Source organism: Methyloversatilis sp. (assembly GCF_030698125.1).
GTDB lineage: Bacteria > Pseudomonadota > Gammaproteobacteria > Burkholderiales > Rhodocyclaceae > Methyloversatilis.
The window spans coordinates 1-48,397 of the sequence record NZ_JAUYNV010000023.1 but is presented as its reverse complement, the minus strand read 5'-3'; the positions used below and the strand labels follow the sequence as shown (position 1 = coordinate 48,397).

General features: G+C 65.1%; 46 protein-coding genes and 1 CRISPR repeat array. Of the genes, 30 read left to right on the top strand and 16 right to left on the bottom strand.

The genetic code is table 11. The annotated features are described in order from the left end of the window. Positions 1-4: 4 nt before the first annotated feature. A CRISPR array of direct repeats spans positions 5-2,290; the repeat unit is 29 nt; unit sequence GGGCCTATCCCCGCGGACGCGGGGGAACC. Between the two features lie 59 nt (positions 2,291-2,349). The 9 genes from cas2e to Q8Q80_RS09350 all read right to left on the bottom strand — a co-directional run bounded on the left by cas2e (position 2,350) and on the right by Q8Q80_RS09350 (position 11,976). Further along, positions 2,350-2,595: a type I-E CRISPR-associated endoribonuclease Cas2e gene (gene cas2e, locus Q8Q80_RS09390; RefSeq protein WP_305632666.1), complete on the bottom strand. Its 246-nt coding sequence runs from the start codon at positions 2,593-2,595 to the stop codon at positions 2,350-2,352. Positions 2,596-2,632: 37 nt separating this feature from the next. Beyond that, positions 2,633-3,526, bottom strand: coding sequence for a type I-E CRISPR-associated endonuclease Cas1e (gene cas1e / locus Q8Q80_RS09385; protein ID WP_305632665.1), 894 nt, complete (start codon positions 3,524-3,526; stop codon positions 2,633-2,635). Next, positions 3,520-4,236 (bottom strand): type I-E CRISPR-associated protein Cas6/Cse3/CasE, encoded by a 717-nt coding sequence (gene cas6e, locus Q8Q80_RS09380; RefSeq protein WP_305632664.1) that lies wholly within the window; start codon positions 4,234-4,236, stop codon positions 3,520-3,522. The genes cas1e and cas6e overlap by 7 nt, the downstream gene beginning before the upstream one ends. After that, the gene (gene cas5e, locus Q8Q80_RS09375) at positions 4,233-4,943 is read right to left on the bottom strand and encodes a type I-E CRISPR-associated protein Cas5/CasD (RefSeq protein ID WP_305632663.1); all 711 of its coding nucleotides are present in this window, start codon (positions 4,941-4,943) and stop codon (positions 4,233-4,235) included. Before cas5e ends, cas6e begins: the two co-directional genes overlap by 4 nt. A gap of 1 nt (position 4,944) precedes the next feature. Continuing rightward, entirely contained in the window at positions 4,945-6,135 is a 1,191-nt protein-coding gene (gene cas7e, locus Q8Q80_RS09370; RefSeq protein ID WP_305632662.1) for a type I-E CRISPR-associated protein Cas7/Cse4/CasC, read from the bottom strand. A 38-nt stretch (positions 6,136-6,173) separates the two neighbouring features. After that, on the bottom strand, positions 6,174-6,704 hold the full coding sequence (locus tag Q8Q80_RS09365) for a type I-E CRISPR-associated protein Cse2/CasB (protein ID WP_305632661.1): 531 nt from the start codon (positions 6,702-6,704) through the stop codon (positions 6,174-6,176). After that, positions 6,701-8,275 (bottom strand): type I-E CRISPR-associated protein Cse1/CasA, encoded by a 1,575-nt coding sequence (casA, locus tag Q8Q80_RS09360; protein WP_305632660.1) that lies wholly within the window; start codon positions 8,273-8,275, stop codon positions 6,701-6,703. Before casA ends, Q8Q80_RS09365 begins: the two co-directional genes overlap by 4 nt. 3 nt (positions 8,276-8,278) lie before the next feature. Then, positions 8,279-10,906, bottom strand: coding sequence for a CRISPR-associated helicase Cas3' (gene cas3, locus Q8Q80_RS09355; protein ID WP_305632659.1), 2,628 nt, complete (start codon positions 10,904-10,906; stop codon positions 8,279-8,281). Positions 10,907-11,088: 182 nt separating this feature from the next. Continuing rightward, positions 11,089-11,976, bottom strand: coding sequence for a helix-turn-helix transcriptional regulator (locus Q8Q80_RS09350; RefSeq protein ID WP_371132736.1), 888 nt, complete (start codon positions 11,974-11,976; stop codon positions 11,089-11,091). Positions 11,977-12,636: 660 nt separating this feature from the next. On the opposite strand from Q8Q80_RS09350, the gene Q8Q80_RS09345 reads away from it, so the two are divergent. The 5 genes from Q8Q80_RS09345 (at position 12,637) to Q8Q80_RS09325 (ending at position 15,552) form a co-directional block, all read left to right on the top strand. Beyond that, positions 12,637-12,792 carry a hypothetical protein gene (locus tag Q8Q80_RS09345; protein ID WP_305632657.1) on the top strand — a complete coding sequence of 52 codons (156 nt, stop codon included), beginning with the start codon at positions 12,637-12,639 and terminating at the stop codon, positions 12,790-12,792. Positions 12,793-12,941: 149 nt separating this feature from the next. Continuing rightward, complete coding sequence (locus Q8Q80_RS09340; RefSeq protein ID WP_305614814.1) at positions 12,942-13,190, top strand: plasmid stabilization protein; 249 nt, start codon at positions 12,942-12,944, stop codon at positions 13,188-13,190. Positions 13,191-13,662: 472 nt separating this feature from the next. Continuing rightward, positions 13,663-13,923 carry an antitoxin gene (locus tag Q8Q80_RS09335; RefSeq protein ID WP_305614815.1) on the top strand — a complete coding sequence of 87 codons (261 nt, stop codon included), beginning with the start codon at positions 13,663-13,665 and terminating at the stop codon, positions 13,921-13,923. A gap of 12 nt (positions 13,924-13,935) precedes the next feature. Next, a complete protein-coding gene (locus Q8Q80_RS09330; RefSeq protein ID WP_305632656.1) occupies positions 13,936-14,346 on the top strand; it encodes a type II toxin-antitoxin system VapC family toxin in 411 nt (136 codons plus the stop codon). A 66-nt stretch (positions 14,347-14,412) separates the two neighbouring features. Then, the gene (locus tag Q8Q80_RS09325) at positions 14,413-15,552 is read left to right on the top strand and encodes a class I SAM-dependent methyltransferase (RefSeq protein WP_305632655.1); all 1,140 of its coding nucleotides are present in this window, start codon (positions 14,413-14,415) and stop codon (positions 15,550-15,552) included. A 289-nt stretch (positions 15,553-15,841) separates the two neighbouring features. On the opposite strand, the gene Q8Q80_RS09320 is transcribed toward Q8Q80_RS09325, so the two are convergent. Continuing rightward, entirely contained in the window at positions 15,842-16,048 is a 207-nt protein-coding gene (locus Q8Q80_RS09320) for a DUF2970 domain-containing protein (RefSeq protein WP_305632654.1), read from the bottom strand. A gap of 74 nt (positions 16,049-16,122) precedes the next feature. On the opposite strand from Q8Q80_RS09320, the gene Q8Q80_RS09315 reads away from it, so the two are divergent. From Q8Q80_RS09315 to Q8Q80_RS09295, 5 genes are all read left to right on the top strand, one after another. Then, positions 16,123-17,208 (top strand): DUF2157 domain-containing protein, encoded by a 1,086-nt coding sequence (locus Q8Q80_RS09315; RefSeq protein WP_305632653.1) that lies wholly within the window; start codon positions 16,123-16,125, stop codon positions 17,206-17,208. Beyond that, positions 17,205-18,038, top strand: a complete 834-nt coding sequence (locus Q8Q80_RS09310; protein WP_305632652.1) for a DUF4824 family protein — start codon at positions 17,205-17,207, stop codon at positions 18,036-18,038. The genes Q8Q80_RS09315 and Q8Q80_RS09310 overlap by 4 nt, the downstream gene beginning before the upstream one ends. Beyond that, positions 18,035-18,265, top strand: a complete 231-nt coding sequence (locus tag Q8Q80_RS09305) for a DUF3565 domain-containing protein (protein WP_305632651.1) — start codon at positions 18,035-18,037, stop codon at positions 18,263-18,265. The genes Q8Q80_RS09310 and Q8Q80_RS09305 overlap by 4 nt, the downstream gene beginning before the upstream one ends. Positions 18,266-18,305: 40 nt before the next feature. Then, a complete protein-coding gene (locus Q8Q80_RS09300; RefSeq protein WP_305632650.1) occupies positions 18,306-18,941 on the top strand; it encodes a cold shock and DUF1294 domain-containing protein in 636 nt (211 codons plus the stop codon). A 312-nt stretch (positions 18,942-19,253) separates the two neighbouring features. Continuing rightward, positions 19,254-19,832 (top strand): NAD(P)H-dependent oxidoreductase, encoded by a 579-nt coding sequence (locus tag Q8Q80_RS09295; RefSeq protein ID WP_305632649.1) that lies wholly within the window; start codon positions 19,254-19,256, stop codon positions 19,830-19,832. Between the two features lie 115 nt (positions 19,833-19,947). Here Q8Q80_RS09295 and Q8Q80_RS09290 read toward each other — a convergent pair whose 3' ends face one another. Together Q8Q80_RS09290 and apaG are read right to left on the bottom strand one after the other, a co-directional pair. Continuing rightward, positions 19,948-20,538 (bottom strand): class I SAM-dependent methyltransferase, encoded by a 591-nt coding sequence (locus Q8Q80_RS09290; protein WP_305632648.1) that lies wholly within the window; start codon positions 20,536-20,538, stop codon positions 19,948-19,950. Positions 20,539-20,554: 16 nt separating this feature from the next. Beyond that, positions 20,555-20,938, bottom strand: coding sequence for a Co2+/Mg2+ efflux protein ApaG (gene apaG, locus Q8Q80_RS09285; RefSeq protein WP_305632647.1), 384 nt, complete (start codon positions 20,936-20,938; stop codon positions 20,555-20,557). A gap of 131 nt (positions 20,939-21,069) precedes the next feature. On the opposite strand from apaG, the gene rpe reads away from it, so the two are divergent. The 6 genes from rpe (at position 21,070) to trpC (ending at position 26,699) form a co-directional block, all read left to right on the top strand. Next, the gene (gene rpe / locus Q8Q80_RS09280) at positions 21,070-21,801 is read left to right on the top strand and encodes a ribulose-phosphate 3-epimerase (protein WP_305632646.1); all 732 of its coding nucleotides are present in this window, start codon (positions 21,070-21,072) and stop codon (positions 21,799-21,801) included. Then, a complete protein-coding gene (locus Q8Q80_RS09275; protein ID WP_305632645.1) occupies positions 21,798-22,478 on the top strand; it encodes a phosphoglycolate phosphatase in 681 nt (226 codons plus the stop codon). The genes rpe and Q8Q80_RS09275 overlap by 4 nt, the downstream gene beginning before the upstream one ends. 183 nt (positions 22,479-22,661) lie before the next feature. Further along, a complete protein-coding gene (trpE, locus tag Q8Q80_RS09270; protein WP_305632644.1) occupies positions 22,662-24,152 on the top strand; it encodes an anthranilate synthase component I in 1,491 nt (496 codons plus the stop codon). A gap of 1 nt (position 24,153) precedes the next feature. Then, on the top strand, positions 24,154-24,732 hold the full coding sequence (locus tag Q8Q80_RS09265; RefSeq protein ID WP_305632643.1) for an aminodeoxychorismate/anthranilate synthase component II: 579 nt from the start codon (positions 24,154-24,156) through the stop codon (positions 24,730-24,732). Further along, a complete protein-coding gene (trpD, locus tag Q8Q80_RS09260; RefSeq protein WP_305632642.1) occupies positions 24,729-25,760 on the top strand; it encodes an anthranilate phosphoribosyltransferase in 1,032 nt (343 codons plus the stop codon). The genes Q8Q80_RS09265 and trpD overlap by 4 nt, the downstream gene beginning before the upstream one ends. Positions 25,761-25,856: 96 nt before the next feature. Then, the gene (trpC, locus tag Q8Q80_RS09255; protein WP_305632641.1) at positions 25,857-26,699 is read left to right on the top strand and encodes an indole-3-glycerol phosphate synthase TrpC; all 843 of its coding nucleotides are present in this window, start codon (positions 25,857-25,859) and stop codon (positions 26,697-26,699) included. An 18-nt stretch (positions 26,700-26,717) separates the two neighbouring features. Here trpC and Q8Q80_RS09250 read toward each other — a convergent pair whose 3' ends face one another. Beyond that, on the bottom strand, positions 26,718-27,329 hold the full coding sequence (locus Q8Q80_RS09250) for a Spy/CpxP family protein refolding chaperone (RefSeq protein WP_305632640.1): 612 nt from the start codon (positions 27,327-27,329) through the stop codon (positions 26,718-26,720). A 326-nt stretch (positions 27,330-27,655) separates the two neighbouring features. Between Q8Q80_RS09250 and Q8Q80_RS09245 the strand changes: the two genes are divergently transcribed. Further along, positions 27,656-29,803 (top strand): HDOD domain-containing protein, encoded by a 2,148-nt coding sequence (locus Q8Q80_RS09245; protein ID WP_305632639.1) that lies wholly within the window; start codon positions 27,656-27,658, stop codon positions 29,801-29,803. A 3-nt stretch (positions 29,804-29,806) separates the two neighbouring features. Here the strand turns inward: Q8Q80_RS09245 and Q8Q80_RS09240 are convergent, their stop codons facing one another. Further along, a complete protein-coding gene (locus Q8Q80_RS09240; protein WP_305632638.1) occupies positions 29,807-30,454 on the bottom strand; it encodes an HNH endonuclease in 648 nt (215 codons plus the stop codon). 201 nt (positions 30,455-30,655) lie between these two features. On the opposite strand from Q8Q80_RS09240, the gene Q8Q80_RS09235 reads away from it, so the two are divergent. Further along, entirely contained in the window at positions 30,656-31,201 is a 546-nt protein-coding gene (locus tag Q8Q80_RS09235; RefSeq protein ID WP_305632637.1) for a hypothetical protein, read from the top strand. A gap of 16 nt (positions 31,202-31,217) precedes the next feature. Here the strand turns inward: Q8Q80_RS09235 and Q8Q80_RS09230 are convergent, their stop codons facing one another. Further along, the gene (locus tag Q8Q80_RS09230; protein ID WP_305632636.1) at positions 31,218-31,916 is read right to left on the bottom strand and encodes a hypothetical protein; all 699 of its coding nucleotides are present in this window, start codon (positions 31,914-31,916) and stop codon (positions 31,218-31,220) included. Between the two features lie 86 nt (positions 31,917-32,002). Between Q8Q80_RS09230 and Q8Q80_RS09225 the strand changes: the two genes are divergently transcribed. Continuing rightward, complete coding sequence (locus Q8Q80_RS09225; RefSeq protein ID WP_305632635.1) at positions 32,003-34,501, top strand: MASE1 domain-containing protein; 2,499 nt, start codon at positions 32,003-32,005, stop codon at positions 34,499-34,501. Here Q8Q80_RS09225 and Q8Q80_RS09220 read toward each other — a convergent pair. Continuing rightward, positions 34,473-35,015, bottom strand: coding sequence for an NUDIX hydrolase (locus Q8Q80_RS09220; protein ID WP_305632634.1), 543 nt, complete (start codon positions 35,013-35,015; stop codon positions 34,473-34,475). The two genes, Q8Q80_RS09225 and Q8Q80_RS09220, sit on opposite strands and share 29 nt — an antisense overlap. 165 nt (positions 35,016-35,180) lie before the next feature. Between Q8Q80_RS09220 and Q8Q80_RS09215 the strand changes: the two genes are divergently transcribed. The 11 genes from Q8Q80_RS09215 to Q8Q80_RS09165 form a co-directional block, all read left to right on the top strand. Then, entirely contained in the window at positions 35,181-37,109 is a 1,929-nt protein-coding gene (locus tag Q8Q80_RS09215) for a diguanylate cyclase (RefSeq protein ID WP_305632633.1), read from the top strand. A 125-nt stretch (positions 37,110-37,234) separates the two neighbouring features. Next, a complete protein-coding gene (locus Q8Q80_RS09210; protein ID WP_305632632.1) occupies positions 37,235-38,980 on the top strand; it encodes a bifunctional diguanylate cyclase/phosphodiesterase in 1,746 nt (581 codons plus the stop codon). A gap of 204 nt (positions 38,981-39,184) precedes the next feature. Then, entirely contained in the window at positions 39,185-39,502 is a 318-nt protein-coding gene (flhD, locus tag Q8Q80_RS09205) for a flagellar transcriptional regulator FlhD (protein WP_069039559.1), read from the top strand. Positions 39,503-39,520: 18 nt separating this feature from the next. Continuing rightward, entirely contained in the window at positions 39,521-40,060 is a 540-nt protein-coding gene (flhC, locus tag Q8Q80_RS09200) for a flagellar transcriptional regulator FlhC (protein ID WP_305632631.1), read from the top strand. A 226-nt stretch (positions 40,061-40,286) separates the two neighbouring features. Then, complete coding sequence (motA, locus tag Q8Q80_RS09195) at positions 40,287-41,144, top strand: flagellar motor stator protein MotA (RefSeq protein ID WP_305632630.1); 858 nt, start codon at positions 40,287-40,289, stop codon at positions 41,142-41,144. Between the two features lie 80 nt (positions 41,145-41,224). Continuing rightward, positions 41,225-42,166 (top strand): flagellar motor protein MotB, encoded by a 942-nt coding sequence (gene motB / locus Q8Q80_RS09190; protein ID WP_305632629.1) that lies wholly within the window; start codon positions 41,225-41,227, stop codon positions 42,164-42,166. A 96-nt stretch (positions 42,167-42,262) separates the two neighbouring features. Further along, positions 42,263-43,441, top strand: coding sequence for a methyl-accepting chemotaxis protein (locus Q8Q80_RS09185; protein ID WP_305632628.1), 1,179 nt, complete (start codon positions 42,263-42,265; stop codon positions 43,439-43,441). A gap of 12 nt (positions 43,442-43,453) precedes the next feature. Continuing rightward, on the top strand, positions 43,454-43,819 hold the full coding sequence (locus Q8Q80_RS09180) for a response regulator (RefSeq protein ID WP_305632627.1): 366 nt from the start codon (positions 43,454-43,456) through the stop codon (positions 43,817-43,819). A gap of 43 nt (positions 43,820-43,862) precedes the next feature. Continuing rightward, entirely contained in the window at positions 43,863-46,112 is a 2,250-nt protein-coding gene (locus tag Q8Q80_RS09175; RefSeq protein WP_305632626.1) for a chemotaxis protein CheW, read from the top strand. A 199-nt stretch (positions 46,113-46,311) separates the two neighbouring features. After that, positions 46,312-46,821, top strand: coding sequence for a chemotaxis protein CheW (locus Q8Q80_RS09170; protein ID WP_305632625.1), 510 nt, complete (start codon positions 46,312-46,314; stop codon positions 46,819-46,821). 10 nt (positions 46,822-46,831) lie between these two features. Further along, the coding region (locus Q8Q80_RS09165) for a cache domain-containing protein (RefSeq protein WP_305632624.1) at positions 46,832-48,397 on the top strand (1,566 nt) is incomplete at its 3' end.

The window sequence follows — 48,397 nt, the reverse complement described above, 5'->3', positions numbered from 1 at the left end:
TCGAGGGCCTATCCCCGCGGACGCGGGGGAACCACCATCACGCGGATGATCGATGCGGCGAGCGGGGGCCTATCCCCGCGGACGCGGGGGAACCCGTCGATGAGGCGCTGTGTCGTCGTCTGCATGGGGCCTATCCCCGCGGACGCGGGGGAACCTGGGCGGGGCGCAAGGGCGTCAGGTTCTACGGGGGCCTATCCCCGCGGACGCGGGGGAACCACCCCCAGCGCGGGGTTGATCAGCGCCCAGACGGGCCTATCCCCGCGGACGCGGGGGAACCAGTCGGTGAGTCCAGGTAGTGCTGCCATGTCAGGGCCTATCCCCGCGGACGCGGGGGAACCTTTGCGTCGTACGGAAAGCGAAAGACGTTCTCGGGCCTATCCCCGCGGACGCGGGGGAACCACGGCGTGGCCCTTTTCTTCGCTGGCAGCGCGGGGCCTATCCCCGCGGACGCGGGGGAACCCGCAGGCTGATGAAGCCGGCCGTGCCCGACGTGGGCCTATCCCCGCGGACGCGGGGGAACCTGCGCATCAGTGGGGAGCAACGTGTGGGTGTAGGGCCTATCCCCGCGGACGCGGGGGAACCGGACAGTTGTGGGTGTATTGAGAAGGCTTCGCGGGCCTATCCCCGCGGACGCGGGGGAACCCAGCGGCCATGTCAGACTCCGTAATACGTGATGGGCCTATCCCCGCGGACGCGGGGGAACCGAGTCCGAGCCAACAACCTGCCAGCTCGAACCGGGCCTATCCCCGCGGACGCGGGGGAACCAAGGCCAGTCAGCTTGAACCCGGCCGCCTGAAGGGCCTATCCCCGCGGACGCGGGGGAACCGGTACTCCGGCGGCTGTCCGTTCGAGCGCAGTGGGCCTATCCCCGCGGACGCGGGGGAACCAATCCGCGCCATGTGCTTCCACATTCCGGATCGGGCCTATCCCCGCGGACGCGGGGGAACCACGTTGCGCGGCCGTGGTCATGCCGCCCTCCCGGGCCTATCCCCGCGGACGCGGGGGAACCGCACAGCGGCACGAAAAGAAGCTGGACGAATCGGGCCTATCCCCGCGGACGCGGGGGAACCGCCACGCGGCGGACGCATTTCGCTATCTGGCGGGGCCTATCCCCGCGGACGCGGGGGAACCTTCGACAAACTCCGGGTTTGGGTAACCATCGAGGGCCTATCCCCGCGGACGCGGGGGAACCTGGTCATATTCGATCACTCCTAATGATTACGGGGGCCTATCCCCGCGGACGCGGGGGAACCCATGTTCGGCAACCGCTACCAATGCTTCAATGGGGCCTATCCCCGCGGACGCGGGGGAACCCGCAGCCCTGCGCGGGGAGGTGAAGCCGTGATGGGCCTATCCCCGCGGACGCGGGGGAACCACATGCAGATCAACGGCGTCAGGGCAATCCTCGGGCCTATCCCCGCGGACGCGGGGGAACCTATTGCGGCGCTTAAGGCGGATTTTGCCCGTAGGGCCTATCCCCGCGGACGCGGGGGAACCCAACGGCAGCTTCTGACCGGTCGCGCGAGCATGGGCCTATCCCCGCGGACGCGGGGGAACCACATCGAATCCCTTGAGCGGCTGAATCAACTAGGGCCTATCCCCGCGGACGCGGGGGAACCGTTTCGTGTACGTGGAAAACAGCCCAGCTCTCGGGCCTATCCCCGCGGACGCGGGGGAACCGTATCCCACGCGCCCTGATTCAGGGCTACCATGGGCCTATCCCCGCGGACGCGGGGGAACCCATCAAGCCGGAATTCACCGCCATCCTGCTGGGGGCCTATCCCCGCGGACGCGGGGGAACCGGGCTGACGCGCTTCGCATTGCCCGACGCTATGGGCCTATCCCCGCGGACGCGGGGGAACCCTGGGTGCACGACGCCGGCGCCTGTAACGGTCGGGCCTATCCCCGCGGACGCGGGGGAACCCTGAACCCGACGTGGACAGAATGGCTCATGGGGGGCCTATCCCCGCGGACGCGGGGGAACCAGGCCAGCCCAGAGCCTGCGCAGACGACACACGGGCCTATCCCCGCGGACGCGGGGGAACCTCCTTGAGATAGTCAGCGAATTTGTTATCCATGGGCCTATCCCCGCGGACGCGGGGGAACCAGCACCTCAAACGGCGCGCCCGGTAGTGCAGCGGGCCTATCCCCGCGGACGCGGGGGAACCCGGCTGTCGTTTCTTCGTGTATATGGTGATTAGGGCCTATCCCCGCGGACGCGGGGGAACCCTGACCATGACGCCCGATCTCGACAACGAAGCGGGCCTATCCCCGCGGACGCGGGGGAACCTCTTGGGGTCAAGTTCATGACTCCAAAAGGAAAACTACCAACATCATTGTTCCGGATTGTTAAAGATTTCGGGCGTGCCGTCGAGATCGCGCTACCCACATGCCGTCTATCTCGATCAACTCCCTTGGTGGCTCACCAAGGTGTGCAAGGCCGACACCACCCGTTTCGTTGTTGTCGCGCCAGACCATGACGAGACTGCCTCGCGGCTCGGCGTTGTGCCAGTCAGTGAGGACCTGCCACGTTCGGCCCCGTACGCCTTTGCTCATGCGCGGAGAGACGAACACGGTCGGCGCCACCTCCAGCATCACGGAGGAGAGGAAACCGCGGAAGCGGTCTGCAACGTCACGCGTCACTATTACTGCCAGAGGCATCGATTTCCTCCATGCGCAAGACGGACTTGATGCTGTCGATCATCGACGGAATTACAGACTGCTTGCGAAAAACTGTGGCCGCTTCACGCCGAACCATTCGGTCAATTGAATCCTGCGCGCCGTCCAGCGCCTTGCGTGCCGCTAAGAATGCGATGGGTAGCGTGATCGCATCGCGAAACAGGTCGGCAATGTCAAGTACGAAGGACTGACCCGAATCTTCGTGGATGAAGCCGAGCTGCGGTATCGCCGCAAGCGACTGCACGGCGATGGCTGCGGCTGCCTGCACGGCGGTTGCTGCGTGATTGATGGCCTGATTGGGGGCGTCGGCTGCGTTTGGGGCAGCACGGTCATAGTGGCGGCCGTTCCAGGGAACCTGGTAGCGCTCGGCGGTCAGGCGGTAGAGCGTCTTCACTCGCGAGCCTTCGATACCGCGCAATGTGTCCAGATCTCGGTGCGGCAGGATTTCGCCCAGCCGCAGGGCGTACATGCGGCGGGCAACTGCGATGCGTCGACGTGGGTTGCCCCAAAGTTCCGCCTGACGGCGTGCGACGTCGGACCGGTCAGGTAGCAGTGCTGGAGCGGTGTAGCTGCGCACGCCATCCATGCCGACCGCCGCCATCAGCGTGCCGTGGCGCGCGAGCAGCCGCAACGCGTCGTGGGTTACGCTGCTGCCTGGTCCAAGCAGGATCATCGACACGGCTTGATGTGGAATCTGGTCGACAGACGGAGTCAGACTGTCTTTGCCGGTCATAAAGTGCAGGCACCCGTCAATCACGCACAATTCCCCGCGATCCAACCAAAGAAGACCGTGGCGGTCAGCGTGCGGGATACGAGCCGTCTCGAGGCCAAGGCGACCCTTCAGCATGTGGCAGGCGGGCGCAGCAGCAGCATGCCGAAGCCGAAGGCGCGGTGCCGGCCTACCCCTCGCGCTAGCAACGCAGCGAAGCCAGCAGGGTCGCTTACGGTGAGCTCCCCGGAAAACAGCGCGTCAGGGCCGGCCACGCGCTGCGCGGAGCGTTTGCCTTCGACGGCAGTGCCTTTGCGCAGGCTCGCCGTCAGGCGGAAGCCTTCAAGCTGCATGGTCTCGATGCGCGCAGCCTCACCGCGCGATAGCTCGCGCATCAGCCATTCCTGATAAACGGCGTCGCGTGATTGTGCGAACTCGTCGGTGCCGGTCTTTTCGGCAGCCACCTGGAACACGTCGCGTTCGCGGCCCTCTCGCGTGCGCAGCACCGGACGTACGCGCAATTCGAATCCAAGGCGTCGACCTGCGGCCCATTCGGTCGGAAAGCTGCGTGTCGCGAAGCGTTCCAGTCCGAGTGCAGCGTGTACATCGGGCGCGGCCATCTGCGCAGCGAGTTGCAGGGCGTCGCCGTCACGCGCGGAATAGCCAAGCAAGCCTCTTGCATCGCCGAAATGCCGGAAAGGCTTGGGTGCGGCGTCGCCAAAGGCGGAGGACAGCAACGTGTGCAGCGCGTAGCCCAGGTCATCGCCGCCTGCGGTCAGGCCGAAGCGGGTTGCCCATGCTGCGAGCTTTCGCGGGTCGGGGTGGCATTGCAGCAGGGTTAGCTTCATGCGCCGGTCTCCCGCGACAGAACGCCCTCGCACACTGGCCGCCAACCTCCGTGAACACCGCTGGTCCAGTTTCGTTCGTCACACACATCTATTTGCCGACTTCCGCTCAACTCCCCTTCGCCGGCCGGCCACAGAACGCGCGGGCGTGTGTTGGCGGTAACAGGAGCGGCGCTCTGCAGTGCGCCAAGAAGGTCTGGCGCTTCACACCAACCGGCGAACAACGGTACGGCGGGGAGGCAGGACTTGCGGCCGAGGAAGAGCGGGCGCGCCGGGCGATGCAGCGCGGCGGCCACGTCCTCCAGTGTCGGGGATTCCTCGGCAGGGTCGAGGCGCAGCGCAATCAACGCTACCGCGTCAGCGTGGTAGTCGCGGTAGCGCAAGTGCTGGCCCTTGTAGGTGCCTTCGCCCCCAGCGCGGCCCTCTGGCGCGCCGATCGTGGTCCAGCCCTTGTCGTCCTTGTGCAACTCTGCAGTCTGGAAATCGGTGAGACGCGAGCCAGCTCGATCCAGCCGCGCTCCGAACAGCAGCCGAGCCTGAAGACGGTCATGCTCGGTGGAATCCTCGCGCCGCCAGCCCAGTGCGTTGGCGATCAGACCGGTCACCATCGACTGCGCCGGGAAGTCGCGGATTACGCCGAGGTTGTCTATCGTCTCGCCGCCGAACGCCATCAGCGGGCCTTCGAGGCGCAGCAAAAGGTGCATTGCCATGTCAGCACGCGCCGTCGCGGATGATCTGTGCGATCCAATCGCCCAGTTGCGTCAGCGTCACGCGTTCGGCCGCTGGTACCGCGATTTCGTCCAGCGAGAGGAAACGGCGCGCCGTGGGCATGCCATAGGCCGCATCGAAAGCGGCAATTTCCCCCGCCAGCTTGCTCGCCGCGCGGGCGCGAATCGGCGTCTCACCCTTGAGCGGCAACGGATCGTGGAAGGCGGCCGCGAGGCTGCGAGGCTGCCAGTCGCCGGCTTCGACCAATACGAACTTGGCCCAGTCGTACGGGGCTGTGGAGCCGCGTTTGGCGCCGGGGCTCACGGTGGCGATCAGGTGCAACAAGTGCTGCGTGACCTTGCCGGCCAGCTCGCGCGTGGCAGCCTCAGTGCCAGACGTAAAGACATCCTTGGCGCTGATGCCTTCAAGATTGTCCACGAGCTGCGGTATGTCGACGACCACGTAACCGTAGTAAAGCCCTGAGGCCAGTTCGGTGTCGAAGATGCCGGCCGAACCGGCGCCATCTTCTTCTTGGGCGAAGTCGTCGACGACAGTGAAGTAGTCGTTCTCGACCTGTGCTTCGTGCACCGTGAAGGCGTGAGCGACCGAGACTGAAGCGTCTCGGTTGGCGAGTACGTCCGAGGTGACCATGCGGCCGAACAATGCGGACTCGAGACCGCTGCCGAGCTTCATCGATTCGATGTTCTTCTTCTCGTCTTTTAGGAACTTCGCGACGGCGACCTTCAGTTCGGTGGGTTGGGTGACGTCGCAAGCGATGTCGCGACACCGCGAAGTCAGGTAAGCGATTTCTTCGTTGCCGTACAACACCGCCTGGCCTGTCTGTAAGGCCTTGGCGCCCTCCTTCTTCTTGTCAGCCTTGTCACCAAACAGGGCTTCAAGCAGCGCTTCAGCAGTCGCAAACGCACGCTCCTCGTCGATACCTTGCTTCACAAGACGCTGGCGAACCAGTTCGGCCACATAGCGAGTGCGTGTTGCCATCGGGACGCCAAGCTTGGTCAGAGAAAAGGCGTCGTCGGCAACGCGCCAATGGCGCTTGAGGCATTGCGAGGAAATGCGGGTGCGCACCGCACTACCGTACGGGAGACGCTTGGCGAGACCTGCGTCATCACGATTGAGCAGGGCGGCGGGGTAGGTGTGTAGGGTGTGTATCTGGATGAAGCGCGGGAGACTCATGGTGTTGTCCTTGGCGATATCGATCAGGAGGGTTCGGTTCAACGATGGGCCGCGGCGTAGTAGCTTCCAGCGATGCGCAGGCGCAGCGCTTCGGCATGTGCTTCGTCACGGTCCGTAGCGAGGATCAGCGCACCGAATTCGAGCCAGTTGGGGGCGATGCGACGACTGGCCATCAGTCTTGCAAGGCGTGGCACCTGCTGGCGGAACGCGTCCCCACGCGCTGTCAGCAGGCGGGTCACTCGGCTCTCTGAAACACTGGCGTGCGCGAACTGTGCGCCAAGGCGCGATGAGCCATCATGGCCGGCGAGCGCCATGCCTTGCGCGAGCAGAGCCCAGCGGTGCCATGTCCCTGTTTTCCAGTCGTCGGGTTCGATTCCGGCCAGTACAAGCGCGTGGGCCAGTGCGCCGATTTGATGTGGCCGAGGGGCGTCGGGGTCAAGGCGCGCCAATGCCGCCTGCTCGCCCTTGTTCAGTGACGCCGTGTCGCCGCGAAAGCGCTGCGACTTCGCGATGACTTGCGCAAGGCGCGCGAGTGGTGAAGTGGGCAATATCGAATCTTGATCGGTCATGACGCGGCCTCCTCTGCCGCTGGCTGTCTGCGAAGGTGAAGAGCGAGTGCAGGGAAGTGCTTGTCGCCGCGAAGGGCGCCATGAAAAAAGGACAGCGCGCGCGAACGCGCCCGGTAACGCCGTTCGCCGCATTGCGGGCCGATCACGAAGGCACTGCGCAGCACCGCCTCGGCGCGCTCGGCGAGCGCGACCAGCCAGGCGAGCCGTTCGGCATGCGGATCGTCAGCCTCGATCTCCAGGTTCAGATCGTCAAAGAAGCGCGCGTCCTCCGCGTGTTCGAAGGCTTGTACGAAGGTTTCGATTTGCTGCTTGGCGGTGCGGCGCTCGAAGTCGACCTTCTCAGTGCCAGCTTCGAGCAGGTAGAAAAGCGCGGTGCGCAGCACGGAACCCCGCATCGTCGCGACGTCCTTTACTCTCGAGGCGGCGATTGTCGCCGGTACGTTCGTGTCCCCGCTTCTCAGGAAGCCGAGAGCCTTCTTTGTGAGCGGGATACGGCGCTCGTGGTAGCCCTCGGTTTTTCCCTGCCCACGCACGACGCCTTGCGCGAGCAGCGCGATGCCGGATGTCCCATCTTCCGGCCGCAGCACTTGTGTGACCGTCTTGCGATACTTTGAACCCCAGGCGAGTTCGGTGGCGAGGCTGTAGTTGAAACCGTCTGCGCCGAGCGTGAGGGCTTTTTCTTCCTCGACCGGAGTCCACGCGTCGCCTGTGACCCCCTTGCGTGCAGATGCATCGATGCGTGCCACCTTCGTGCTGATTCCTTGCACCCAGATGCGGTTGTCCTGGTCGCTCACAAATCGAAGGCGGCGGCAGATTTCGATGTAGAAGGGATCGAGCGCCCCAAAGGCAAGGCTTTTCATACCATCCCAAGGTTGCAGCCAAAGAAGTGTGTAGCCCTCATCTCCTTGTAGGCCCTGCGTCTCGACTATGTCGCGGCGCGCTGCGAGCAGCGCCGCCACGTCGCGCCGCCACCGCGCACCTGCACCGTGAGCGGGTGCCACGCCCAATGCGGGGCGGCTCGAAAATCCTCCGTTCATACGCGAGATGCCGTAGTTTCCGGCCCCGAGGAAACCCTCTTGGGTCTGCAAACTGACCAGTGCAAACAGCCAATCGTCGGCTTCGACCTGCCGCATCCGTGCGCCTTTGAGGTCATGGTTCTTCGACGTGACCAGCATGTCCAGCGCATCGGGAGTTTCGATGCGTTTCCAGCCATCAAGCTTTCCACCTGGCACCGGCGCCTGTAGAAAAGCTGGCTTCTCGTGCGGAGTGAGGAGAGCGAAGGCACAGCCATTTGGGTGGCCAGGGGTCAGTGCGAGCAGCGCCTTGCGCCACTCCGCCACTTCGTGCCAATGCCCTGTCTGGTCAGCCTCATGCAGCGCAAGCGCGGCCAACTGCACCAGCAACGCGTGCCATGGGTGACGTTGGTGCGGGCGCAGCGCGGGGTAGTCGCGCACCGCGTCACGACCCAATTGCATGAAGAGTTCAGGCAGCGATACTTTCTGCACCTTGCCGCTGAAGTCGCGGATGCGGATCAGGGGTTCGTCCAGCAGATTCAGGCAGGGGCTGTCCATGCATTACTCCTGGGGGGCGGCTTGCGAAAGTCTTTCGAGACCGAGCCGGCTGTAGCGATAGCGCGCTTCGCCCAGGCTGAAGGCGAAACTGCCGGGTTCGGTTGCTTCCACTTTGGGCTCGACCTCAAGTGCGAGCCCGGCTGGCAGCAGGTGGTGCCGGATCGGCAACTCGCGGACGCTATTGCCAAAAGGGCCGGGCAGGGGTGGATCGAAAACCACGATACGGTCGGCGGCGCCAAGGCGCGTGGCGAGTTTTACCTCATTAGGGAAGGCTAGCTCGGAAAACGCGGTCTCCAGCGGGAGCAGGCCGAGCTTGGCGCTGGTGCGGCGGGCGCCGGTGTCACCGTCGATCTGCCTGCCGTGGCTTTCCCATGCTTCACCGAGCGCATCCATTGCGCGCAAAGACTCGGGGTGCATGGCGGATTCGACAAGGCGCCGGTTATCCGCCGGGATGCGGATGCGAAGTTCGGAGGTGATCTGCCTGCGAGTTGCTTCGAGGATGCGTGCATCGGGATATACCCCGCCGCCGTCTCGGAAGCGGCCAAGGCCATGTCGAGGACGGGCAAGGCAAGGCTCAAGATCGCCTCCTGCTGGAGTCAGCACAAGTACGCGTGCTTCGCGGAATGCTGCAGGCCTCGCCTCGGTCGGCCTTATGTGGCGGTGCAAGCGGCCGATACGCTGCAGCAGCACATCCATCGGGCACAGGTCGGTGATCAGAAAGTCGGCGTCGAGGTCGAGGCTCTGTTCCAGAGTTTGTGTTCCGACGACGACCAGTGGCCCGCTGGACCGTCCTTTTCCGAGCGCGGCTTCGATGGCCGCGTCGAGCTTCGGACGGTCTTCGCGCGAGAATCGGCTGTGGTGAAGGGTGACTACGCCTGCATGGTGAAACAGCCATGCGGCGCACGGGGTGGCCGCTTCAAGCGCAGCAAGAGTGGCAATGGCAGCTGGAACGGTGTTGCGGATCACCAGCACGCGGGCGCCTTGCGCGGCAGCCTCGAGCGCAACGGTGGCGACCCGCTGGGGTACATCGATGGAATCGTCGCACTGCCACGCGACGACCTTCTCGCGTTTTGCCCCGCTCGTGGCACGCAGACCGGCGAAGTCGCTGATTGCTGGATACGGCAGATCGATCGCTTGGGTTAGAGACGGAAACTGCGGCGCCTTTCGCGTGCCGGCAGCAAGGTAGCGCACGCGAGCTGCGGCGCCCAGCGTCGCCGACAGCAGCAGCACATGGCCACCCAGCGCCACCTGTGCAGCGATCAACCGTTCGATCAGGACGGCCATGTAGGCATCCGAAGCATGTACTTCGTCGATGACCACAAGCGAGCGGGCGGCCAGCGCGTGGCGCATATGAGCGTGTTTGACCTGCAGGGTGCCCAGCAGAACCTGGTCAACCGTGCCGACGGCGACCGGAGCAGCAAGGAAGCGCTTGGCGTTCTCGCAAGCCCAGCGGCGACCTGCCTCTGCATCGGACGGCTCGTCGCTCCACAGTACCTTGAAGTCGGGCAATGACTTCGGGGTTTCGCCATCCGCCGCCGCGTAACCGGAAAGTGCACGCACGGCGACCGGGGCGTCTGTGCGCCAGGCGCGAGTGAGCGCGTCGCAGACGCGTCGGTAGACCTGAGTGGCGGCAACCCTAGTCGGCAGCGCGAAGTAGAGACCATCGACGTCACCGCGTGCAAGAAGGTGGAAATAGCGCCACAGCGCCGCTTCGGTCTTGCCGCTACCCGTCTCTGCTTCGAGCACGACGACCGGCCCCAAGGCGTCATTACTCATTGCTGCCTGAGATGGGTAGGCAGCAGGAGCGTCGAATACATCTGCGAACGCTGGCGGCGTGCGCCTGAGTGGCAGTCGGTAACGATCCGCTTCCAGACCGATATCGCTCACTGCGATTCTTGCGCGCTCACGGCTCGTGGCGAGGCGATTCTCGCCATCTTCCGAGAAAGGGAAGAAGCGTCTGTCTGAACCCAGCCAGTCGGATAACTGCACAAGGCCAGCAAAATAGTGTGCAAAGCGAGGAGCGTCTGGCAGCGGCAGACCGCCTTCAAGGAATGCATCAGGGAGAAAGCGCTTGATGGCAGTCCCGATATGCGTCAGCTGCGTGGCGGGATCGTAACCATGATGTGCGATCCAATGAATGCGTGCATTGAACCAGTCCGGTGCCTGGGCGATGGGGCGGCCGTGGTGGGCAATGCTGGCCCGGAGAAGACTGTCCAACGTTTCGAGCTTGCCCCAAGCACATATGTCAAGGATGGGCAGGCGCAGTAGCAGCGCTTCGGCTTCTTCGTTGTGATTGCTCGCTTCGAGCAGTGCGATCGCTTCAGCGCCATGTCCCGCAGTTAGCCAGTCGCGGGGCCGCTCGGCATCCGCCCAGCGCTTGGCCTGGAATCCGGCGTTGGCCTTGCCAAGGTCATGCAGGAACACCACTGCGGCGAGACGAGCAACGTCCCGATCGTCGAGCGCACGCGCCGCTGCAGCTTCGAGAGAGCGGCGACTGCGCTCGCACGCGCAAAGTGCCTCGAATACGGCTGCGACATCGGCCATGTGATCGACGAGCGGATGCCAGCCTATTTCATCCGGGGATCGCTCAAGCTTGCCAAAGGCACTAACAGCGGTAAGTTCTTGGTGCATTCATCGAGCGTTCGTTATCGAAAGATATGGCGTCAAGGTAAGTCAATGTTCAGTCGCCAGTCGTTAGATGTACATGCCGCAGAATTGCTGCAAGCGAGAGGGCTAGTTCGGGCGCCTTTTCATGGAACGACCGAGACAGCATGCGCTCGCGCAGGCTCAAATTATGAGCCTCGGCCAAGCGCTTAGCCGGCATAGGTTTGCCGGAGCGCGACGACTTCTTCCGCAACCGCTTCCCGCAACGCCTCCGGCCCCAGCACCTCGCAATGCCGGCCGTGCTTCAGGATATCCATCAGCAATTCCCGGTGGTCGGCGTACGGAATGTCGAGCAGGTAGTAGCCGTCATTGTCGAAGCGGCTCTTCTGTTTCGGGTGCCAGGCCTCATGCGCGACCCAGCGGGCGCGTTCGGGCGAAAAGCGCAGGCGCGCCCATTCGATCTGCTTGCCGGAAAAGATGCCGTAGGCGGGGCCGAACACTGTCTTCAGGGTCCGGCCGCCGACCTCGCGCGCGGCGCGGTCGAGCAGGTGGGCTTCGCGGATGGCGTCGACGGAGAAGCGACGCAGCTCGCGCCGCAGGTGGCACCACGCTTCGAGATACCAGTTCTCGCGGTAGTGCACCAGGCGCTGCGGCGAGATTTCGCGCTCGGTGACGGTCGCATTGCCGCGCGCGGCGTAGATGATGATCAGGCGCTTGCGCTGCAGCAGCGCCGAGCCGATGCGCTCGAAGTGTTTCAGCGTGATCGGCCGCTTGCCCTGGCCGACGATGAGCACGCGCTCGCGCACGGCGGCTGTGTCATTTTTCGCTGCGCCCAGGAGCTTGTTGAGGCGTTCCATCAGCGGCTCGACATGGCGGGTCAGGATTCCGCCGGGGTCGAGGTTGGCGAGCAAATGCTGCATGGTGAGCAGGGCGTGGATTTCCGTGCTCGAAAACCATAGGTTGGCCAGTTCGAGCTGGCCGCCGCTGCCCTGTCTGAGGTCGAGAAAGTAGCCGCCGCGATCGCGGTCGAACTCGAGCGGCATGCACAATACGTCGCGCAGATAGGTGATGTCGCGCGTCAGGGTGGCCCGGGACACGGCAAGTTCCGACTGCAGCCGGTCGAAAGGAATGACTCTGTGGGGGCTCAACAATGCGGCGAGCCGGTGCAGGCGGTCTGTACGTGACATCCGGATGTATTTCTGTCAGCGCGTTGAATGCGTGACGGATAGTACATGTGGCTTAGGCGGAATCGGTAGATTCATCATCCCTGTAGGCGTCGGGGCGATGGCTCATCGGCGTGCGAGGCCTCGCATCTGTGCAGATGCGCTGAAGCTGTTCCTCGAAGTAATTGTTCGATAGGACAGAGCCGCCGCTTGTTGGGCGCTCGTCGTCCATCGCGAAGCCTTTGAGGGCAAATTCCTCGGCGATGATCGTGGCTCATTTTCGAAATTGCACGGTCCCTTCGGAATTGACCTTGTCGCCAACGGCAAGGATGGCTGGCAGTCTGTATTGCTGGCTGTTGTAGTCCTCCCATCTTGTAGCTCGATGTCCGAGAAGACCCGCATGCGTCACGGCGCACAGAAAATAACTCGCGCTATGCCGTGGCTGCAGGCGATGCGTTCTGGTCGTAACATCCGTATCAGCCCTTGTCGCATTCTCCAAGTGGGATGAGAGAGTAACGCGACAGCATGACGGGTTACCTTTGGCAGCTTGGACAATGGCACTCGGCCGACGGGTGATAGGGGGAGAGCGTGTTCATGGCGAAGAATCCCGGAAAGGAACGCAAGTCGGTGCCGGAACAGCGTCGCAATGAAGTTTTCCGCGTACTGAGCGAGAAGGTCCGCAAACTCAGCGAAGGACGACGCCAGACCCCGTCAGAGGTTCTGCAGCGACAGTCGCGCGACGAGCGCTGAGTGGTTATGTGCGTGTCCTCATGACAGTCTGCTTTCGCCGCCTATCAAGCTTGCGGTCCGCCTGGCGGGCAGCACGCGGCGCGCGGCTCGGCCTCAAAGCGTCGTTGGTCGCCCGGTAGAATCGCTGGACTGACCGATGGAGGTGGCTCATGGGCACTTTTGAAATCCGTGATCTCGATCCACGGCTAAAGGCTCGGCTCAATATTCGGGCTACCCGGAATGGCCGTTCGATGGAAGACGAGGCGGCAGACATCATCAGGCAGGCGCTCAGCGCGGAGCCTGCGTCCGGTCAGACCTTGGTCGAGGTTGCCAGAGCGGCGGTGCAGTCATTCGGTGGCGTCGACCTCGAGTTGCCGCAGCGTGGGCCCATTCGCGAACCGCCGGACTTCGGATCCTGACTCTGCAGTGCTTGTTGATGCACTCACCCAACACTGGCCGGCGCAGTCGCCGAAGCTATCAGGCTGCGTAGTCTTCGTAACCAAGCTTCAAGCTTGTCGGCTGCCGCCGCGCGAGGCGATCCGTATGCCGCCCCCTGCGCCCTGCCGATGTTGAGCACGCGGGCGCGCACGGAGGTCGCGCTGCGGCTTGTCCGATGGTGTCCAGACAAGGGCGCATTGCGTTGATCAACTTGGCTTGACTTCGCTTGGCGCCAGTCGGGATGGTCGATGACCAGCTTGCGTATCGCGGCGAGGCCGCCGCTCCCACAGGGCCGCTCCCACGGCCGTTGGCTGGTGCCTTGCGTTGGGCGCGCGCGCCTTCGATCTGAACGTGGCAACGGTGCCTCGACCCCGATCCCGCGGGCCGCACGCGTTGTGCCGCGAGTGATCGATGTATATCCTGTATACACATCACTGAGTACAGAGGCCCACCATGCGAACCCGTATCTTCAAAAGTGGCAACTCGCTCGCCGTGCGCATTCCGAAGGAACTGGCGATCGCCGGGGTGTCGGAAGAGGTGGAGATCGAGCGGGTGGGCAACACTCTGGTGCTGAGGCCCGCACAAAGACCGTCGCTGGCCGATCTGCCTGAGATATTCGCTTCCTTTCCGAAGAGCTTCATGGCCGAAGGGCGCGAGTTTCATGAGCAGCGAGAGCGCGAATGGGACCTTGCCGAGCCTTCTGCAAAGGACTGAGCTTTGGTCTGGATGCTCGATACGAATATCTGCATCTACCTGATGGCGCGACAACCGCCGCAGGTGGTGGCCCGATTCCAGCAGGCGAGAGCGGGCGACATTGCGATTTCGGTGGTCACCTACGCAGAACTGTGTCACGGCGTCGAGCGCTGTCAGGGCGCTGACCGTGAACAGGCCGCGGCGGGGTTGCGACGCTTCACGCAGCGCGTGCCTGTGCTCGCTTTCGACGAGGCAGCCGCAGAGCGTTACGGCGCACTCGCTGCCGCGGTGCGCGACCGCCGCCGCGATGCGCTCGACCGGATGATTGCCGCCCATGCGGTGAGCGTCGATGCTGTCCTGGTCACGAACAATGAAGCGGACTTCGCCGATTACCCCGGGCTGGTGGTGGAGAACTGGACGCGCGCCCCTGCTGCGCCCGCTTGAGCGCCGGCGGCTGCCTGGCGCTTTCGCATATATATATGCAATGAAGATTCATCCGGTGACCGAACCTTGACTGATTCACGACTTGTATTTACCGAAGGCGACGCAGAGAAGAGCCTGCGCTGGCAATCCGAAGCCGGCCTGCCGCCGCCGAAGCGCGTGGTGGTGGCTGACGACACCTTGAGCGCCGACAGCGCCTTCCGCCTCGCCAGCGAGGGCACGGCGCTGTTGTGGCGCAGCGACTTCCAGAACGCGCGGCAACTGCTGCAGGCGCTGGTGCGGCGGGTGGACCGCAAGCCGCGCAAGCCCGCCGCCACGCTGCGTGACGCGTTCAATCAGCACCGGCTGGCACAGTCGCAGCGCGCCCGCACGCTGGGCATGCTGCTGATTCCGTTCGACGCCGGCCACGTCATTCCACTGCGCCGCGCGCCCGATGTGGTCGAGGCGTGCACGCAGGCGCACGGCGAGGCGCGCGAAGGCTATGTGTGCTCGCTGCGCGAGTTGCTGGGCGTGATCAGCGCCTACGAATGGCGGCGCAACGGCGTCGAGGTGCCGGCGCTCGAAGCGCGCATCCATCCGCACTACGGCGTGTTCTCGCCGGTGCGCGGCGAATATGTCGATCTGATTGCGAAGGCGCCGCTGCCGGCGGTGCTGAAGAAGGCGTCGCGCGCCTTCGACATCGGCACCGGTACCGGCGTGCTGGCCGCGCTGCTCGCCAAGCGCGGCGTGGCGAAGGTGGTTGCGACGGATCAGGACGAACGGGCGCTGGCCTGCGCGCGCGACAACGTCGCCCGCCTCGGGCTCGAATCGCAGATCGACGTGCGGGCGGCCGACCTGTTCCCGGATGGCCGCGCGCCGCTCATCGTGTGCAACCCGCCCTGGCTGCCGGCGCGCCCGGCCTCGCCGCTGGAACACGCGGTGTACGACCCGGACAGCCGCATGCTGCGCGGCTTCCTGTCGGGGCTGGCGGCACATCTCGGGCCGGACGGCGAAGGCTGGCTCATCCTGTCGGACTTTGCCGAACACCTCGGCCTGCGCACCGCCGACGAACTTCAGCGCTGGATCGACGACGCAGGTCTGAAGGTGCTCGGCCACCTCGACGCCCGCCCGCGCCATCCCAAGGCGAGTGACGAATCCGACCCGCTGCATGCGGCGCGCTCGCAGGAAGTGACCCGCCTGTGGCGACTCGGCGCGAAAGAGGGCGTCTGACGCCACCGCCGCCGACAGGGTTTTCTTGCGAGCGGGTCCTGCCTGCGATGCGAGCGTTGATCACGCGCCATCGCCATTTCGCAGACGGGAATCGCGGGCAGGGCAGGCTCCTACGAAAGACGTCGCATGACGCTGAATTCGGCGCGAATCTCGTAGGAGCCTGCCCTGCAGGCGATGCGGTCTCCGAACATGCGACTATGCATGTACAACGTTCGCATCGCGGGCAAAGTCCGCTCCTGTGAAAGACGTCGCCGCTGGTTGAGCAATCGCGAGTTTGAATTCGTACCGATCAGCTCGTTGCCCACATCACCAGTGCGATCAGCACGACATTCACTGCGATGACGGCGAACAGGCCGCCGAGCAGGAAGTGCTGCGGGCCGAGCCCTTCGGTGGTGCGGTTGATCATGCGCGTGCGGCCGATGCCGGTGAAGGTGAGCAGGATGATCTTGAGGGCGCGCAGACTGCCGCGCAGCAGCGGGACGGGGGCTTGATCCATCGCCCGATTGTGCCTGACCGGCCCGGGCTGTGCTGGTTGTCGGCAGCACGATGCGGCCGTGGCATGATGCGGCGATGACATCCGGAAACGAAGCGATGGACGACAGCCTGTCACGCGCCGACGCGCAGCAACGCGCCGACGACATCCGCGCCTTCCGCCGCGAACAGGCGCGACTCGCGGCCGACGGGCTGGCCGCGGCCGATGCGGCGGCGATCCGGGCGCACCACGATGTGCTGCTGACGCGCCTCGCCGCGCGGCCTGACGTCGACACCACGCAGCGCGCCCGCCAGCTCACGCTCGGGCTGCGCATCGCCTCCTTTCTCGGCGCGCTGGCGCTGGCGGCCAGCGTGTTCTTCCTGTTCCGCCAGTACTGGCCGCTGTTTCCCGAAACCGTGCAGGTCATGGTGCTGGCCGGCGCCGCGCTCGGCACGCTGGGGCTGACCGCCTGGCTGCACGGGCGCGACGCCTCCGGCTACTTCACCAAGCTGGCGGCGCTGGTGGCCTTCGCCTGCTTCGTGCTGAACCTGAGCCTGCTCGGTTCCAGCTTCAACATCACCCCGTCGGACAAGGCGTTGCTGCCGTGGGCGGCCTTCGCGCTGCTGCTCGCCTACACCTGCGAACTGCGCCTGCTGCTGGTGGCCGGCCTGATCTGCATCACCGGCTTCATCGCCGCCCGCGTCGGCACCTGGACCGGCATGTACTGGCTCAGCGTCGGTGAGCGGCCGGAACACTTCTTCCCGGCGGCGCTGCTCATGTTCTGCGTGCCGTTCCTGGTCGATCACCGGCGTCATCCCGGCTTCGATGCAACCTGGCGGCTGGTCGCGCTGCTCGCGCTGTTCCTGCCCATGCTGGTGCTGTCGAACTGGGGCCGCGCGAGCTATCTGCCCTTCGATGCCGAGGTGGTCGAAGGCCTCTATCAGCTGGGCGGCTTCGTCGCCGGCGGCCTGCTGACCTGGCTCGGCGCGCGCCGCGGCTGGCCGGAGGTGATGAATACCGCGGTCGTGTTCTTCGTCATCTTCCTGTACACCAAGCTGTTCGACTGGTGGTGGACGGTGATGCCCAAATTCCTGTTCTTCCTCGTGCTCGGGCTGGTGGCACTGCTGGTCATCCTGGTGCTGAAGCGGCTGCGCGCCGTCGTGGCGGTGGAGGGCGGGCAATGAGGCGCGCGCAGAAGATCCTGCTGGTGGGTGGCGTGGCCCTGATCGTCGCGGTGAATGCCTTCGTGCTGGCGGGGGTGGCGTGGAACCGTTCGGGCGCGCCCGCCAGCGTGCTCACGCTCGCGCAGCGCGAACTGAGCCTGCCCTATGCCTTCGGGCTGGATGGCGAGCGCGGCGGCATCGACGTGGCACTGCTGTGGCGCGCGCCGATGCGCGACGACAACGCGGAGGCCGCCTACGACATGCACTACGGCCGTGGCCCTGATTGGCTGGATGCTGACAAGCTGCGCGAACTGGGCTTCGACCTGAAGGACGGGCGCGACGCCTACCGCGCCAGGCGCGAGGTGTACGTCGTGCTCGAACTGGCCGGTGCGTCCTGGCAGGCGGCCCTGGCGCAGGCGCAGCGCCGGCTGGACCGCGCACTCGCCCGCGGCAGCACCGACAAGCAGGACGCCGACGCGCTGAAGTCGGCGCAGGAGGCCATGAAGTACGAACAGCACAAGGCGTCGCGCCTGTTCGCCGTCGACGCCGGGCTGGACGCGGCGGCGCTGCGCCAGCGCTATCCCGAGCTGCGCAGCCATGCCATCGTTGCCGCAACGGTGACGCCGTCGGTCACGGTGATCGAAGGGAAAACCCTCTTCAGCGGCCACATCGGCGAGCTGTCGGTTGCCCGCATCAGTGTGCCGCACGCGCTGCGCGGCGCGATGGAGGGCATCGACCGCACTGCGCTCGACACCGGGCGCGCGGCCTTCGACATGGACGTTTCGTGGGGCCGCCGCTTCGAGCCGTGGATCACCGCGGTGCGCCCGCGCCGCCCGGCGCCGGCCGGATGAAGCAGCCGATCACCGGTTACCTGATCGACGACGAAGGCGACTGGGTTGCCCGGCTGGCCTGCGGGCATCGCCAGCACGTGCGCCACCACCCGCCCTTCACCAACCGGCCCTGGGTGGCGACCGAAGAAGGGCGCGCGGCCCATCTCGGCGCGCTGCTCGACTGCCCGCGCTGCGACGCCTTCGAGTGGCCGGACCACATCGTCGCGCAGGCCGGGCGCGGCGACTGAAGCGGTGCTATCTTCCGCCCCCGTGTTTCAGGGAGACGACATGCGCAGCACAGGTCGCATCAGCAAGTGGAAGGACGACAAGGGATTCGGTTTCATCGTGCCGGATGGCGGCGGCGATGAGCTGTTCGCCCACATCAGCGAAGTGAATGCCGAAGGGCGCCGGCCCTCTGCGGGCGACCGCGTCAGCTTTGCCGTCGGGACCGACCGCGCGGGGCGGCGCTGTGCCAAGGAGGTGCTGCTCGACGGCGTGCCGCTGAAGACGGCCCGAGCCCGCGGTCAGGGTCGCGACGATCATCCGGCGCAGTGGGGCGGCGCCACGCTGTTCGTCATTCCGGCCTTTCTCGTGGTCATGCTGGTCGCGGCCTGGCTATGGCAGGTGCCGGCCGGCTGGTTCCTGCTCTATCTCGGGTTGAGCGTCGTCACCTTCGGGCTGTATGCGGTGGACAAGGCGCAGGCCGCGAACGACGGCATGCGCGTACCCGAAGCGCGGCTGCATCTGCTGGCGCTCGTTGGCGGCTGGCCCGGCGGCCTGCTGGCACAGCAGTTCCTGCGCCACAAGTCAGTCAAGGCCTCGTTCCGGCGCGGCTTCTGGGTCACCGTGGCGCTGAATGTGCTCATCTTCCTGTTCGTCACCAGCCCGCTCGGCCGACCGATCGTCGCGCACTGGCTGGGGTGAGGACCGCGGGCAGCGAGCTGTGCGAGTGGCCCGCCGCCGTGACGGGGGGCGCGGTGCGCTCGGTTGCGCCGGCGATCACGCCCCCGAAATGCACTGGCGGATGATCCCGCTCAAGGTGCGTGCCCCGGACTTTGATCAGGATGGACACACCGGCATTTCAGGTAGGTCGGGGCGAGCGCAGCGACGCCCAACACCCCAGCTTTTGACCAGGATGGGCGCATCGGCATTTCAGGTAGGTTGGGGTGAGCGCAGCGATGCCCAACACCCCGCCTTTGACCAGGATCGCAGTATTGCCAATACGGGAGTCCTCACATGGGCCGCATCGTTGTCATCCAGGGGCATCCCGAAACGCGCCCGGGGCTGCTGCGCGCACTTGCCGACAGCTACATCGAAGGTGCCCGGGAGGCCGGACACGAAGTCGACATGATCGACGTGACCCGGCTCGACTTTCCGCTGCTGCGCGACAAGGCAGCCTGGTCTGTCGCGGCCGACGGTGATGTCGCGCGGGCGCAGGCGGCGGTGGCTGCGGCGCAGCATGTGGCGGTGTTCTTCCCGCTGTGGCTGGGTACGCTGCCGGCGCTGCTCAAGGCCTTTTTCGAGCAGATCCTCCGGCCGGGTTTCGCGATTGGCGAAGGTACCGGGCTGAGCCCGTTCGAGCCGCTGCTGAAGGGCCGTTCGGCCCGGCTGGTCGTGACCATGGGCATGCCGGCTGCCGTCTTCCGCTGGATCTACCTTGCGCACGGCGTGAAGAGCTTCGAACGCAATGCACTGAATTTCGTCGGCATCCGGCCGGTGCGCACGACGCTGATCGGCAGCGTGGACAGCATGGATGACGCCGGTCGTGCCCGCTGGCATGCGCAGATGCGCGGCCTCGGTCGCGCCGCCCGCTGACGGGGCGGCGATTCACGGCTGCCGCCCGGTACGGCGCTCGTCCAGCTCGTCACTGCCCGACACACAAAGCTTCCGCAGCGGCTTCGCCGAAAGTCCCGACTGGCGGTCGACTGCGCTAGACGCGCAGCAGGCGCACGCGTCTGAACCAGCCGCCGAAGGCGGCGGGTTCGTTGCTGACCACGCCGAACGGCAGCTCTTTCAGCGCGTCTTCGAGTACCAGGTCGAGCCGGGTTGCAATGCGGCCTGCGATCGGCGACAACAGGCGGCGCAGGGGCGCCGGGCGCCCGGCGGGCAGGAATTTGTCGAGCAGCAGTGCCGCTCCGCCCGGTTTCAGCACGCGGGCGGCTTCGCGCAGGCAGGCGGCGCCATCGGGCACGACGGCGACGATGAGGTGCAGCACGACGCAGTCGAAACTTTCGTCGCGGAAGGGCAGACGCATCGCGTCGCCGCGCACGGCCATGTAATCGAGCCCCTCGGCGCGCGGCAGGCTGCGCGCCAGCATGGCGCTGTTGAAGTCGAGGCCGGTGTAGCGGTGGTCGGGCGGCAGGTACGGCAGATCGAGTCCGGTGCCGATGCCGCACAGCAGGATGTCGGACGGCGAACGCGGCAGTGCGTCGAGGCTGGCGCGCCGCGCGCCGCGCGAGGCGAGGTCAACCACCGCGTCGTACAGCGGGGCGAGTCGGGTATAGGACGCGTCGAGAGACACCGCGCCGCCCCGGACCTCAGTGCAGCACGCGCGGCATCGCGAGCGTGAATTCGGGAATGACGGCTTCGAACTGCGTGCCGTCTTCGGCCACCATCTGGTAAGTGCCGCCCATGGTGCCGACCGGTGTGGTCAGCGCACAGCCGCTGGTGTATTCGAATTTCTCGTCCGGCTTGAGCAGCGGTTGCTGTCCGACCACGCCGAGCCCGCGCACTTCCTGTTCGGAATCGGCAGCATCGCGGATGACCCAGTGACGGCTGATCAACTGTGCCGGCACGTTGCCGGTGTTGGTGATCGTCACCGTATAGGCAAAGACGAAACGCGACTCGTCGGGGTCGGACTGCTCTTCGACATAGCGTGTCTGCACCGACACCGTGATTTCATGTTTTTTCGCTTCGGCCATGGCAGCTTTTTAACCGAAGTCCACCGGTGCGGCAAGCAGCAGCCGTGATACGCAGGGCAAAGCGCGGGGCAATGAGCGGGGCAGGGCACGGGAGCCGATACAATTGCGCTCCCGCCATCCGGAGCACGCCCGTGAGCCACTCGTCCGCACGTCCTTCATCCGCCGCCGATTTCCTGATCGCGCCCAGCCTGCTGTCGGCCGATTTCGCCATGCTCGGGCAGGAGGTGCGCAACGTCATCGATTCCGGCGCCGACTGGATCCACTTCGACGTGATGGACAACCACTACGTGCCCAACCTGACCATCGGCCCGCTGGTGTGCCAGGCGCTGCGCCCGCATACCGACGCGGTGATCGATGTGCATCTGATGGTGAAGCCGGTCGACCGCATCATTCCGGATTTCGCGAAGGCCGGCGCCAACGTGATCACCTTCCATCCGGAGGCGTCGGAACACATCGACCGCTCGCTGGCGCTGATCCGCGATCACGGTTGCCGGGCCGGTCTGGTGTTCAACCCGGCGACGCCGCTGCACCACCTCGATCACGTGATGGACCGGCTCGACCTCGTGCTGCTGATGTCGGTCAATCCGGGCTTCGGCGGCCAGAGCTTCATACCGGAAACGCTGAACAAGCTGCGCGCCGCACGCGCGAAGCTGGACGAGTACGAAGCGCGCACCGGCCGGCGCATCCGGCTGGAGATCGACGGCGGCGTGAAGGTGGACAACATCGCCGACATCGCGCGCGCCGGCGCCGACACCTTCGTCGCCGGCTCGGCCGTGTTCGGCGCCGGGCTGGACACCGACCCGAACCGCTACGACAGCGTGATCGGCGCACTGCGCGCCCAGCTGGCCACCGTCGTGGTATGAAGAACACGCGCGCGGTCGCCGCGATCAGCTTCGACCTGGACGGCACGCTGCTCGACACCGTGCCCGATCTCGCCGCCGCAGCACGCGACATGGCGCTCGAACTGGGCCTGCCGCCCCGGCGCGAAGACGAGGTGCGGGTATTCGTCGGCCGCGGCATTCCGGATCTGGTCGAACGCTGCCTGGGCGAACGCGCGCAGGACGCCGCTCTGCTGGCGCGGGCGATCGAGACGTTCAAGCGCGGCTACCGGGCGCGCAACGGCGAACATTCGACCGCCTACCCCGGTGCGCACGACACGCTGGCCGCTTTGAAGGCAGCCGGTTTCCCGTTGGCCTGCGTCACCAACAAGGCGGCCGACTTCACCGAGCCGCTGCTCGAACTGATGAAGCTGCGGCCGTACTTCGACTGCGTGGTCAGCGGCGACACGCTGCCGCAGAAGAAACCCGACCCGGCGCCGCTGTTGCATGCGGCCGCTCAACTGGGCTGCGCACCTGCCGCGCTGTTACATATAGGCGACTCGTACAACGACATCGATTGCGCCCGCGCGGCCGGCGTGGCGGTGTTCGGCGTGCCCTGGGGCTACAGCGAAGGGCGCGTGCTGGACGCAAAAGATTGCGATGGGCTACTATCGTCTCTCCCCGACCTGCTCGACCGGGTCATGCTTTCGACCGGCCACTGAGCCGAGCAAATCACAACGAACCGACACCCAATGGACAGCCTGACTTCCAAGGAGATACCCGCCCGCAGCTGCGCGCCCGCGCCCCTGCACGGGTACCTGTGGCGAGCCGCCTGAGTCCGCTTCCGGTCCGGCGCATGCGGTGACACCGCGGCGCCCGTTCAAATCCTGCTCTCCGGTCTGTCCATGAATCACGATCAATTCGAGGCGCTCGTACGCGCCGGCTACAACCGCATTCCGGTCGCGCGCCAGGCGCTGGCCGATCTCGACACGCCGCTGTCCGCTTATCTCAAGCTGGCCGACGCGCCCTACTCGTACCTGCTCGAATCGGTGCAGGGCGGCGAGCGCTGGGGCCGCTATTCCATCCTCGGCCTGCCGGCGCAGACGCGCATCGTCGTGCGACGCAACGACATCCGCGTGCTGCGCGACGAGGTCGAGATCGAGCACTGCGAATCGGCCGACCCGCTCGGCTTCGTGCAGGACTTCATCAGCCGCTACCGGGTGCCCGATCTGCCGGGCCTGCCGCGCTTTTCCGGCGGGCTGGTCGGCTACTTCGGCTACGACGTGGTGCGCTATGTCGAGCACCGGCTCGAAGCCGGCTGGAACAAGGCCGATCCGCTCGGCGTGCCGGACATCCATCTGCTGCTGTCCGACGAACTGGCGGTGTTCGACAACCTGTCGGGCCGGCTCACCTTCATCGTCTATGCCGACCCGGCGCAGCCGGACGCGCTGATGAACGCGCATCTGCGACTCGAAGCGCTGTCGGCGCGGCTGAAGTCGCCGCTGCGCGAACCGGACACGCCGCGCGGCGTTTCGGTGGCCGCGGTGTCCGGCTTCGGCCACGACGCCTACTGCGCGGCGGTCGACACCGCCAAGCGCTACATTTTCGACGGCGACATCATGCAGGTCGTGCCGTCGCAGCGCATGAGCAAGCCGCTGGCGACGACGCCGATGGCGGTCTATCGCGCGCTGCGTGCGCTGAATCCGTCGCCCTACATGTATTTCTTCAATCTGGGCGACACCCACATCGTCGGCGCCAGCCCGGAAATCCTCGCCCGTCTCGAAGGTGACAAGGTGACGGTGCGGCCGATCGCCGGCACCCGCAAGCGCGGCGCCACGGCGGACGAAGACCGCGCGCTGGCCGAAGACCTGCTGTCGGACGAGAAGGAACGCGCCGAACACATCATGCTGGTCGATCTGGGCCGCAACGACCTCGGCCGGGTCGCCGCCATCGGCTCGGTCGAAGTGACCGACCGCATGGTGGTGGAAAAGTATTCGCACGTGATGCACATCGTCAGCAATGTCGAAGGCGTGCTCAAGCCGGGCCTGACCGCGATGGACGTGCTGCGCGCGACCTTTCCGGCCGGCACCGTCAGCGGCGCGCCCAAGGTCAGGGCGATGGAAATCATCGACGAGCTCGAGCCGGTCAAGCGCGGCATCTATTCCGGCGCGGTCGGCTACCTCGGCTTCAACGGCGGCATGGACGTGGCCATCGCGCTGCGCACCGCCGTCATCAAGGACGGTCAGCTGCACGCCCAGGCCGGCGGCGGCGTGGTGATGGATTCGACGCCCGAAGGCGAATGGCAGGAAACGCTGAACAAGGCGCGCGCCGTGCTGCGCGCAGCCGAACTGGCGGAAGCGGGGCTGGTGCCGGGCCCGGACGGGCGGGGGAACTGACATGTTATTGATGATCGACAATTACGACTCCTTCACCTACAACCTCGTGCAGTACTTCGGCGAGCTGGGCGAGGAGGTGCGGGTGTTCCGCAACGACGAAATCACGCTCGACCAGATTGATGCGCTCAAGCCGGACCACATCGTGGTGTCACCCGGTCCGTGTTCGCCGAACGAGGCGGGCGTGTCGGTGCCGGTGATCAAGGCCTTCGCCGGCAAGTACCCGATACTGGGTGTGTGCCTGGGCCATCAGAGCATCGGTGCAGCGTTCGGCGGCGACGTGGTGCACGCCAAGGTGGTGATGCACGGCAAGACCGCGGCGATCCATCATGCCGACAAGGGCATGTTCCGCGGCCTGCCGAATCCCTTCACCGCCATCCGCTACCACTCGCTGGCGGTGGCGCGCGACACGCTCCCCGATTGCCTGGAAGTGACGGCCTGGACCGACGACGGCGAAATCATGGGCATGCGGCACAAGACGCTGGCGGTCGAGGGTGTGCAGTTCCACCCCGAATCCATCCTCACGGAGCATGGCCACCGGATGCTGAAGAATTTCCTCGACGAGTGGAGGGCAGGCGCATGACTTTCACGCCGAAGCAGGCGCTCGAGCGGGTCATCGAGCACCGCGAAATCTTCCGCGAAGAAATGACGGCGCTGATGCGCCAGATCATGACCGGCGAAGTGTCGCCAACGCTGATCGCCGCCATCCTGATCGGTCTGCGGGTGAAGAAGGAAACCGTGGGCGAAATTGCTGCCGCGGCACGGGTGATGCGCGAACTGTCGATGAAGGTGCCGGTGGATGACAGCCAGACCCTGGTCGATACCTGCGGCACCGGTGGTGACGGCGCGCACACCTTCAATATTTCCACCGCGGCGATGTTTGTCGCCGCCGCGGCCGGCGCGCGCGTGGCCAAGCACGGCGGGCGGGCCAGTTCGTCGCAGAGCGGATCGGCCGACGTGCTGGAGGCGCTTGGCGTCACGCTGAGCCTGACGCCGGCGCAGGTCGCGACCTGTGTCGAACAGGCCGGTGTCGGATTCATGTTTGCACCGAACCACCACAGCGCGATGAAGCATGCTGCGCCGGTGCGCCGCGAACTGGGCGTGCGCACGATGTTCAACATTCTCGGTCCGCTGACCAATCCGGCCGGTGCAGCCAATCAGGTGATGGGCGTGTTCCACGCCGACCTGGTCGGCATTCTGGCGCGCGTGCTGAAGGAACTGGGTTCGCGCAACGTGATGGTGGTGCATGGCCGCGACGGGCTGGACGAACTGACGATCAGCGGCGACACCTTCGTCGGCGAGTTGCGCGACGGCGCGGTGCGCGAATACACGGTGCACCCGTCAGACGTCGGTCTGCCGGTGCATGCACTCGACACGCTGCGCGTGGCCGATGTGCAGGCTTCGCGCGACATGCTGCTGGCCGCACTCGACGGCAGCTTCGCTCCGGCGCGCGATGTCGTGCTGCTCAATGCCGGTGCCAGCCTTTACGTGGCAGGTGTGGCCGACAGCCTGCGCGATGGCGTGGACCGCGCCCGTGCGGCGGTCGAATCCGGCGCCGCGCGGGCACGTCTCGATGCACTGGTCGAACTGACGCGCTCGCTCGCCACCTGATGTTTTCGTAGGAGCCTGCCCCGCAGGCGATCGACAGCCTGATCGCCTGCGGGGCAGGCTCCTACGGGTCCGAAACATTCAATGGGGTCAGAAGGAATGTCCGACATCCTGCAGAAAATCCTTGCCACCAAGCGGGAAGAAATTGCCGCCGGCCGCGCCTTGCAGACGCTGGACGCGCTGTGTATCCGGGCCGAGGCCCAGCCGCCGGTGCGCAACTTCGTCGCCGCGCTGAGCGATCGCGTGGCGCGCCGGCAGCCCGCAGTGATTGCCGAGGTGAAAAAGGCCAGTCCGTCGAAGGGCGTGTTGCGCCCCGACTTCCGGCCGGCCGAGATCGCGCGCTCATATGAGGCGGGCGGTGCCGCATGCCTGTCGGTGCTGACCGACCGGCAGTATTTTCAGGGGGCGCCCGAATATCTGGTCGAGGCGCGTGCTGCCTGCCGGCTGCCGGTGCTGCGCAAGGATTTCATCATCGATCCGTGGCAGGTGGTCGAGGCGCGCGCGATGGGCGCCGACTGCATCCTGCTGATCGTGGCCGCCTTCCTGCCGCCGTCGGGCGAGGCGGACGCCGCGCAGCAGACAAAAGCCGTGGCCGGCATGCGCGCACTCGAAACCCTGGCGGGCGAGCTGGGCCTGGCGGTACTGGTGGAAAGTCACGACGCGGGCGAACTCGATCTGGCGCTGCAGCTCGATACGCCGCTGATGGGCATCAACAACCGCAGCTTGCGCACCTTCGAGGTGTCGCTCGATTTCACGCTGTCGCAACTCGACCGCATTCCGGCCGGGCGCATCGTGATCACCGAAAGCGGCATCCTGACGGCAGAAAACGTCGCGACCATGCGGGCCCGCGACGTGCATGCCTTTCTGGTCGGCGAAGCCTTCATGCGCGCCGCCGACCCCGGGGCCGAACTGGCCCGCCTGTTCGGTACTGCCGTGGTCTGAACCACGGCAGTCCGGTCATCAGCTGCGCACTGCGCCGTCGGCGGCACGCGGGCTGTCGCCATGGCCATGATGCCCGCCGTGGTGCTTGCCATGATGCGGGTGACCGCCACCCAGACGGGCCAGTGATTTCGCCGTGTCCTTGCGCTGTTCGGGCGTCAGCACTTCAGCCAGATCGGCCAGCGTGCGCGTCATCAGTTTCGAACGTTCGTCCATCTGCGCGTGGCGTGCGGCACGCAGCTGTTCGATCCGGTCGCGATCGATCGACTCGGCCGACAACAGCGCCAGCATTTCCTTCGGACCGCTGCCGTCGGCAGGGCGCATCGCCTTCATCTGTTCTGCCGAGGCCTCGACGATGGTGCGGGCGCGAGCCTTCTGCTCTTCGGTCGCGCCGACCTTGCTGAATACACGTTCGACGCGTTCTGCCATGCGCTTTTCCATCTGACCGTGGCCATGATGCGCTGCGGTCTTCATGGCGTGCGGTGCGCGCTGCTCACCCGCGTCGGCGGAAGCCTGCGGAACGGCGGCCACCATTGCGGCCAGTGCGCCGGCCGCGGTGAGCGTGGCCAGCCAGCGGCCGCGGGATGTTGCAGCCGGCAGGGGGCGGGCAGTGACAGCGTTCGGGTGGTTCATGATCTGACTCCTCTGATTTGCCGGAATGCTCCGGCAGCGAAGCCAGTGTCGGCGGCTGCTGTAAACCCGCTGCGCGACCGCAGTAACGATTTGTAAGATTCGCGGGGTTCCGGATTTTTCAAGGCCGGGATTCGGGTTGCGGTCGAAACGGGTGACATGGACCTGCAATGAAGGGTCAGGACGTGACGATTCCCAGTGTTGGCGCGGGTTCTGCGCCAAAGCGCTGCGGTATTATCCGGCGAGGCCCCGTCCGTCAGAACGGCCGATAAACAATCAAAAAGGTCAGCGCCGGGGGTCACCCCGACGTATCCCGTTTCCTGCACAGCATGTCAGCCAACGCTGCAAGCGCGATCGAATGTGCCGTGCTGTCTGGCGCGCCCTCCGTTCCGGTGATTGCCGGAACGGCGCTCGGCTTTCGTCCCGCACAAGGTGAGGCGCAGCCGCTGTCGGCGTTGCTGCGCGCCGATCCGGTGCTCGTGCTGCGCCTGCTGCGCGCGTCGGAAGCACTCGAACATCCGCATGGCCTCAGTGTAGCCCGCCGTATCGATGCGGTGATCGACGCGGGCGGACAGGCGCTGATCCGCGCCGCCCTGCTCGACACCCACCACTGGTCGTCCAGCGTCGGCACTGTGCCGGACGGATTCCGCCGCTATTGGTCACATTCGCTGCTGACCGCCGAAACTGCGCGCGAGCTGTCGCTGCGCTGCGGCCACAGCGACCCGGACGAGGCCTACATTGCCGGTTTGCTGCTCGATGTGGCGCTGCCGCTGCTGTCGGTCAACCCGTCTTACCTGAACCTGCTGGCGCAAGGCCATGACGAGTCGGCGCTGGCGGGCCTCGAAGCAGCCGAACTGGGCGTGTCGCATGCGGAAATGGCCGCCGATCTGCTGCCAGCCGGCTGGGCCGGTGAACTGGCCGACGCCGTGCGCTTCCATCATGCCGACGCAGCGCTGTTCCACGACGCGCCGGAATTGCTGCGCGTCGCGCGCGCGGCCGAAGAGCTGTCGGGCGGTGGCAGCGGCGACGCGATGCAGCACGCCGCGCTGGCGCATGCGCTGACCGGGCTGCCGATGGACCAGCTCAACGACGCCTGGCAGACCGCCTGCCGACGCACGCACTCCCGGCTGGACGCGCTGCAACTGCTCGACCCGGGGGCGCCGATGATCGCCGGTGAGCCCTATCGCCCGTTCTTCGAGGGTTCGCCCGACCCTGCGTTCAACCCGGCGAACGGCAATGATCCGCAGCAGTCGGTGCTGCTCGATCTCGCCCGCAGCGGTCTGCTCGCACAGGTGCTCGAACCCGCGGCGGACAATGACGTGCTGCGCGCCTACCGTCTGGCCGGCGCCCTGCTGCTCGATCTGCCGATGCCGCAGATGCTGCTGCCGGCGCATGGCGAAACCCGTTTCGCGGTGCTCGACGAAGCCGGCGAACCGGGCGGCATCCAGCTCGATCTGGCGCATTCGGGGCTGGGTGACCTCGGGCAGCAACTGCTGCGCGGTCTGCCCTGGTACTGCGAAGATGCCCGGCAGGCGACGCGTCTGCCGATCAGCATCCAGCGACTGCTGCGCCCGGCGCGCGGTGAAGCCTGCCTGATGCTGCCGCTGCTCGGCGACGGCCGGGTGGAGGCGCTGGCACTGCACCGGATGCCGGTGTCGGCACTGTCCGGCCTGCGCAAACGCGCCGCCGGACTCGACGCATTGACCGGCGCCACGGCGCGGGCACTGCGCATGCAGCGCGTGCAGGCCCGCAACCTGGGCGAACTGCGCAGCAGCATGGTCGAGCAGTACGCCGCGCATTCGCGGCAGTTGCGCGCCGACCTGAACACGCCGCTCGGCCTGCTGAAGCATCAGGTGAAGTCGATGCGCCTGAAGATGGGCGCCGATTCGATGCTCGAATCGGAGCTGTCGGTGTTCAACGATCAGGTGATCCGCATCGACACGGTACTGCACCAGTTCGAAAGCCGCCCGCCGGACATCACCGCGGCCGCTCAATGGACCGATATCAACCAGCTGATCGAACAGATCATGGCCGAGACCGACGAGCGGACGTTCCGCGCGCGTTCGATCACGACCGAACTTCACCTTGACTCGGCGCTGCCGCCGCTGCACCTGCCGTTGCCGGCGATGCGCGACATCGTGGCCGCGCTGCTCACGGTCAGTGCCGAGCAGATCGGCAGCGGCGGCGGTCGCATCGCGGTCAGCAGTGCGGATGGGGTGAACTGGAACGGTGTGCTGCACGCGGAAATCCGCATCCGCGATTTCGGCCGCGGCATGGACGCCGCCCGGGTGGCGGCGCTGTTCGCTTCGACGGCCGGCGAAGGTCTGGCGCGCCCGACGCTGGCGCATGCACTGGCGCAGATCCGGGCGCTCGGTGGCTCGCTGTCGTGCAAGAGCGCAATCGGTCAGGGCACGGTATTCCAGCTTCTGCTGCCGCGCCAGACGCGCCGACGTGCGCCGGCTGCCTTGCCCGCGTAACGGTCAGGCCGCCTTCCAGCGACTATTGGCATTCACGTGCTGGGACAGGAAATCCATCTGGTCGACCAGGATGTTGCGGTTGCTCAGGATCAGGTACTCGGCCTTGTTCGGCACATAGGGCGCGTACAGCAACTGCATGTGCGCCTGTTCGGGCGTACGGCCGCTCTTGCGCTGGTTGCACGGACGGCAGCAGGTGACCACATTCATCCACAGGTCCCGGCCGCCCTGCGAAACCGGCAGGATGTGGTCGCGCGTGAGTTTCTGGGCGGAAAAATCGCCGCCGCAGTAGGCACAGATCGAGCGGTCGCGGTGGAACAGCTCGCGATTGTTCAGCGGCGGCACGGCCATCTGCAGCTTGTGCGCGTGGCTGCGACCCTTGATCGCAATGATGCTGTTGGTGCGGATGAAGGATTGCTCGCCGGTCACCCGGTTGATGCCGCCGCGGATTTCGAATTCGTGGCTGCCGGCGACCCAGGCCACCAGATCCTTGGCGTGATAGAACACGGCGTGCTGCCAGCTCACCCAGCGATGCGGCACGCCGTTGGCATCCAGCGTGAGTATCCACGGATGTGCCGGCCGGCGGCGTTCCCGCGCCAGGCTCAGCAGTGGGTGCTCTTCCATCGACGGAAACACGGCCTTGGCAACCTCCATAGTGTCCAGCTTGACAGGCAGGAAACGCGGAAACGCGGACTTGCGCGCGGGCGATCGTTTGCCGATCGAGTGTAACGGCCTTCCGCCCGCAGCGCGCACGTACTCTAGCAAAGGAAGATGAATTTGCAATCGCGTCGCCGGGGTGTTCCATCATCGAAGCTGCTTGTGGCAACGGGGTTGTCGCTGGCAGTGCACGGGCTGTTGATCTGGCCACTTCCGGTGCCACGCCCGGCGCCCGAACCACCCGCCCGGCAGGCCGGTGTGTTGCAGCTCGTGCCGGCGGCTCCGGCGGTGGCACCGGTCACCGTTGCGGACGACCTGCCGGCCGCTGCAAACACCCGCCTGTCGGTCGATCGTCCGCCGCCCGTGGTTGCCGCCGTCGCCCGGACCGCCCCGCCCGGGCCGGACGGCAGCGCGCTGTCACCGGTCGTCGCGGAACGCTCGCTGCGTGCGTTCCGCTACGCGATCGCGCGCGCCGTTGCCCGCGACGGCGCGTTGCTGCAGGCAACGGGTGTGCGCATGGTGATCGCGTTGCAGCTGCATGCGCGCCGTGTCGTCGCGGTTTCGCTCGTGCGCGGCAGCGGACACGCCGCACTGGATGCGCAGGTGCTGGCTGCGTTCAGGGCCGCGGCGAGCAGCGCCGTCATGTCGGTCGATCTGCCGCCGCACGGCTTCGCGGTGGAACTGGAACTCGATGGCGAACCGGCAGACGCCGAACAGGATGAACAGATCACCGCGCCCGGCTGAAGCCCTGAGCGGCGACTCAGCAGCGCACCTGCTGGCGGCAGAACTCCGCCATCGGAATGACCCGCGTGCGTTCGCCGACCGGCTGCATGGCGCGATCGCCACCGTGTTCGAGTGCCAGCCGGAAGCCGAAACTGCTGAAGAAGCGATCGAATACGTCGGCGCCCAGGGTGGCGACCGCAGCCAGTTCGTCGCGCTCGGGGGAGTACTCCAATACAATCGCGGCCAGCGGTTGCGGGGCAGGGCCTTCGAGCACCTGAGCGCCAGCGGCCGGATCGAACTGGCTGTGCTCGGAACAGCAGTGGATGACCCGGGCGCGCGCATTGTGCGGCGTCGCGTCAGCGCGATAGGCGATGAAACTGATGTCGCGTGTGGGATGGGTGAGCTTGTGCGAGCATATGGCCGAGTAGGCAACGACAGATTGGCGCCGCCCGACGCCGCCCGGCCAGTCATAGCGGCGGCCATCCGCCGTGCGGATGTCCTTCCGGCCCGCGACCTTTGTACCGAGATCGAGCAGGAAACACGGCGTGGCCGGGTAGGGCCACTGGAAAACATAATTGACGCCCGGCTCAAGCGAGCCTGCTCGCAATGGTTGTCCGTCACGATTGGTCAGTACGCTGCGCGGATAGCTTCGCACGATGCGGGCGTGCGCCGGCAGATTCAGCCCCAGCATGCCGCACGCAGCGCTGCAGGTCGCGATGAAGTGGCGTCTTTCCATTTTCATGCTCCACAGGGACGGTTTGTGCTGCGGTCGTTGAAACCTAGAAACAGTTGTTGCGATAGTCAAGCGGGTGCGAGCCTGACATGAGCCGGCCGGTGGATGAAATGCACGAACAGGATCCGCTGACCCGCGCACCGGCGGCTGACGCCATGCCGCCCGGTGCGCTGCAGCCGCGGCCTCGCCCGTTTCCGCTGAACGCCCTGATCGCGCTTTGCTACGGCGTGCTCGTGGTGGCCAACCTGCAGCTGCGTGACGCTTCGGGCATCACGCCGATGTGGGCGCCGATCGGCCTCGCGTTGTTCGCGCTGTTGCACTTCGGCAACCGTGCGCTGCCGGGCGTGCTGATCGGTGTCATCGCCGGTACCGCGCTGGCGCAGCTGCCCATGCCGATGGCCCTGCTGTACGCGGCCGGACAGATCATCGCGCCTTGGTTGGGGGCACGCATGCTGCGGCATCTGATCAGCGAACCGGCGCATCTGCTGGAGCGCACCGACGGCGCCTTCAAGCTGCTGGCGGTGGCGTATGCGGTGGCCATCGTCAGTGCCACGGCCACCACCCTCGGCATGGCGCTGGCGCATGACCTGCCTGCGGCCAGCTGGCTTGATACCGGTGCCACAATCTGGCTCGGCGACGCACTGGGCGTTGTGGTGTCCATGCTGCCGCTGCTGGCCTGGACGTCCGATCGCTCGCCGGTGCAGTCGCCGCGCCGGCTGATCGAACAGGCACTGGTCATCCTGACGCTGCTCGGCATGCTGGCGGCGACCTTTTACGGCGTCACCCTGCTGGCCGAACCCATCCTGCAGCTGTACGCCTCGCTGCCGCTGGTCATCTGGATCGCGTTGCGCTTTCCGCCCCGTGTCGGCTGGACGGTGTTCCTGATCGCATCGCTGATCGCATTGGCCGGCACCGCACACGGTACCTCGCTGCTGAACGAGCACGCGATGGGCGTGCAGGTTTTCGTGCTGCACGGGCTGATCACGCTGACCGCCGCGACCGCGCTGTTCATCGGTGCGGCGATGTTCGAGAAGCAGGCGGCACGGCGCGCGCTGCGCGAACGCGAATCGCACTTTCGCGCGCTGATGCTGCTGTCGGCCGACTGGCACTGGGAGCTCGACGGCGATCTGCACTACCACCGCTTGCCGGATCAACTGACCGGTGTGCATTTCGGCGATACCGAACTGGATGGCTGCGCACCCTGGGAAATCGCCGGTGAAGAGGCGCTTACGCTGCCATGGGGCCTGCTGCGCCAGACGCTGGAGCGTCACGACGCATTCCGCGACTTCCTGTCGCGTCGCCGCGACGGTTCGCGCTGGCGTTATCTGGCCTCGTCCGGTGAGCCGGTGTTCGACGCGCGTGGCGCGTTTTCGGGCTATCGCGGCGTCAGTCGGGACATCACGGCCGAAATGCAGGCACGCGAAGCTTTGCGCGAGGAAGAATTCAGACTCCGCGCGCTGGTCGATGCGCTGCCGGAACTGATCGTGCTGCAGGACAAGCACCTGCGCTGGCGGCTCGCCAATCGCGCGCTGCTCGATACGCGCTGGCTGAAGAAGATGGCCTGGCTGGGTGCCACCAGCGAGGAACTGGCGGCGCACCTGCCATCGATGGCCGACGTGCTGAAGCAGGACCACAAGATCGCCGAAGCGGTGGCGCTGTCCTGCAAGCCGCATCGGGAGGAGCAGCGCCTCGTCATGCCGGACGGCGAGGAGCGGGTGTTCGAAGTCAGCGTCATTCCGCTGACCGACGATGATGGCCAGTTCAACGGAATCGTATCGGTGCGGCGCGACATGACCGCACAACGGGACGCCGAACGCATCCAGGCCGAGCACGTGCAGGGGGTTCAGTCACTCAACGACGAACTCGAACGGCGTGTCGGCGCGCGCACGGCGGCGCTTGAATCGGCCATCCGCGAACTGGAAGCGTTCAGCTATTCGGTGTCGCACGACCTGCGGGCGCCACTGCGCGCGCTCGACGGCTTCTCGCGCCTGCTGGTGGAGGATTACGGCGACCTGCTGGACGAACAGGGGCGCGAATATCTGTCGCGCATCCGCCGCAACAGCCAGCGCATGGGCGAACTGATCGACGATCTGCTCGAGCTGTCGCGCGTGTCGCGTGCCGAGGTCCACCGCTCGCTGACCAACTTGTCCGACATTGCGCGTGACGTGGTGCGCGAACTGACGGCCGAAGCCCCCGACCGCTATATCCACTGGGTCATTCCGGAAGGTTTGTGGGCCGACACCGATTCCGGACTGGCGCGTGTCGTGTTCGAAAACCTGCTGCGCAACGCCTGGAAATTCACCCGTCTGCAGGCGCAGCCGCGCATCGAGATCGGACAGTCCGAGCTGCATGGGCAGGCGGCCTATTACGTGCGCGACAACGGCGTCGGCTTCGACATGGCCTATGTAGGGCGACTGTTCGCGCCATTCCAGCGCCTGCACAACAATCGCGAATTCGACGGCAGCGGCATCGGGCTGGCGATCGTGCAGCGGGTGATCCGGCTGCACGGCGGCCATGTGTCGGCCGAGGGCGTGGTCGGCCAGGGCGCAACCTTCAGCTTCAGCTTCGGCCCGGTACGTCCAGACTGAAGTGGTGCACCCCGAAACCGCCGTTGCGCCGTTCTTCGAAAAAGGTGCGCAGGGTCAGTGACACGCTGCGGAACGCCAGTTCGTCCCACGGAATGTCGGCTTCGTCGAACAGCCTCACGTCGAGCGATTCGCTGCCCGGCGCGAAGTCGGTGTCGATCAGCTCGGCGCGGAACAGGATGTGCATCTGGTCGATCTGCGGCACGCTGACCATGGTGTAGGGCGCAATCAATGCGACCCGCGCACACGCCTCTTCCAGCGTTTCGCGCAACGCACCGTCGGCCGCACTTTCACCGTTCTCGAGAAACCCGGCGGGCAGCGTCCAGTAACCCAGGCGCGGTTCGATGGCGCGTCGGCACAACAGCACCTGCCCCTCCCAGACGGGCAGTGTGCCCACCACCATGCGCGGGTTCTGATAGTGGATGGTGCCGCACGCCGGGCAGACGTGGCGCAGCCGGTTGTCGCCCACCGGCACGCGCTGTTCAACCTTGCTGCCGCAGTCAGCGCAGAAATTCATGGGTACACCGGTTTTCGGAATGAGGAGTCCGGAGTGTAGCGCCCTGTTTGTTATCTGCGCACCTGCCCTCAAGAACCGTGTCTCCCCCGCCGTAAGCTGATGCCATGAGGCATATTCTGCAACGGACGCATGACGCGCCGTTCGGGCCTGGACGATGGCAAATAGATGAATGACCTGATTGATACACGCCGGTTCGAAGAGATCAAGGCGGCCGGCGAACTGCCTTCTCCGCGTGGCATTGCGCTGGCGATTGCACGCGTCACGCAACGCGGTGACGCCTCGCTGGCCGAGCTCGCGCGTCTTGTACAGGGCGATCCGGCGCTGGTCGGCCGCCTCGTGTGCGCGGCCAACGGCACGCTGGCGCCCGGCATGCGGCCCATCGTGGCGCTGCGCGACGCGCTGTCGGTGCTCGGCATGGCTGCGGTACGCAATCTGGCGCTGGGCTTTTCGCTGATTTCCAGCAATGGCAAGGGCTTGTGCCGAAGTTTTCCGTATTCGCGCTTCTGGACCGGCTCGGTCATCCGTGCCATCGCAACACAGAAGATCATGACGGTGATGCGCTCGGCCGGGGTCGAGGAAAGCTTCAGCGTCGGCCTGCTGTCCGGCATCGGCGCGCTCGGGCTGGCCAGTCTGTTTCCGGCGCAGTACTCGCGCGTACTCGACGAGGTACGTGGTGGCGAGCCGGAAATGCTGCTCGACGTCGAGCGGCAGGCGTTCGCGATGACCCACGTCGAACTGAGTGCCGCGATGCTTGCCGACTGGGGCATGCCGCGTTTCTTCATCGCGGCGGTGCTCGGTCATGAGTCGGCATTGTCGGTGCAGGGCGAGCCCGAATCGCGCGAATACAGCCTGACGCTCGCACTCGGCCTGGCGCGCGCGGTCGAGGCAGCCTGCCTGTGCGACGAGGCGGAGCGCGCCCTTCACATGGGCATTGCCCGCGCGCTGGCGGCGCGCATGTCGTGGCTGCCCGATCAGGTCAGCACCCTGTGCGACGACGTCGCACGCGAGTGGAAGGACTGGTCACAGATACTGCCGGTCGATGCCTATGCATTGCCCAACCTGAACGATGTCGCACTGCCCGAGCCGGCCATTCCGGCGCCCGCGTCGATCGAGGTGGAAGCCGCGAACGACGCACCGGACCCGGGCGCACTGCGCGCGCTGGTGGTCGATGACGACGCCGCCACCCGCATGACGCTGCAGGCGCTGCTGCTGCGCAGCGGCTACCAGGTGACGTGCGCCGAGAACGGTGTGGCGGGCATGGAACGCGCGCTCGAGTTTCAGCCGCAGATCATGGTGGTCGACTGGGTCATGCCGGAGATGAACGGGCTGGAGCTGACGCGGACACTGCGTCAGACCCGGATGGGCCGCAATATCTACATCATCGTGCTGACCAGTCACGAGGACGACGAGCGTCTGGTCGAGGCGTTCGAAGCGGGTGTGGACGACTACATGGTGAAGCCGCTCAAGCCGCGCGTGCTCGAAGCCCGGTTGCGTGCGGGCCAGCGGATGATCCGGCTACAGAAGGATCTGGAGGCCGAGCGTGAGGAAATCCGCCGCTACGCGGCCGAGTTGGGCGTGAGCAACCGGCGCCTGCAGGAAGTTGCGCTGACCGACGCGCTGACCGGATTCCCGAACCGGCGCTACGCCATGGTGCGCATCGGGCAGGAATGGGCGATCGCGCTGCGCAGCGAACGGCCGCTGTCGTGCATGCTGATCGACGTCGACTACTTCCGGCAGATCAACGAAACCTACGGTCACGACGTGGCCGATCAGGTGCTGGAGCAGACGGCGCGTGCCATCCGGGAATGCATGCGCGCACAGGATGTGGTGTGCCGCACCGGCGGCGACGAATTCCTGATCATCTGCCCGGATACCACGCTTGAACAGGCCATGGCCTGCGCCCAGCGTGTCTGCGCCGGGGTGGCGGCCGTGCCGCTGCAGGCCGGCCAGCTGCGCCTGAAAAGCTCGATCAGCATCGGTGTGGCGGAACGGCTTGCGCCGATGCCGGACGCCGACGCATTGCTTGCACTGGCCGATCAGGCTCTGATGGCTGCCAAAAGCACGGGCCGCGGACGGGTGCGCGCAGCCGGTTGAGCGGATTCTGATTTCCCGGCAAAAGCGGCATTTTTACCGCCCGCGCGTTTCGCGGTGCTCAAGTTCGCCCCATTCCTGCCGTCGTTAAGGTTCGTTGATCGTGCACACGACCTGGAATGAAGTTGATGGATCGCCACTCAGACAGGATGGGAGGGTTCAGAACCATCAAGGTGTTGATGGTCGAGGACAATGAAGACGACGTCTTCCTGCTGAATGCGCAGCTGAGCGCACGCGGCCTCGAAACCTATTCCGAGCGCGTGGACAGCGCCCATGAACTCGCACGCGCGCTCGAAGAGCGCGAGTGGGACCTGGTCATTTCCGATCATGCGATGCCGGGCTTCGATTCGGCCTCCGCGCTGGAAGTCCTGCGGCGCAGCGGTCGCGACATTCCCTTCATCATCTACTCCGGCAAGATTTCCGACCACATGGCGTTTTCGGCCATGCGCAACGGCGTCGCCGACTACGTCCAGAAGGGCAATATCGCGCGCCTGGTGCCGGTCATCGAACGCGAACTGCGCGGTGTCGAAACGCGCCGGGCGGTACAGACCGCCGATGCACGCATCCATGCGCTGGCCTTCTTCGACACGCTTTCGGCGTTGCCGAACCAGACCTTGCTGCGCGCCCAGATCGACGACTGGCTCGATACGGCGCGTCGCAGCGCCGAAGCGCGCCATGCGACGCTGCTGGTGATCGATATCGACCGCTTCCTGCGCATCAACACGAGTTTCGGCTATGACGCTGGCAACGTCGTGTTGCGCGAAGTCGTGTCGCGCCTGATCGAGCGTGCCGGCCAGGGCGCGATGATCGCGCGCTTGAGCGGTGACCGCTTCTGTGTCTTTGCGCCGTCCTGCACGACGCGCGACGACGCCCGCCTGTTCGCGCACCGGCTGCTGGATGCGTTCGCTTCACCGGTCATCAAGGATGGTCTGGAGCTGTTCCTGACCGCTTCGCTCGGCGTCGCGATGACGCCCGGCGACGGCAACGAGGCGCAGTCGCTGATCATGAACGCCGAAGCGGCGATGTCGAGTGCCAAGCGTGCCGGTGGCAATGGCCTGAGCTTCTACGCCCACGAAATGAGCGCCAGTTCGGCCGAGAAGCTGGTGCTCGAGACGCATCTGCGCCACTCCGTTCAGCGCGGCGAACTGTTCCTCAATTACCAGCCGATACTCAATGGCGTAACCGGCCGTACGTCCGGCGTCGAGGCCCTGCTGCGCTGGCGTCACCCGCAGCGCGGCATCATCCCGCCGGACCGCTTCATTCCGCTTGCCGACGAATCAGGCCTGATCGTCGAGATCGGTGCCTGGGTCATGCGCGAAGCCTGCCTGCAGGGCAGGAAGTGGCACGAGCAGGGCATGCAGGACCTGTCGATGTCGGTCAATGTGTCGGCCGTGCAGTTCGCCCAGCCGCGCCTGCTGGAAACGGTGCGCACGACGCTGGAAGACACCGGATTTCCGGCCGAGAAACTGGTGCTCGAAATCACCGAATCGGTGCTGATGAAGGATGCGGAAACCACCATCGGCATGCTCAAGGCGCTGAAGAACATGGGCGTGCGCATTTCGATGGACGACTTCGGCACTGGCTATTCGTCGCTGTCCTACCTGAAGCGCTTTCCGATCGACATCGTCAAGATCGACAAGTCCTTCGTGCGCGACATCAATGACGACGAAGACGATGCCGCCATCATCCGCGTCATCATTTCACTGGCGCGCAGCCTGCGTCTCACGACGGTGGCGGAAGGCGTTGAAACACCGGAGCAACTGGGTTTCCTGCGGCGCGAACAATGCGACCGGTTTCAGGGCTACTTCTTCTCACGGCCGGTGGAAGCCGACCTGCTCAGCAAGCGCATCCTGGATGGAACCCTCTTGATCTAGCCGGATTTCCCGCTCCGCGCGCCCGTCGGCAGGCGCGACATCCCGACCCCGGTCCAGCCATGTAGGAAAACTTCCTACAGGATTCCGCTCGTCTTCACGTACATGAACTTACGTCTTGTCCTGATTGGGCAACGCCCCCCTGCTGGGCAGAATGCATCCCATGCACTGAAACACACGGTGCCTGCCGACGGAAGGGAATGCATGATGAAGACGACCGGTTTGCTCAACGAGATCAGGGAACTGAATCTTTCGTACCTCATGCTTGCCCAGCAGATGATCCGCGAAGACCGCGATGCGGCGATGTTCCGCCTCGGTGTCAGCGAAGAAGTGGCCGACATGATCGAGTCGCTGTCGCCGGCCCAGGTCCTGAAGATGGCCAGCGCGAACATGATGCTGTGCCGCCTGCGCTTCGACGACCGCGTGCTGCTCGGCCTGCTGTCGAGCCACGGCCGCGATGCCACGACGTCCCACCTGCATGCCACGATTCTCGCTTGCGCCCAGCCGGTCGAAGCGGTTTCCTGATTCAAGGGGTTAAGGGTCATGAAAAACAAAAGCATCGTTTCTGAAGGTCGTGAAATTGCCCTGGCGGCAGACCTGATCAAGCTGGGCGCACGCCTGCAGCTCCTGGAGGCTGAAACCCACCTGTCGCGCGAGCGTCTGCTCAAGCTGTACAAGGAAGTAAAGGGCGTGTCGCCGCCCAAGGGCATGCTGCCCTTTTCGACCGACTGGTTCATGACCTGGCAGCCGAACATCCACGCTTCGCTGTTCATGTCCTTCTTTTCCTTCTTCAAGCAGAACACCGGGCGATCCCAGCTCGACTGCATCGTGAAGGCGTTCCGCCTTTACCAGGAACATGTGCAGACGCACGACATGGAAGAGGTGTTGAGCCTGACCCGCGCCTGGACCCTGGTGCGATTCTTCGACGCCAAGCTGCTGCAGCGTACGCCCTGCACCTGCTGCGGCGGTCAATTCGTGGCCCATGCCTACGACCCGAAATCCAGCTACGTCTGCGGCCTGTGCCACATCCCGGCACGTGCCGGCAAGACGCGACGCGCGCGCGAGGCCCTGATCGCCGCCTGACAGCCCGTTCTACTTTCCTGTCTGACCTCCTCCTTGCGAAAGCAGGGAGCTCGCCGCCGCGGGGCAACCCGTGGCGGTTTTTTTTTGTGTCGTCGCCACGGGTGCGGCTTTGCGGTGGATGCCGGTGGTCGGGGAATCACGATCAAGTTTCGCAGTGCGGTGCCGTTACACCAACAGGCACTGAGTGCTTGATGCCGCGAACATCCGTCATACACAGGGAAAGTCCATGTTTCTGATCATTGGCTACGTCATCGTCCTTGCCGCGTCGATCGGCACGTACGCCCTTCATGGCAGTCTGGCTGCACTGTGGGTGCCGGCCGAATACGTGGCCATTTTCGGTCTGATGATCGGCGGCTTCGTGGCCGGCAACGGCATGCCGGCAATCAAGGCCACGCTTGGGGCCCTGCCGTCCGTGTTCAAGGGGTCGTCGTACAACAAGGCGTTCTATGTAGACGTGCTGGCGATGCTGTACGAAATACTTGCCAAGGTGCGCAAGGAAGGCCTGATGTCCATCGAGGCCGACGTCGAGAACCCGGAAGCCAGTCCGATCTTTTCGAAATACCCCAAATTCCTCGCCGATCACCACGCGGTCGATTTCCTGACCGACTACCTGCGCATGATGGTGGGCGGCAACCTGAATGCATTCGAGATCGAAAGCCTGATGGATGCCGAGATCGACACCCACCACGCGGAGCAGCATGTGGCCGTGCACTGCGTCTCCAAGGTCGCTGACAGCGTACCGGCCTTCGGCATCGTCGTCGCGGTGATGGGCGTGGTGAATGTGATGGGTTCGGTCGGCCAGCCGCCGGCGGTGCTCGGCAAGATGATCGGCGGCGCACTGGTCGGTACCTTCCTCGGCATCCTGCTTTCGTACGGCTTCGTCGCACCGATCGCCGCGCAGCTCGAACAGAAGATGGAAGAGGGCGGCAAGATCTATCAGTGCATGAAGGTGGTTCTGCTTGCCAGCATGAATGGCTATGCACCGCAGGTGGCGATTGAGTTCGGTCGCAAGGTGCTGTACTCGCCGGACCGCCCGAGCTTCAAGGAGCTGGAAGACGAAGTGAAGAACCGCAAGGGCAAGTAAGCCCGACCCCCGTTCTGATTCCGACTTCCATGCCGCGCCCGCGCCACATCGACCCGAAACCCGCTCCGAAGCACTGAACCATGTCCGACGATACCCAGCAGCCCATCATCGTCAAGAAGATCAAGAAAGGCGGCGGCGGCGCGCACGGCGGTGCGTGGAAGATCGCCTACGCCGACTTCGTGACCGCGATGATGGCCTTCTTCCTGCTCATGTGGCTGCTCGGCTCGACCGCGCAGGGCGATCTCGAAGGCATCGCCGAATACTTCGAAAATCCGCTCAAGGTCGCCCAGCAGGGTGGGTCGGGCTCGGGGGACAGTTCCAGCGTGATCCAGGGCGGCGGTCGCGACCTGACGCGGCAGTCCGGCCAGGTCAAGTACGGCACCGTCGAGGCGAAGAAACGATCGATCAACCTCACCGCCAGCAAGGATTCCGAGAACGATGCCAAGGCCAGGGCGGAAGGCATCGAACGCGCCAAGCTGATCGAACTGAAGAGCCAGATCGAGGCGCGCGTCGAAGCCAATCCCGATCTGCGGCCGTTCCGCAATCAACTGGTGCTCGACGTGACTTCGGAAGGCCTGCGCATCCAGATCGTTGATGAGCAGAACCGGCCGATGTTCACCTCGGCAAGTGATCGGCTGCAGCCCTACACCTCGGTCATCCTGCGTGAAATCGGGCTGATCCTGAACCAGGTCGAAAATCGCATCTTCCTGTCGGGACACACCGATGCAAAGCCGTTTGCCGGCGGCGTCGGCGGCTTTTCGAACTGGGAACTGTCGGCCAACCGTGCCAATGCTTCACGGCGCGAGCTGATTGCCGGCGGCATGGATCCGGACAAGGTGCTGCGCGTGGTCGGCATGGGGTCCATCGTGTCCTTCGACAAGGAAGATCCATACAACCCGATCAACCGCCGCATCAGCATCATCGTTCTCAACCGGCAGACCGAAGAGCTGTTCCTCGCCGATGGCAAGTCGGTCGACGTCGAGAACATCGTCGGCGGCGAGGCGGAACCGGCGATGCCCTGATCCGGATCAATTCGTGCCATACGTATGGATCAAGTTTTCATCGTGTCCGCCGTTACACCGTCCAGTCCCCTACCCTGAATCCGAATGCCTGAAGACATGAATCGCATCTCGATACCACTTGTAGCCGCATGGAGCCTCACGGTGCTCGGTGCGGTGCTGGCTGTCGCACTCCGGCCCGATGCGATCGCGCCGGTACTGTCACTGGGGCTGTTCATTGCATGCATCTGGACGATGACGTCGATTGTCCTGCTGCGTAGCAGGGCGACACTTTCGTCTGCGAACGCGCATCAGGCCGAACGTACCTACGACTCCGATGCGGGGCACGCCGTGCTGTCCGGCAGCGCACTTCATATCAGGTTGCAGTGCGACCAGATGACCGAGGAACTGTCCCGGGTGCAGACCCTGCTGCACGAGGCGATCAGCGGCCTGACCGGAAGTTTTCAAAGCATGCAGGCCGAAACCACCGATCAACGTACGACCGCGTTCGCACTGACCAGCGGCGACGGTGACGGGCAGTTCGACTTCGAATCCTTTGTCGAGGAGACGTCGGGCACCATGCAGCGCGTCGTCGACAGTGTCGTGCAGAACAGCAAGCTGGGCATGGAACTGGTCGAACTGACCGAGGGCATCGCGCGCGAAACCGAAAGTGTGCGTTCGCTGCTCGGCGAAATCGGAGGCATTTCCAAGCAGACCAATCTGCTGGCGCTGAATGCCGCCATCGAAGCGGCCCGGGCCGGCGAGGCCGGGCGCGGTTTCGCAGTGGTCGCAGACGAGGTGCGCACGCTGTCGTCGCGGACCAGTGAATTCAGTCAGCAGATCGTCATGATGGTCGATCGCGTACAGGCCAATGTGAAAATGACGGAGCACGCTCTGGCCGCCCTCGCCGGTCAGGACATGACCTTTGCGCTTGAATCGAAACAGCGTGTCGAAAGCGTGGTGCGCGGCCTGGAAACGCTGCACAAGCGGCGTCAGCGCTCGATCGAAACGCTGGGCGAATCGGTTGAACGCGTCGATCTCGCGGTGGCGACTGCGGTGAAGTCGCTGCAGTTCCAGGACATGACGTCGCAGCTGATCGGACACGTGCAGCGACGCATCGGCAATGTCGACGAGGTCATGGAAGCGGTACGCGAACTGAGCGAAGCCGCGGTGCAGGGCCATGCAACGGAGGTGCATGTCCGTCGGATTGATGACGTGCTGGAACAGCTTCGAGCTGCCGACAGCAAGAACCCGGTGGCGCAGCAAGCGTTCCGGGCAGGCGAAATTGAACTGTTCTGAAGGAGAAGCGTAATGGCAAAGACTGTGCTCGCAATTGACGATTCGCCGTCGATTCGCCAGATGGTGGCATTCACACTGAAAAACTCCGGCTACGACGTGATCGAGGCGGTGGACGGACAGGACGGCCTGGACAAGGCGAAGGCGAAATCGGTCAACCTCGTGCTGACCGACCAGAACATGCCGCGCATGGACGGACTGACGCTGATCCGCAATCTGCGCAGCCTGGCGCAGTACAAGTCGACGCCGATCCTGATGCTGACCACCGAATCGTCCGATGCGATGAAGGCACAGGGCCGTGCCGCCGGCGCAACCGGCTGGCTGGTCAAGCCCTTCGACCCGCAGAAGCTGGTCGAAGTGGTGAAGAAAGTGATCGGCTGAGCGCACGCGACGTGCGTCGATATCCGCAATCGGGAGACCGTTCATGACCATGGACCTGAGCCAGTTCTACCAGGTGTTCTTCGAAGAAGCCGCAGAACACCTGTCGAACATGGAGCAGATGCTGCTCGACATCGATCTCGACAGCATCGATGACGAAGAGATGAATGCGATCTTCCGCGCCGCCCACTCGATCAAGGGCAGCGCAGGCACCTTCGGCTTCACCGACCTCGCGCAGGTCACCCACGAGCTCGAAACCCTGCTCGATCGCGTGCGCAAGCACGATGTCGTCATGACGCCGGCCATGGTCAACGCCTCACTCGAAGCCGGCGATCTGCTGCGCGATCTGGTGGCGGCGCACCGTGGCATCGGCGAAGCCGATCTGCAGCGGGTGGCGCAGGTGTGCGCTGCACTCAAGTCCCTGTATTCCGGTGCGGTCGAGCCGGCACGGGGGGGCGGAGGTGCAGAATCGGTTCCGCTGTCTGCCGCATCGACTTTACGCTTCAGCTTTCTGCTGTTGTCCGACCATGCCGATGTGGCGGGCGTGATCGAGAATCTTGCTCGCGAGGCCGGTGCGCTCGGTGGCCGCCTGCTTGACCTTTCCCTGGGTGCTGACGGGCGCTGGCACGGCGTCTTCCAGGGTGGTGTTGACGCTGAGGCACTGCGCGATCTGATTGACTTCGTTTCCGTCACCGACAGCTTTGCGCTGACCGTGCCGGCCACCGATGCCGACGATGCCGACGATGCGTATGGCCTGTTCGACGCGGCACCCGGAACATCGTCCGACGGCGATAACGCGTGGGGCTTGTTCGACAACGCTTTGCCTGACACGGCGAGCACGGTTGATGACAGTTACGGATTGTTCGACACCGACCCCGTTGCGCCGACAGCCGACAACGGCCAGGCGGGTGATTCGTCCTGCGGCTTCTTCGATCCGCCAGCCGGGCAGGCTGTCGTCGACGCGCCGGGCGCCGCTGCGGCATTGTCGATCGTGTCACCGGCTGCCGCAACGCGGGAGAAGTCCGCCGTCAATGCACCGATCGAGGCATCGGTCGAGCCGTCGATCGACGCCCCCAAGGCCGCTGCGCCACGCAGTGCGAAACCCGCCGCAGTCGCCGATACGTCGATACGCGTGGGCGTAGACAAGGTCGACCAGATCATCAATCTGGTCGGCGAACTGGTGATCACCCAGGCCATGCTGATGTCGGCTGCGTCAAAACTCGATCCGGTCGAGTTCGAACGCCTGATGAGCGGTATGCAGCAACTGGAACGCAATACGCGCGACCTGCAGGAATCGGTGATGTCGATCCGCATGCTGCCGATGTCCACCGTGTTCTCGCGCTTTCCGCGCGTCGTGCGCGACCTGTCGCAGAAGCTGGGCAAGAAGGTGAGGCTTGTACTGGCGGGTGAGTCGACCGAACTCGACAAGGGCCTGATCGAACGCATTGCCGATCCGCTGACCCATCTGGTGCGCAACAGTCTTGACCACGGTGTCGAGACGCCCGAAGTACGGGCCGCGCGCGGCAAGCCGGAAGAAGGCACCATCACGCTGAAGGCCTCGCATCAGGGCGGCAACATCGTCATCGAAGTCGGTGACGACGGTGCCGGCCTCAGTCGTGAGCGCATCCTGTCCAAGGCGCGCGAGCGCGGTCTGGCAGTGAGTGATTCGATGACCGACCAGGACGTGTGGGCGCTCATCTTCGAACCGGGCTTTTCGACCGCGGATCAGGTCACCGAAGTGTCGGGGCGCGGCGTCGGCATGGATGTCGTCAAGCGCAACATCACGGCGATGGGTGGGCGAGTCGACATCGATTCGATGACCGGTGTCGGCACGCGCATGACGGTACGATTGCCGCTGACGCTCGCCATCCTCGACGGCATGTCGGTGGCGGTCGGCGACGAAACCTACATCATTCCGCTGAATTACGTGGTCGAGTCACTGCAGCCGGCCGCCGACATGATCAAGAGCGTCGGTGGCGTGCCCCGCCTGGTGCAGGTGCGCAACGAGTTCCTGAACATCCTGACGCTGCGCGATGTGTTCGGCCTGACTGGCGGCACGACGGATCTGGAGCGCGGCATTCTCGTCGTGCTCGAATCGGACGGCGACAAGATCGCGCTGTTCGTCGATGCCCTGGTCGGTCAGCACCAGGTCGTCATCAAAAGTCTGGAAGCCAATTACCGCAGGGTGGTGGGCATCTCCGGTGCGACCATCATGGGTGATGGTCACGTCGGCCTGATCCTTGACGTGCAAGCACTGGTCGAAACAGCCCGTGTCGGCATGGCGGTGGCTGCGTAGGCAGTCGTCGCAGCCCCTCCGGTTCCAGCTGCTTCGTTCGCAGCCCCCATCCCTGCCTTGCAGTTGCCCCCGGTGCGGGCTTGCCGCTTGATGCAGGTCACTGGATTGCAGACAAGCTTGCTTTCAGGCGCTGAGCGTCCTCAAGGCACTTCGTGTTCCGGCCGATATAGCAAGAGTGATAGACGCTGCGGAGCATGCAATGACCCAACTGGCGCGATCAGCGCACCCGAAACAAGACGCCACCGTCGATGGCGGGTACGCCCAGGAGTTCCTGACCTTCACGCTCGGCGGTGAAGAGTACGCCATCGACATCCTCAAGGTGCAGGAGATCCGTGGCTATGATGCGGTGACCGGCATTGCCCACGCACCGCCATTCATCAAGGGTGTCATCAATCTGCGCGGCATCATCGTTCCGGTTGTCGATCTGCGGATCAAGTTCGGTGTCGGTGTCGTCGAGTACACCCCCTTTACCGTCACGATCATCCTCAACGTCGGCGGTCGCGTTGTCGGCATCGTGGTCGATGCCGTATCCGACGTACTGTCGCTGGACCCTGCACAACTGTGCCAGCCGCCCGAGTTTGCCTCCAGCCTGGATACCCGCTACATCCAGTCGCTCGGCTCGATCGATGACCGGATGCTCATCGTTGTCGATATCGAAAGGCTGATGCTCTCGGCCGACATGGCACTCGTCGAAAATCCCCTGCACTGAGAAGCAAGAAATGTCAAAGACATCTGGAATTCCTTCTGACTCCGGCAACCTGACCGTGCAGCGACGCCTGATGATGATGGTTGCCGTGACGCTCTCGGCTTTCGTTGCGCTTGCCGCAATACTGCTGTTCGCGATGCGCGGCAACATGCTGGATGACCGGAAGAGCGCCGCGCGATTTGCGGTCGAATCCGCCTGGGGTGTGATCGAATCCTTCGAAAAGCGCGCCGCGTCCGGCGAGCTTGCGCAGGATGAAGCGCGTCGGCAGGCCATCGCGACGCTGCGCACGCTGCGCTACAACGGCGAGGATTACTTCTGGATCAACGACTTCGGGCCGCGCATGGTAATGCACCCGACCAAGCCTGAGCTGGAAGGCAAGGATCTGGGCGGCTCGAAGGACCCGAACGGCAAAGCCCTGTTTCTTGAAATGGTGGCAGTCGCAAAAGCCGACGGCGCCGGCTTCGTGGATTACATGTGGCCGCGGCCAGGTTCGACAGACCCCGTTGCCAAGGTTTCGTACGTACGCGCTTTCGCGCCGTGGGGCTGGATCGTCGGCTCCGGCATCTATGTGGATGAGGTCGATGCACTGATTCTCGACCAGGCCTTGTGGGTTGTCCTCGGCGTGTTGGCGGTAGGGCTTGCGATCGGCGTGCCGAGCATACGGCTCGGGCGCAGCATCGCGTCGCGGTTGCGTGACGCCGGACGCCATGCCGAGGCGATTTCGACGGGCGTGCTGGACCGGTCGATCAACGCCGGTGCGCTGGACGAGATCGGTCATCTGCTGCAGGCGCTCGACAAGATGCGCGGCGACCTGAAGCAGCGCATGGAGCGTGATCATGCGGTTTTCGCGGAGAACCTGCGGGTCCGCACCGCACTGGATTTCGTAGGTCGCAACGTGCGCATTGCCGATGCGGATGGCAACGTCATCTACGCCAACCGCACCATGATGAAGACGCTGGGCGAGATCGAGAATGACGTCAGACTGCGTGTACCGTCGTTTTCCCTGGCCCGCATCATCGGCAGCAATGTCGCCTCGTTGTGCGACAACCCGGCATTCGTCCGCAAGTCCGAACAGGTCGGCAATACGCAGTACAGCGAACTGGTCATCGGTTCGCGCACCTTCGATGTCGTCACCACGCCCATCCCGAACGATGCCGGACAGCGCATCGGGCTGGTCGCCGAGTGGACCGAACGCACGCAGGAACTTGCCGTCGAGCGCGAGGTGGAAGCCATGATCGCGGCAACCGTCAGCGGCGACTTTACTCACCGCATCGAGGTCCGGGGCAAACAGGGCTTCTTCAAGTCGCTCGCCGTCAGCATGAACGAACTGGTCGCCGTCGTGGCCGCCGGCCTCGAAGACACCGCACGCGTGCTGAATGCCATCTCGCGCGGCGTGCTGACCGAAAAGATTGATCGTGACTACGCGGGAACGTTCGGTCGGTTGAAGGAGGACACGAACACGACGGTGGACAAGCTGCGCGAGGTTGTGGGTCGGATCAAGGATTCGACGGAGGCGATCAACACGGCGGCGCGGGAGATTTCGGCGGGCAACAGTGACCTGAGTTCGCGCACGGAAGAG

Bases quoted from the DNA above. Each gene is read 5' to 3' on its own strand.
- cas2e (WP_305632666.1), bottom strand. From the start codon at position 2,595: ATGCTGGAGGTGGCGCCGACCGTGTTCGTCTCTCCGCGCATGAGCAAA.
- cas1e (WP_305632665.1), bottom strand. From the start codon at position 3,526: ATGCTGAAGGGTCGCCTTGGCCTCGAGACGGCTCGTATCCCGCACGCT.
- cas6e (WP_305632664.1), bottom strand. From the start codon at position 4,236: ATGAAGCTAACCCTGCTGCAATGCCACCCCGACCCGCGAAAGCTCGCA.
- cas5e (WP_305632663.1), bottom strand. From the start codon at position 4,943: ATGGCAATGCACCTTTTGCTGCGCCTCGAAGGCCCGCTGATGGCGTTC.
- cas7e (WP_305632662.1), bottom strand. From the start codon at position 6,135: ATGAGTCTCCCGCGCTTCATCCAGATACACACCCTACACACCTACCCC.
- Q8Q80_RS09365 (WP_305632661.1), bottom strand. From the start codon at position 6,704: ATGACCGATCAAGATTCGATATTGCCCACTTCACCACTCGCGCGCCTT.
- casA (WP_305632660.1), bottom strand. From the start codon at position 8,275: ATGGACAGCCCCTGCCTGAATCTGCTGGACGAACCCCTGATCCGCATC.
- cas3 (WP_305632659.1), bottom strand. From the start codon at position 10,906: ATGCACCAAGAACTTACCGCTGTTAGTGCCTTTGGCAAGCTTGAGCGA.
- Q8Q80_RS09345 (WP_305632657.1), top strand. From the start codon at position 12,637: ATGGCGAAGAATCCCGGAAAGGAACGCAAGTCGGTGCCGGAACAGCGT.
- Q8Q80_RS09340 (WP_305614814.1), top strand. From the start codon at position 12,942: ATGGGCACTTTTGAAATCCGTGATCTCGATCCACGGCTAAAGGCTCGG.
- Q8Q80_RS09335 (WP_305614815.1), top strand. From the start codon at position 13,663: ATGCGAACCCGTATCTTCAAAAGTGGCAACTCGCTCGCCGTGCGCATT.
- Q8Q80_RS09330 (WP_305632656.1), top strand. From the start codon at position 13,936: ATGCTCGATACGAATATCTGCATCTACCTGATGGCGCGACAACCGCCG.
- Q8Q80_RS09320 (WP_305632654.1), bottom strand. From the start codon at position 16,048: ATGGATCAAGCCCCCGTCCCGCTGCTGCGCGGCAGTCTGCGCGCCCTC.
- Q8Q80_RS09315 (WP_305632653.1), top strand. From the start codon at position 16,123: ATGACATCCGGAAACGAAGCGATGGACGACAGCCTGTCACGCGCCGAC.
- Q8Q80_RS09310 (WP_305632652.1), top strand. From the start codon at position 17,205: ATGAGGCGCGCGCAGAAGATCCTGCTGGTGGGTGGCGTGGCCCTGATC.
- Q8Q80_RS09305 (WP_305632651.1), top strand. From the start codon at position 18,035: ATGAAGCAGCCGATCACCGGTTACCTGATCGACGACGAAGGCGACTGG.
- Q8Q80_RS09300 (WP_305632650.1), top strand. From the start codon at position 18,306: ATGCGCAGCACAGGTCGCATCAGCAAGTGGAAGGACGACAAGGGATTC.
- Q8Q80_RS09295 (WP_305632649.1), top strand. From the start codon at position 19,254: ATGGGCCGCATCGTTGTCATCCAGGGGCATCCCGAAACGCGCCCGGGG.
- apaG (WP_305632647.1), bottom strand. From the start codon at position 20,938: ATGGCCGAAGCGAAAAAACATGAAATCACGGTGTCGGTGCAGACACGC.
- Q8Q80_RS09275 (WP_305632645.1), top strand. From the start codon at position 21,798: ATGAAGAACACGCGCGCGGTCGCCGCGATCAGCTTCGACCTGGACGGC.
- trpE (WP_305632644.1), top strand. From the start codon at position 22,662: ATGAATCACGATCAATTCGAGGCGCTCGTACGCGCCGGCTACAACCGC.
- Q8Q80_RS09265 (WP_305632643.1), top strand. From the start codon at position 24,154: ATGTTATTGATGATCGACAATTACGACTCCTTCACCTACAACCTCGTG.
- trpD (WP_305632642.1), top strand. From the start codon at position 24,729: ATGACTTTCACGCCGAAGCAGGCGCTCGAGCGGGTCATCGAGCACCGC.
- trpC (WP_305632641.1), top strand. From the start codon at position 25,857: ATGTCCGACATCCTGCAGAAAATCCTTGCCACCAAGCGGGAAGAAATT.
- Q8Q80_RS09250 (WP_305632640.1), bottom strand. From the start codon at position 27,329: ATGAACCACCCGAACGCTGTCACTGCCCGCCCCCTGCCGGCTGCAACA.
- Q8Q80_RS09245 (WP_305632639.1), top strand. From the start codon at position 27,656: ATGTCAGCCAACGCTGCAAGCGCGATCGAATGTGCCGTGCTGTCTGGC.
- Q8Q80_RS09240 (WP_305632638.1), bottom strand. From the start codon at position 30,454: ATGGAGGTTGCCAAGGCCGTGTTTCCGTCGATGGAAGAGCACCCACTG.
- Q8Q80_RS09230 (WP_305632636.1), bottom strand. From the start codon at position 31,916: ATGGAAAGACGCCACTTCATCGCGACCTGCAGCGCTGCGTGCGGCATG.
- Q8Q80_RS09225 (WP_305632635.1), top strand. From the start codon at position 32,003: ATGAGCCGGCCGGTGGATGAAATGCACGAACAGGATCCGCTGACCCGC.
- Q8Q80_RS09220 (WP_305632634.1), bottom strand. From the start codon at position 35,015: ATGAATTTCTGCGCTGACTGCGGCAGCAAGGTTGAACAGCGCGTGCCG.
- Q8Q80_RS09215 (WP_305632633.1), top strand. From the start codon at position 35,181: ATGAATGACCTGATTGATACACGCCGGTTCGAAGAGATCAAGGCGGCC.
- Q8Q80_RS09210 (WP_305632632.1), top strand. From the start codon at position 37,235: ATGGATCGCCACTCAGACAGGATGGGAGGGTTCAGAACCATCAAGGTG.
- flhD (WP_069039559.1), top strand. From the start codon at position 39,185: ATGAAGACGACCGGTTTGCTCAACGAGATCAGGGAACTGAATCTTTCG.
- flhC (WP_305632631.1), top strand. From the start codon at position 39,521: ATGAAAAACAAAAGCATCGTTTCTGAAGGTCGTGAAATTGCCCTGGCG.
- motA (WP_305632630.1), top strand. From the start codon at position 40,287: ATGTTTCTGATCATTGGCTACGTCATCGTCCTTGCCGCGTCGATCGGC.
- motB (WP_305632629.1), top strand. From the start codon at position 41,225: ATGTCCGACGATACCCAGCAGCCCATCATCGTCAAGAAGATCAAGAAA.
- Q8Q80_RS09185 (WP_305632628.1), top strand. From the start codon at position 42,263: ATGAATCGCATCTCGATACCACTTGTAGCCGCATGGAGCCTCACGGTG.
- Q8Q80_RS09180 (WP_305632627.1), top strand. From the start codon at position 43,454: ATGGCAAAGACTGTGCTCGCAATTGACGATTCGCCGTCGATTCGCCAG.
- Q8Q80_RS09175 (WP_305632626.1), top strand. From the start codon at position 43,863: ATGACCATGGACCTGAGCCAGTTCTACCAGGTGTTCTTCGAAGAAGCC.
- Q8Q80_RS09170 (WP_305632625.1), top strand. From the start codon at position 46,312: ATGACCCAACTGGCGCGATCAGCGCACCCGAAACAAGACGCCACCGTC.